The sequence below is a fragment of the Pseudoalteromonas sp. PS5 genome, from assembly GCF_004103255.1.
GTDB lineage: Bacteria > Pseudomonadota > Gammaproteobacteria > Enterobacterales > Alteromonadaceae > Pseudoalteromonas > Pseudoalteromonas peptidolytica.
In genome coordinates this window covers 1-57,671 of the sequence record NZ_RCSQ01000080.1, presented here as the reverse complement: position 1 = coordinate 57,671, position 57,671 = coordinate 1, and the positions used below count along the sequence as shown (strand labels likewise).

The 57,671-nt window shown below is 41.4% G+C and carries 49 protein-coding genes, 4 tRNA genes and 2 pseudogenes; 18 read left to right on the top strand and 37 right to left on the bottom strand.

All coding sequences use genetic code 11. From position 1 onward, the window contains the following. The first annotated feature begins 306 nt into the window (after positions 1-306). From D9603_RS11065 to D9603_RS11055, 3 genes are all read left to right on the top strand, one after another. On the top strand, positions 307-1,593 hold the full coding sequence (locus tag D9603_RS11065) for a citrate synthase (RefSeq protein WP_128731347.1): 1,287 nt from the start codon (positions 307-309) through the stop codon (positions 1,591-1,593). 102 nt (positions 1,594-1,695) lie between these two features. Continuing rightward, positions 1,696-2,910, top strand: coding sequence for a cysteine desulfurase (locus D9603_RS11060; RefSeq protein WP_128731346.1), 1,215 nt, complete (start codon positions 1,696-1,698; stop codon positions 2,908-2,910). 3 nt (positions 2,911-2,913) lie between these two features. Beyond that, positions 2,914-3,321: a SufE family protein gene (locus D9603_RS11055; protein WP_128731345.1), complete on the top strand. Its 408-nt coding sequence runs from the start codon at positions 2,914-2,916 to the stop codon at positions 3,319-3,321. A 61-nt stretch (positions 3,322-3,382) separates the two neighbouring features. Here the strand turns inward: D9603_RS11055 and tcdA are convergent, their stop codons facing one another. From tcdA to D9603_RS11020, 7 genes are all read right to left on the bottom strand, one after another. Continuing rightward, positions 3,383-4,180, bottom strand: a complete 798-nt coding sequence (gene tcdA / locus D9603_RS11050) for a tRNA cyclic N6-threonylcarbamoyladenosine(37) synthase TcdA (RefSeq protein WP_128731344.1) — start codon at positions 4,178-4,180, stop codon at positions 3,383-3,385. 1 nt (position 4,181) lies between these two features. Continuing rightward, positions 4,182-4,847, bottom strand: a complete 666-nt coding sequence (locus D9603_RS11045) for a pseudouridine synthase (protein WP_128731343.1) — start codon at positions 4,845-4,847, stop codon at positions 4,182-4,184. After that, positions 4,840-5,595 carry a 3-deoxy-manno-octulosonate cytidylyltransferase gene (gene kdsB, locus D9603_RS11040; protein ID WP_125252738.1) on the bottom strand — a complete coding sequence of 252 codons (756 nt, stop codon included), beginning with the start codon at positions 5,593-5,595 and terminating at the stop codon, positions 4,840-4,842. Before kdsB ends, D9603_RS11045 begins: the two co-directional genes overlap by 8 nt. Then, on the bottom strand, positions 5,583-5,780 hold the full coding sequence (locus D9603_RS11035; protein ID WP_125252737.1) for a Trm112 family protein: 198 nt from the start codon (positions 5,778-5,780) through the stop codon (positions 5,583-5,585). Before D9603_RS11035 ends, kdsB begins: the two co-directional genes overlap by 13 nt. After that, positions 5,770-6,753 carry a tetraacyldisaccharide 4'-kinase gene (lpxK, locus tag D9603_RS11030; RefSeq protein ID WP_128731342.1) on the bottom strand — a complete coding sequence of 328 codons (984 nt, stop codon included), beginning with the start codon at positions 6,751-6,753 and terminating at the stop codon, positions 5,770-5,772. The genes D9603_RS11035 and lpxK overlap by 11 nt, the downstream gene beginning before the upstream one ends. Beyond that, positions 6,754-8,493, bottom strand: a complete 1,740-nt coding sequence (gene msbA, locus D9603_RS11025; protein ID WP_128731341.1) for a lipid A export permease/ATP-binding protein MsbA — start codon at positions 8,491-8,493, stop codon at positions 6,754-6,756. A gap of 62 nt (positions 8,494-8,555) precedes the next feature. After that, a complete protein-coding gene (locus D9603_RS11020; protein ID WP_241651641.1) occupies positions 8,556-10,781 on the bottom strand; it encodes a DNA internalization-related competence protein ComEC/Rec2 in 2,226 nt (741 codons plus the stop codon). On the opposite strand from D9603_RS11020, the gene D9603_RS11015 reads away from it, so the two are divergent. Further along, positions 10,782-11,291, top strand: a complete 510-nt coding sequence (locus D9603_RS11015) for a DUF2062 domain-containing protein (RefSeq protein WP_125252734.1) — start codon at positions 10,782-10,784, stop codon at positions 11,289-11,291. A 151-nt stretch (positions 11,292-11,442) separates the two neighbouring features. Here the strand turns inward: D9603_RS11015 and D9603_RS11010 are convergent, their stop codons facing one another. The 23 genes from D9603_RS11010 to D9603_RS10905 all read right to left on the bottom strand — a co-directional run bounded on the left by D9603_RS11010 (position 11,443) and on the right by D9603_RS10905 (position 41,536). Beyond that, the gene (locus D9603_RS11010) at positions 11,443-13,164 is read right to left on the bottom strand and encodes a DUF3466 family protein (protein WP_128731340.1); all 1,722 of its coding nucleotides are present in this window, start codon (positions 13,162-13,164) and stop codon (positions 11,443-11,445) included. Between the two features lie 8 nt (positions 13,165-13,172). Further along, positions 13,173-15,089: an ABC transporter ATP-binding protein gene (locus D9603_RS11005; protein WP_125252732.1), complete on the bottom strand. Its 1,917-nt coding sequence runs from the start codon at positions 15,087-15,089 to the stop codon at positions 13,173-13,175. 1 nt (position 15,090) lies between these two features. Further along, positions 15,091-15,321 (bottom strand): glutaredoxin family protein, encoded by a 231-nt coding sequence (locus D9603_RS11000; protein ID WP_128731339.1) that lies wholly within the window; start codon positions 15,319-15,321, stop codon positions 15,091-15,093. Continuing rightward, positions 15,314-17,425 carry a bifunctional 23S rRNA (guanine(2069)-N(7))-methyltransferase RlmK/23S rRNA (guanine(2445)-N(2))-methyltransferase RlmL gene (gene rlmKL / locus D9603_RS10995; RefSeq protein ID WP_128731338.1) on the bottom strand — a complete coding sequence of 704 codons (2,112 nt, stop codon included), beginning with the start codon at positions 17,423-17,425 and terminating at the stop codon, positions 15,314-15,316. Before rlmKL ends, D9603_RS11000 begins: the two co-directional genes overlap by 8 nt. Before the next feature lie 166 nt (positions 17,426-17,591). Beyond that, positions 17,592-17,981, bottom strand: coding sequence for a zf-TFIIB domain-containing protein (locus D9603_RS10990; RefSeq protein ID WP_128731337.1), 390 nt, complete (start codon positions 17,979-17,981; stop codon positions 17,592-17,594). 389 nt (positions 17,982-18,370) lie between these two features. Then, positions 18,371-18,898: a cell division protein ZapC domain-containing protein gene (locus tag D9603_RS10985; protein ID WP_128731336.1), complete on the bottom strand. Its 528-nt coding sequence runs from the start codon at positions 18,896-18,898 to the stop codon at positions 18,371-18,373. Positions 18,899-19,020: 122 nt separating this feature from the next. Then, a complete protein-coding gene (pyrD, locus tag D9603_RS10980) occupies positions 19,021-20,031 on the bottom strand; it encodes a quinone-dependent dihydroorotate dehydrogenase (RefSeq protein ID WP_128731335.1) in 1,011 nt (336 codons plus the stop codon). Between the two features lie 136 nt (positions 20,032-20,167). Further along, complete coding sequence (locus tag D9603_RS10975) at positions 20,168-25,006, bottom strand: NAD-glutamate dehydrogenase (RefSeq protein WP_128731334.1); 4,839 nt, start codon at positions 25,004-25,006, stop codon at positions 20,168-20,170. A 211-nt stretch (positions 25,007-25,217) separates the two neighbouring features. Further along, positions 25,218-27,539 carry an MMPL family transporter gene (locus D9603_RS10970; protein WP_128731333.1) on the bottom strand — a complete coding sequence of 774 codons (2,322 nt, stop codon included), beginning with the start codon at positions 27,537-27,539 and terminating at the stop codon, positions 25,218-25,220. Continuing rightward, complete coding sequence (locus tag D9603_RS22110) at positions 27,539-27,874, bottom strand: hypothetical protein (protein ID WP_241651638.1); 336 nt, start codon at positions 27,872-27,874, stop codon at positions 27,539-27,541. Before D9603_RS22110 ends, D9603_RS10970 begins: the two co-directional genes overlap by 1 nt. Beyond that, positions 27,822-28,544 carry a YCF48-related protein gene (locus D9603_RS10965; RefSeq protein ID WP_241651637.1) on the bottom strand — a complete coding sequence of 241 codons (723 nt, stop codon included), beginning with the start codon at positions 28,542-28,544 and terminating at the stop codon, positions 27,822-27,824. Before D9603_RS10965 ends, D9603_RS22110 begins: the two co-directional genes overlap by 53 nt. A gap of 76 nt (positions 28,545-28,620) precedes the next feature. Next, the gene (locus tag D9603_RS10960) at positions 28,621-29,988 is read right to left on the bottom strand and encodes a DUF1329 domain-containing protein (RefSeq protein ID WP_128731332.1); all 1,368 of its coding nucleotides are present in this window, start codon (positions 29,986-29,988) and stop codon (positions 28,621-28,623) included. A gap of 11 nt (positions 29,989-29,999) precedes the next feature. Beyond that, positions 30,000-32,099, bottom strand: a complete 2,100-nt coding sequence (locus D9603_RS10955; protein WP_128731331.1) for a DUF1302 domain-containing protein — start codon at positions 32,097-32,099, stop codon at positions 30,000-30,002. A gap of 249 nt (positions 32,100-32,348) precedes the next feature. Further along, on the bottom strand, positions 32,349-32,570 hold the full coding sequence (locus D9603_RS10950) for a DUF2835 domain-containing protein (protein ID WP_125252722.1): 222 nt from the start codon (positions 32,568-32,570) through the stop codon (positions 32,349-32,351). After that, the gene (gene pepN / locus D9603_RS10945) at positions 32,571-35,156 is read right to left on the bottom strand and encodes an aminopeptidase N (protein ID WP_128731330.1); all 2,586 of its coding nucleotides are present in this window, start codon (positions 35,154-35,156) and stop codon (positions 32,571-32,573) included. It abuts the gene before it with no gap. A gap of 155 nt (positions 35,157-35,311) precedes the next feature. Further along, entirely contained in the window at positions 35,312-36,775 is a 1,464-nt protein-coding gene (nhaC, locus tag D9603_RS10940; RefSeq protein ID WP_128731329.1) for a Na+/H+ antiporter NhaC, read from the bottom strand. A 413-nt stretch (positions 36,776-37,188) separates the two neighbouring features. Further along, positions 37,189-39,219: a carboxy terminal-processing peptidase gene (gene prc / locus D9603_RS10935; protein ID WP_128731328.1), complete on the bottom strand. Its 2,031-nt coding sequence runs from the start codon at positions 39,217-39,219 to the stop codon at positions 37,189-37,191. Between the two features lie 10 nt (positions 39,220-39,229). Continuing rightward, positions 39,230-39,880, bottom strand: coding sequence for an RNA chaperone ProQ (proQ, locus tag D9603_RS10930; protein ID WP_128731327.1), 651 nt, complete (start codon positions 39,878-39,880; stop codon positions 39,230-39,232). A gap of 15 nt (positions 39,881-39,895) precedes the next feature. After that, positions 39,896-40,174, bottom strand: coding sequence for a hypothetical protein (locus D9603_RS10925; protein WP_125252717.1), 279 nt, complete (start codon positions 40,172-40,174; stop codon positions 39,896-39,898). Beyond that, positions 40,174-40,632: a GAF domain-containing protein gene (locus tag D9603_RS10920; RefSeq protein WP_125252716.1), complete on the bottom strand. Its 459-nt coding sequence runs from the start codon at positions 40,630-40,632 to the stop codon at positions 40,174-40,176. The genes D9603_RS10925 and D9603_RS10920 overlap by 1 nt, the downstream gene beginning before the upstream one ends. A gap of 121 nt (positions 40,633-40,753) precedes the next feature. After that, positions 40,754-41,131, bottom strand: coding sequence for a hypothetical protein (locus D9603_RS10915; RefSeq protein ID WP_128731326.1), 378 nt, complete (start codon positions 41,129-41,131; stop codon positions 40,754-40,756). A 181-nt stretch (positions 41,132-41,312) separates the two neighbouring features. Then, positions 41,313-41,403: transfer RNA gene (locus D9603_RS10910), tRNA-Ser, on the bottom strand. Between the two features lie 42 nt (positions 41,404-41,445). Further along, positions 41,446-41,536 (bottom strand) — tRNA-Ser (locus tag D9603_RS10905). A gap of 295 nt (positions 41,537-41,831) precedes the next feature. Here D9603_RS10905 and D9603_RS10900 point away from each other — a divergent pair. The 5 genes from D9603_RS10900 to D9603_RS10880 are packed head-to-tail and all read left to right on the top strand — an operon-like array spanning position 41,832 to position 43,848. Beyond that, complete coding sequence (locus D9603_RS10900; protein WP_128731325.1) at positions 41,832-42,497, top strand: Bax inhibitor-1/YccA family protein; 666 nt, start codon at positions 41,832-41,834, stop codon at positions 42,495-42,497. A 55-nt stretch (positions 42,498-42,552) separates the two neighbouring features. Continuing rightward, complete coding sequence (gene tusD / locus D9603_RS10895) at positions 42,553-42,906, top strand: sulfurtransferase complex subunit TusD (protein ID WP_128731324.1); 354 nt, start codon at positions 42,553-42,555, stop codon at positions 42,904-42,906. After that, complete coding sequence (locus D9603_RS10890) at positions 42,903-43,262, top strand: DsrE family protein (protein WP_128731323.1); 360 nt, start codon at positions 42,903-42,905, stop codon at positions 43,260-43,262. The genes tusD and D9603_RS10890 overlap by 4 nt, the downstream gene beginning before the upstream one ends. Further along, positions 43,259-43,513 (top strand): DsrH/TusB family sulfur metabolism protein, encoded by a 255-nt coding sequence (locus tag D9603_RS10885; RefSeq protein WP_128731322.1) that lies wholly within the window; start codon positions 43,259-43,261, stop codon positions 43,511-43,513. Before D9603_RS10890 ends, D9603_RS10885 begins: the two co-directional genes overlap by 4 nt. Positions 43,514-43,518: 5 nt before the next feature. Continuing rightward, on the top strand, positions 43,519-43,848 hold the full coding sequence (locus D9603_RS10880) for a TusE/DsrC/DsvC family sulfur relay protein (protein WP_128731321.1): 330 nt from the start codon (positions 43,519-43,521) through the stop codon (positions 43,846-43,848). 68 nt (positions 43,849-43,916) lie between these two features. On the opposite strand, the gene D9603_RS10875 is transcribed toward D9603_RS10880, so the two are convergent. The 5 genes from D9603_RS10875 to D9603_RS10855 all read right to left on the bottom strand — a co-directional run bounded on the left by D9603_RS10875 (position 43,917) and on the right by D9603_RS10855 (position 49,009). After that, positions 43,917-44,270 carry a hypothetical protein gene (locus tag D9603_RS10875; protein WP_128731320.1) on the bottom strand — a complete coding sequence of 118 codons (354 nt, stop codon included), beginning with the start codon at positions 44,268-44,270 and terminating at the stop codon, positions 43,917-43,919. A gap of 35 nt (positions 44,271-44,305) precedes the next feature. Then, a complete protein-coding gene (locus D9603_RS10870) occupies positions 44,306-45,007 on the bottom strand; it encodes a hypothetical protein (protein WP_128731319.1) in 702 nt (233 codons plus the stop codon). Positions 45,008-45,730: 723 nt separating this feature from the next. Further along, positions 45,731-45,949, bottom strand: a complete 219-nt coding sequence (locus D9603_RS10865; RefSeq protein WP_128731318.1) for a hypothetical protein — start codon at positions 45,947-45,949, stop codon at positions 45,731-45,733. A gap of 435 nt (positions 45,950-46,384) precedes the next feature. Further along, entirely contained in the window at positions 46,385-47,614 is a 1,230-nt protein-coding gene (locus tag D9603_RS10860; RefSeq protein ID WP_128731317.1) for an amidohydrolase family protein, read from the bottom strand. Between the two features lie 12 nt (positions 47,615-47,626). Beyond that, positions 47,627-49,009, bottom strand: coding sequence for an amidohydrolase (locus D9603_RS10855; protein WP_128731316.1), 1,383 nt, complete (start codon positions 49,007-49,009; stop codon positions 47,627-47,629). A gap of 446 nt (positions 49,010-49,455) precedes the next feature. Between D9603_RS10855 and D9603_RS10850 the strand changes: the two genes are divergently transcribed. Next, entirely contained in the window at positions 49,456-49,800 is a 345-nt protein-coding gene (locus D9603_RS10850) for a DUF3718 domain-containing protein (RefSeq protein ID WP_128731315.1), read from the top strand. Between the two features lie 118 nt (positions 49,801-49,918). On the opposite strand, the gene D9603_RS10845 is transcribed toward D9603_RS10850, so the two are convergent. Continuing rightward, entirely contained in the window at positions 49,919-50,611 is a 693-nt protein-coding gene (locus D9603_RS10845) for a DUF445 domain-containing protein (RefSeq protein WP_125252706.1), read from the bottom strand. A gap of 125 nt (positions 50,612-50,736) precedes the next feature. Between D9603_RS10845 and D9603_RS10840 the strand changes: the two genes are divergently transcribed. Both D9603_RS10840 and D9603_RS10835 read left to right on the top strand, forming a co-directional pair. Next, the gene (locus tag D9603_RS10840; RefSeq protein WP_128731314.1) at positions 50,737-51,591 is read left to right on the top strand and encodes a fructosamine kinase family protein; all 855 of its coding nucleotides are present in this window, start codon (positions 50,737-50,739) and stop codon (positions 51,589-51,591) included. A 70-nt stretch (positions 51,592-51,661) separates the two neighbouring features. Beyond that, complete coding sequence (locus tag D9603_RS10835) at positions 51,662-51,865, top strand: CPXCG motif-containing cysteine-rich protein (protein ID WP_125252704.1); 204 nt, start codon at positions 51,662-51,664, stop codon at positions 51,863-51,865. A gap of 296 nt (positions 51,866-52,161) precedes the next feature. On the opposite strand, the gene D9603_RS10830 is transcribed toward D9603_RS10835, so the two are convergent. Continuing rightward, positions 52,162-52,809, bottom strand: a complete 648-nt coding sequence (locus D9603_RS10830; RefSeq protein WP_128731313.1) for a riboflavin synthase subunit alpha — start codon at positions 52,807-52,809, stop codon at positions 52,162-52,164. Positions 52,810-53,035: 226 nt separating this feature from the next. Here D9603_RS10830 and D9603_RS10825 point away from each other — a divergent pair. The 6 genes and pseudogenes from D9603_RS10825 to D9603_RS10800 form a co-directional block, all read left to right on the top strand. Continuing rightward, positions 53,036-54,393, top strand: a pseudogene (locus tag D9603_RS10825) (MATE family efflux transporter). Further along, a complete protein-coding gene (locus tag D9603_RS10820; protein ID WP_128731312.1) occupies positions 54,368-55,363 on the top strand; it encodes a DUF3080 family protein in 996 nt (331 codons plus the stop codon). Before D9603_RS10825 ends, D9603_RS10820 begins: the two are co-directional and overlap by 26 nt. 107 nt (positions 55,364-55,470) lie before the next feature. Next, a tRNA-Val gene (locus D9603_RS10815) sits at positions 55,471-55,547 on the top strand. A gap of 20 nt (positions 55,548-55,567) precedes the next feature. Continuing rightward, positions 55,568-55,644: transfer RNA gene (locus tag D9603_RS10810), tRNA-Val, on the top strand. Positions 55,645-55,786: 142 nt separating this feature from the next. After that, positions 55,787-56,722: pseudogene (gene opgC / locus D9603_RS10805) on the top strand (OpgC domain-containing protein); the annotation flags it as partial. Positions 56,723-56,821: 99 nt separating this feature from the next. Beyond that, the coding region (locus tag D9603_RS10800; RefSeq protein WP_128731310.1) for an IS110 family transposase at positions 56,822-57,671 on the top strand (850 nt) is incomplete at its 3' end.

The window sequence follows — 57,671 nt, the reverse complement described above, 5'->3', positions numbered from 1 at the left end:
AAAAAGTTCACTGGAGTGTAAAAAATTGATGTAAAAATAGGTTTACCCACAGACGATACGGTATAAAACCGTTGACAGTATATAAGGCTACGCGGCCTTTTACAATTCTTGTTTAGATAGAGACGCTTGCGAATTAGCGAATGGTCTAATATTTAATCGCAATAGAATATTTATTATACATTTATGCATAAATCACATAAAAATTGACTTTTAGCCTAGGTTATAAGTTAGAATGATCTGAATTTGCTTAACATTAGTATCACAACATAACAATCAGAATATTGTTATTAAATAGGAGACAAATAGATGGCAGATAAAAAAGCCACAGTCCATATTGATGGTCACGATCCGATTGAGTTACCAATTTACGAAGGTACAGCTGGTCAAGACGTAGTTGACGTTCGTTCATTAGGCGCTCACGGCCTATTTACGTATGACCCAGGATTTATGTCGACTGCCTCTTGTGACTCGTCTATCACTTACATTGACGGTGCCAAAGGAGTACTGCTTCACCGCGGTTACCCTATTGAGCAACTTGCTGAAAATTCTAACTATATTGAACTTTGCTACTTACTACTTAACGGTGAGTTACCAAGCGAAGCACAACTAGCAGAGTTCTCAGATGAGATCACTCGCAACACCATGATGCACGAGAAAATTGCTGCGTTTTTCCAAGGCTTCCGTGTAGACGCTCACCCAATGGCTATGCTGTGTGGTGTTGTTGGTGCATTATCATCGTTTTATCATTCAGACCTTGATATTTCTGATGAAGATCAACGCATGCGTTGTGCGGTTAAGTTGGTTGCAAAACTGCCAACTATCGCTGCAATGGCATACAAATACAACGTTGGCCAGCCATTCGTGTATCCGCGCAACGACTTAAGCTACGCTGAAAACTTCCTGCACATGATGTTCTCTGTGCCAGCGGAAGATTACAACGTAAGCCCGGTACTTGCTAAAGCAATGGACCGTATTTTCATGCTTCACGCGGATCATGAACAAAACGCGTCAACGTCGACAGTACGTTTAGCTGGTTCTTCAGGTGCAAACCCATACGCATGTATTGCAGCTGGTATTGCATCACTTTGGGGCCCTGCACACGGCGGCGCAAACGAAGCTTGCTTAACGATGCTTGAAGAAATCGGCTCTGTTGACCGTATTGACGAGTATGTTGCCAAAGCAAAAGACAAGAACGATCCGTTCCGTCTAATGGGCTTTGGTCACCGCGTTTATAAAAACTTTGACCCACGTGCAACAGTAATGCGTCAAACGTGTCATGAAGTGCTTAAAGAGCTTAACATTCAAGATCCATTGCTTGACGTGGCAATGAAACTTGAACAAATTGCATTGGAAGACCCGTACTTCATCGAGAAGAAACTATACCCTAACGTAGACTTCTACTCAGGTATCATTCTTAAGGCAATTGGTATTCCAACAAGTATGTTCACTGTTATCTTCGCGATGTCTCGTACTGTCGGTTGGATTTCACATTGGAACGAAATGCTTTCTCAGCCAGGTCATAAGATTGGTCGTCCACGTCAGCTTTACAAAGGCTACACAGCACGCGACTATAAATCACAAAGCGACAGATAATACTGACGTTTTATTGCAAAAGGCCGCTTAATGCGGCCTTTTTTGTTTAACTATGAACAGTTATTAGCTAAAATCCCGCTGCCAAATTAACTCAGGTACGTTATGACTGATATACATTCTCTGCGCGACGACTTCCCTATTTTAGGCAAATCACTAAATGGGCAGCCGCTTTGCTACCTCGACTCAGCTGCAACTGCACAAAAACCGAACAAAGTTATTGATGTCATCAAAACTTTTTATCAAGCTGAGAATTCAAATGTACACAGAGGTTTACATACACTGAGTGAAAACGCGACAAATCGATATGAAGCCGCACGTGAAACTATCGCCAAATTTTTAAATGTTTCTGCAAAAGAAATTGTCTGGACCAGTGGTGCCACAGAATCACTAAACTTTTTGGCTCATGGCCTCAGCCAAGCATTAAATGAAAACAGTAAAATAGCGATCAGCCCATTTGAGCATCATGCTAACATCGTGCCCTGGCAAGAAGCATGTAAGCGTACCGGCGCACAGTTGTTAGTGTTGCCTATGCTTGAAAATGGTGTGCTTGATGAAGCGGGTGCTATTTCGCTATTGCAAACACATAAACCAGATATCTTATCGATAGGACATGCTTCTAATGCGCTTGGTAATATACACCCCATCGAATCTCTTATAAAAGCTTGTAAAACGCTTGGTACGAAGACAGTCATAGATGGCGCACAGTCTTTTATGCACTTACGGCCTGATTTGGTAGCATTGGATTGCGACTTTTATGTTTTTTCTGCTCACAAGGCGTTGGGGCCTACAGGTGTTGGAGGATTATATGGTCGATATAATTTGCTCAATACCCTGCCCGTATATAAAACGGGAGGAGAAATGATCCAAGAGGTAACGTTTGCACACTCCACTTATCGTGATGCTCCTGGTAAATTTGAACCTGGCACGCCTAATATCTCTGGCGTCATAGGATTGGCCGCTGCGGTTGATTACTTGAACAACATTAGCCCGTCGGCACTTCAGCGCTACGAACGAGCCCTCTATCAGTCCCTTTTACAACAGTTAAACCAAATTAAAGGCGTAACCGTGTATGGTGACACGCAGAACAACGTGGGGATTGTCAGTTTTAATTACAAAAATGAGCATCACTATGACCTTGCTACACTACTCAACACCTATGGTGTCGCCGTCAGAAGCGGACATCATTGTGCTCAACCGTTGATGAACATGCTTAATGTCAATGGAACAGTGCGAGCAAGTTTAGCATTTTACAATAACGAAGCTGATGTCGAGCATTTTATTAATGCCTTAAAAGCCACAATTGAATTACTAGATTAAACGATGAATATTGAAAATATCACAAAAAAGTTATCAGAAAGTCATGGCTGGCAAGCCAAGTACCGAGAAATAATGCTTTTTGGTAAACAACTTCCTGAACTTCCAGAGGCACTAAAAGTTGGATCTGCATTAGTATCGGGCTGTGACAGTAAAGTGTGGTTATACGTCGACTTAGACGAAAGTGCACAACAGCTTGTGCTTATTGCAGATTCAGATACGCGGATCGTGAAAGGATTACTTGCAATTATCATCGCAGCATATGCAGGGAAAACACCGGAACAGGCAAGCCAATTTAGTGCTTATACGCTTTTTGAGTCCTTAGGATTAATCAGCCATTTAAGCCCTTCAAGAAGCAATGGTATACGGGCGATTGTCGACCAGATCCAGATGCAAGCGAATAGGTTAGCGTAATACTAACCTGAGCTGCGGACAGTTAACAACATAAGCGTTCAAGGTGCTCATATGAGCACACTTACTTGCTACTTCTGCTTTGCTTATCTAGATACTTTCTTATCGCTTTAGAGGCCGCAAAGAAACCGAAACTCCCCGTTACCATCGTGGCTGAGCCAAACCCTGTGGCACAGTCCATATTTTTTCCACCTTCAGCTTGCTGCTTGGCTTTACATACGGTGCCATCGCTACTTGGATAAACCAGCTGCTCAGTTGAATAGACACAATCTACGCCAAACTTGCGTTTTGGATTATCGCTAAAGTTATATTGCTTTCTGAGAATATAACGAACTTTTGCTAGTAATGGGTCATGCGTAGTCTTTGCAACGTCTGAGTATTGGATCTGACTTGGATCGGTCTGTCCACCTGCACCACCTGTGGTGATCACGGGTATTTTATTGCGTTTACAATGGGCGATTAACGCCGCCTTTTCTTTAACAGCATCAATACAGTCAATAACATAATCAAAATCTTGGATGTAGCTTCTAATATTATCTAACATCAGGAAGTCATCAATAAGGATGACCTCGCAAGCTGGATTAATCGCAATACAACGCTCCCGCATCGCCTCAATTTTCTGCATCCCGATACTTTCACTATGAGCATGCAGCTGGCGATTAACATTAGTGATACAAATATCATCCATATCAATAAGCGTTATCTTGCCTACCCCAGTTCGAACTAGCGCTTCAACAGCCCAACTGCCAACACCACCAATACCAATAACACAAAAGTGTGCCTTGCTTAATGCTTCTAACTCTGCGTTACCGTATAGACGAGCAATACCGCCAAACCTAAGTTCTGTATTTGAATCAGTCATGTTACCACTCTAATTGACTTGGCTTTTGCCAATTTGCAAATATTTCATGTGTTAAAAGGTGAGTAAATGCGCCTTCTTCTGGAGGACAAGCTTGGTAGCTAACCAACTTATCATGCCACTCAAACTCCAAACAAAAGGCGTGTAAATATGTTCTGTCCGCAGGTTCCCCACCATACGCAAGATCGCCTAGGATCGGTGCACCAATACTTTTCAGTGCAACGCGGATCTGATGCGTTTTACCTGAAAATGGTTTAATAATACATCCACGTAAATTAACGCCAACGGAGTGAGAATAAAAGCGAGTTATAGCTGGGTTTAGCTTGGTTTTCATCAGCTTAAATGTACCACGCCGAGACTTGGCCATATCACCCTTTATCCAACCTTGCTTTTTTTTGGGTTTGGCTTTAATCATTGCAAGATAATATTTATCTATTTTCCGCGACGTGAACATCTCTGTAAACTGCTTTGCCGCTTGGCTCGATTTAGCCAGTAAAATAAGGCCTGATGTTACCTTATCTAAGCGGTGGACTGGAAATAGTTGATAGCCTAGTTGCGTATTTAGTAGCGATACAAAGCCAGGGCCTTCTTCACTGTGGAAGTTAACCCCACACGGCTTATAGGCTACGATATAATCCGCCTCATCAGCAATCAGCTTAAGCTTATCCATTTAGTATCTCTTGGACACGCTGCAAATCTTCAGGCGTATCAACGCCACCGTGCACAGGCTTTATCGCCTTAGCAACTTTGATTTTATAGCCATGATATAACACACGTAGCTGTTCTAGCGACTCTTGTAACTCTAGTGGTGAAACACTGAGCGACAAATAGGTTTTAATAAAGCCAGCGCGGTAGGCATATATCCCTACATGGCGATTAAAATGATTTACAGGGACATTATTTTTGTCGAGCTTTAACATGCTATCACGCTGAAATGGAATGGACGCGCGTGAGAAATATAGCGCGTTTTCATGAATATCCGACACCACTTTTACTGCGTTTGGATTCAGCACTTCTTCTACATCATCAATATCAACACACAATGTCGCCATTGGTGCATCGGAATGATGTAATAAAGTAGCTACTTGCGCGATATTTTCAGGCTCTAGCAGCGGTTCGTCCCCTTGTACATTCACCACTAAAGTTTGCTCATCAAGTTCAAGCAGCTCTACAACTTCAGCTAATCGCTCAGTCCCAGATTGATGATCATCTTTAGTCATAAGTACGTTATCAGTAAATCCTTTTGCTGCATCAAACACCGCGCTGTGATCGGTTGCAATATAAACTGCTGTAGCACCGGATTGACACGCTTGCTCATACACGTGCTGGATCATGGGTTTGCCTGCTATATCAGCTAGGGGTTTACCTGGTAATCGACTAGACGCATATCGAGCAGGAATAATGACTACGAATTCCACTGCTCAACCTCATCACTGCTTAGCTCTCGCGCTTCATTTTCTAGCAACACCGGAATATCTTCTTTTATTGGATAAGCAAGTTTAGCCGCGGTGCTAATGAGCTCTTGGTTTTCTTTGTCATATCTTAATTTACCTTTACACACAGGACAGGCAATTATTTCTAGTAATTTGGTATCAAAGGCCATGATGGATCCCTTTATCTTTAAGTAATTCGAGTATTGCTTTTTCAAGCGCTTGTGTTGGTTTGGCATCCACTCTCAAGTAATACCAATTATCTTTTGCAAAGGTGCGACACTTTACCGCATCTTTCTCTGTCATAAAAATAGCATCACCACTAAACGGTGAAAAGTCCGACGGTTGATAAGGATGATGATCAGCAAAATGTAGACAATGAGTTAGGTCAATGCCCTTCTTTCGTAGTGTATGCTCAAACCTTTTTGGATTGCCGATAGCACATACAGATACACCTTCAGTGTGTGCTTCATTTGCCAGCGAATTGTCTGTGACATGGAAAAACCCGGTACCCTCTAAAGCATATGAAAATGCTTCTGAGCCACCGTTATAAACTGTTAAGTCGACGGTTTTCGTTCTACTAGGTAGCTCCCTAAGTGGACCTGCTGGGATCCAATAACCGTTACCAAATTTACGTTCGGCATCTACAATACAAAACTCTATATCTCGCGCCAGTTTATAGTGTTGTAATCCGTCATCACTGACAATAATATCAATATTATGGTGTTGTAGTAATGATTCAATACTCTTTTGTCGATCAGCGCCTATCATCACTGGACAAGCTAATCTTTGAGCAAGCAAACAAGGCTCATCACCGCCTTGCTCTGTTGGCGTGTCTTTGGTCACCAAAAATGGCATAGTAGGAGGATTTGCACCATACCCTCTGCTGATTATCCCCACTTTCAAACCAAGCCGCTCAAGAAAAGGAACCAACCAAAGTACAAACGGTGTTTTACCATTTCCTCCGACACTAATATTACCCACAATAATAACTGGCACTGACGCTTTATATTGTTTAGTTACACCAAGTGTATAAAGCTTTTTTCGCACAGCACTTATTAGGCCAAACAATAATGCCAGCGGCAGTAGTAATAAAGTCAGTAGCCCAGGCTTTTTATACCAGCTTTGTTCGATTCTTGACGCCATTTATTGTTCACCAAATTGCATCTTACAAAGTGCGTGATACACCCCTTGCTGGGCAACGAGCTGTTGGTGTTCTCCTTGCTCAATAACTTTACCTTTATCTAATACGTATATTTGGTCGCAATGCTCGATTGTCGACAGACGATGGGCAATAACAATACTGGTCTTGTCGTGCATTAACTCTTCTAGGGCTTGCTGAATTAAGCGCTCTGATTCGGTGTCTAATGCTGATGTAGCTTCATCCAATATTAAAATCGGCGCGTCTTTTACAATTGCACGAGCAATTGCAATACGTTGACGCTGACCACCTGAAAGCATCACTCCGTTTTCTCCAACTAGAGTGTTCAAGCCTTCTGGTAAATCCTTAACAAACTCCCAAACATGGGCTTGCTTTGCCACACGCTCTAGCGCTTCATCCGATAACGGACGTTCGAGTGAATACATAATATTATTAGCGATAGTATCGTTAAATAGTACCACTTGCTGAGATACAATTGAGAATTGTGCACGTAAATCCGCCAGCTTGTAATCACTGATATCAACCCCATCAAGTTCAATACTCCCAGAGTCAATATCATAATAACGTGGCAATAAATTTGAAATTGTAGATTTGCCAGAACCACTTCGGCCAACAAAAGCAATGCTTTGCCCTGCCTTTATATCTAAGTTTAATGCGGTAATGACTGGATCATTTTTAGACGGATAAGTGAAAGTCAGATTCTGTATTTTAATATCACCGTTTGCACGCACCAAAGGCTGCGTGCCAATATCCTTTTCTCGCTCTAAATCAATCACGGCAAAAACACTTTTTGCTGCCGATATACCTCGTTGTAAATCGCTGTTGACATTAGCTAGCTGCTTGAGTGGGCGAAGCATCATCATCATTGAGGTAATGAGCGTTACAAAGGTGCCTGATGAAATCTTATCCACCATAGAAGGCATGGCGATAATAGCAAGAATAACGGCCATGGCACTTGCTGCAATGATTTGGATAACCGACACACTCAATGCCTTGGTTGCATCCATTTTTACTCGTTGTTGGCGGTTATGATTATTCACTTTGGCAAAGTGCGAAATGGTTTTATCTTGGCCACCAAAACCATGGATCACCTTGTGACCAGACATCATTTGCTCTGAGCTCTTTGTCACTTCGCCCATAGCATCCTGTATATTCTTCGATATTTTTTTAAAACGTTTTGAAACAATGGTGACAATAACAGCAACGATTGGCACAACAACTAGAAAAATTAGCGACAACTGCCAGCTGGCATAAAACATAGTGATCAGCAGAAAAAAGACAAATGCCCCCTCTCTTATCAAGACTTGCAACGCCTTAGTCACGGCCTGCTGCACCTGCTCCGTATCAAAAGTGATCTTAGAAATCAGCTCACCATTAGAATGTTGATCATGAAAAGATACCGGTAAGTACAACATATGTTCAAACAATTGCTGTCGCAAGCTGCGTACGACTTGTGAACCAACATAAGACAAGCAATAAGAAGCCATATAATTAAATATGCCACGGCCTACCACCAGAGCAATCACAACAAACGGGGCGAGTTTAAGCACTTCTCGGTTTCCAGCAGTCAACCCCTCGTCTATAAATGGATCCATCAGTGCAACGAATGAGGCATCCATGGCTGCATACCCTATCATTCCAATGACAGAAAATATGGCTGCAAGTTTAAAGTCTTTTACGTAACTAAATAATCTAGCGTAGATTTGCTTATCGGTTGGTTGCATTGCCAGCCTCAATTTTTCTATATGGCATTATTGTAACTTTCAAATCACTAAAACTGAATGGATTATCTGAGAAACCAGTAATTTTCAACCAGTCGGCCTCGCTGAATTGCTATTTTTTGGTCAAAAATCAAAATTCTAATATGTCCATCCAACGCTGTATCTAAAAGTGTTGCGCCTATTCGCTTGTATCTATTAACCACCTGCTCATTTGGGATCTTCCATGGCGAATGAAACGCTCTTGAAAATACAGCAAACTTGGGCATAACAGCCTCTACAAATGCTTCGCTTGAGGAACTGGCACTACCGTGGTGTGGCACCAATAAAATATCCGCCTTTAATGACTCGCGCGCTTCATTAATTAATTTTGCTTCTATTCGTTTTTCAATATCTCCTGGTAACAGTACTGAGAACTGCCCGTCACTCACCCGAACCACACAAGAGTTGTTATTATCATTGCCAGACAATTCGCTTGGCCAAATTATTTGTACGTCAAGTCCTGCAAACTGATGCTTACCAAGGTTACAACCAAGCAGTTGCTCATTGTTATGAAATTGCAGTAACGACCGTCCACCATCATAAGCATACAGGTCATCAAGTCCGCCATTGTGGTCGCCATCATCGTGACTGACAATCGTGGCATCCAACTGAATACGTTTGTTGCTAAGGTAAGGCTTAATTACAAATTCAAATATTGAGAAATAACCAAAATATTTTGCACCTAGATCATATAGCAAACCTTTTCGGTTTTTAGATATTAACACGGCCGTTCCATGCCCAACATCAAACACATCAAGCTGCCAGTTTGGTTGTACTTTAGTAAAACTGCTCAGTAGATAAAAGAATAACGGTAGTACACTCAAGTAATGTCTGAAAATAACAAAGAGCAAGACGCTCAGATAAGTACAAATTAGTAACTCTGCGGATACACTTGAAAGTGCTAACCAGTCTACAGGAAGGTGTTTGAAGCCTAAAAGTGCCATTGTCAACACAGTATCCACCAAATCCAAAGGTAGTTGCCAATCAACATAATCAAATACACAGAAATGAAGTATGAGTACAGGAAAGACGATTATTGAAATAAAGGGAATGATAATAAGGTTCGCGAAGGTTGAGACCACACTAACTCCTGCAAAAAAATACAGGTTAAGTGGCAGTAGGAAGACAAATAATGCTACTTGTAGTTTAACTAAGACAAGCAGCTTCCCAACCACCCCACGCCCTGACTTGGGCAGTAAAGTAAGGATAATGGCAACGGCAAAGAAAGAGTAATATAAACCGGGGTTAAGTAATGCAAATGGGTCGATTATCAGTACCACGACCAATGCCGTCGTAAGGATCTGCATGGCACTCACCCTAAGCGTAAACAGATAACAAGCTGTCCATGCTGAAGCCATGACCAAAGCTCTTGTCGCTGAGACGCTATAGCCGCATACAAACACATATCCGACGCATAATAACACCGCAAAAATTAAGCATATTTGATGCAGGTTGGTGTGTTGTGAAATGGTGATGGGACTACAATAGAACAGCATTTTTAATGATAAAAAAGCTAAGCCAAAAACAATACCAATGTGTAAACCTGAAATTGCCAGTAAATGACTCAGCCCGAGTTGCCTGAACTGCCGTTTGTTATCAAATGTCGCTTTAGTAGTGTCACCAGTCAGCAGAATATAATAAAACCAACCATATTCTGTACCTTGTAACTCACTGGCGATATGTTGGCGATACAATGTTCGCCAATCTGGACGACTCTCTATTTGCTGTATACGTAAGATATTGCCTTTAAAATAATGATGCTTTCTGAAAGCATTGAGCTCAGCATTAAAAAGTCCGATATTAATTCGACTACGAAATCGTTTAAGCTTTCCTAATACCTCAACTTTATCACCGATACTAAATACAATGTTGGAGTCATTCTGATAAAGCTTAGCGCGAACACTTCGCCAGCTGTCAATGTCTTCAGAGGCAATTTTTTGCATATCAATTACAACAGCGCCACCACTGGGCGTATTTGAGACCTCAATCACCTCTCCAACAATCATAATGGGGCCGCTGAGCCATTGTTGTGGTATATGTAATTTATAAAAAACGACATAATGACAAAGAACTACAGAAATCCCTAAAATAAATCCTGCCAATATCTGAGAAAAAGGCTTAGAATAACGCCCCATGAAGTAGAGGAATAAGCTTGTTGCGGCAACACGCCAGTTACCAAGAAAAAATACTGCGCAGAAGCTCCCTAGGATTATTCCAAAACATATCAGAATCCAAGTAGACGGCAGCTGCAAATGGCGAAAAAAACGATCCAACGCTTTTTACCTGATCATAATAAAATCAAACAACAGAAATCATTAAAAATCTTCGGTAAATTATTACATGATGCTAACTTGTGGCACCTCAACCGGCGCTCGGCAAGAGGGGCTTTTTCAGTGGGGTTATTTTTCGCTTTCATCCCTGTTCCTTTTCAAATGGTGCTTGCTGCAGCCCTCGCGATCCCTTTTCGCGTTAACTTACCCTTATCTATTGCGTTAGTATGGATCACCAATCCATTAACCATGCCACCCATTTTTTACTGCTCATATCTGGTTGGTGTATTCGCACTCGGGCAAGAGCAGCAACCGTTTCATTTTGAAGCAAGTTGGGAGTGGCTTGCACAAAGCCTAACGACCATCGGCCCTGCTTTTATCGTTGGCTCGTTAATTTGTGCGAGTATCGCTGCAGTTATTGGCTTTTTTGGTATTGATTATTTATGGCGACGCTCAGTCAATAAAGCTTGGCAAAACCGTGGACAAGATTGATTAATCTCATACCACCAGATCTTAATACTAGCTGCGTTAAAAGTTTCTTATTTAGAATAACTACATAGAGTATAGACAAGATCTTCGCTACATTAGTGTTAAATATAAAAAAAAGCCCTTCAGGGCTTTTTTTTATTGGCTAGTACCAGCTTTATTTACGTCTTCTTCTCAGCGCAACCAAAGGTAGAGCTAGCAAACTAAGCCAAGACCAACTTGCTGACTGACGCTCATACGTTTCAGCTTCAGGTGGAGTACAAGTTTCAGGCTCACCAGAGATAGGAGTTAATACAACCGGTAAGGTGACTGACTCATATTCTATTTCACCCTTACTGTCTTTTTCTATCTCGCCTAATGTGTTACGTCTTTCAACGGTTTTCGTTGCAACAGCGTAGATTTTATTATCATCGGTGATTTTAACCGCTTCCGCTATAGTGTAAGGAAAATCATCGCTCTTACATGGAAGAAGAGAGTTTATATTCACCAACTTATCTGCACCAATTTCATATAAGAATGCTTCACGTCGTCGGCTAGAGCCTGACTTTTCAACAACCCCCTGACCAACAACAAAACCATTGTTATTAATATCATTAACTACGGTTACTGAGTTTTCAAAATATGCCGGCATTTCTTTAAATTCGGAGGTATTAGTATCGAAATAAAAACCCGTTGAGTCATTCTCTTTGGAGCCATTCGCTGTCCGACCAAAAGCACCAATAATGATGCCATTGTCATTTACATCAATCGCTTGGCTATATTCATAAAAGCTTTCAACTTCTTTAATACGCTTAATTTCGCCCTCTTTAAAATAAACCGCTTGATCATTCGGAAGCAAATCATCATTGCTTTGTCTTCGTGCACGTGAATCACCTACAGTCAGTCCATTTGCATTGGTCGCAATTGCAATACTTGAATAAGCAATCTCACTGTCTTCATCCGGTGTAAAAGCCAGTCCTAAATCAGTTGCACTAGTTAAATTGAAGTCATTATCGAACGTCCACTTGTATGCTCGAGTATGGTATGGATTAGAAAGCCTTTGAATACAGACCTCAACAGGTTCGTCCACGCCATCACAATTATCTTCAATGCTTTCTATCGTACGTTTTGATAACGATGTTGAACTTTGTCCAACTACCACATACCCACCATCATTGGTTTGCTTTATGTCGGTAGCTAAAGATAAGCCGCCATGCTCAGCAAAAGCAGGTTCTAAAGCAACTTTTTCACCGGCTGGCGTAATTAGAACCCCCTTATTACGCCAATCCCGGACAAAGTAGGTATCTACTTCTGTTTCACCATCTTTGGTGAAGGTGATCTTTTTGTAAGGCGCAGAGCCCCACCCAACAATAGTGCCGTCATCTGCAATACCGGTTAAATAATTGCTTACAGAGCGAGTTAACCCTTGATAATCCGGTGACTGCTCATCAAATACAACAAACTCTTCTGCTGTATTATTGTTAAACATAAGCGAAATAGAGCGGTTAACCTGCTGATACTCCAATGATGCTGAACGACTCGCCGACGTGATGTAAGACAACATAAACGCATGCGCTTGTGCATTGGTATTTGCAGCATTGTTATTTTGAATATCATCTAGTGTAAACGTGATGGGCTCATCAATTTGCTCATACTGCTGCTTCGCGTTGTCGTAATAGTTTTTTAAATTTGAATCGTCAAAATCAATATAAGATACATCAATTTTTACACCAAATAAGTTTGATGCTTGACCAATAACTTCACCCGCCTCATTCGCGTCCGATACATTGGTATATTTACTGTTTGCGTGTCTTGGTAGTTCTGTTAACTGATATGTTGCAGCGACCGCTTGTTGTGAAATGGCAATAGCGATACTCGCGGCTAAAAGTTTAAATTTCATCTTAATCCTTACTGCTGATTCTGTAATGCTTCTAATTCTTCCCAGCGCTCAAACGCGGCTTCCAGCTTCGACTCTAGTTCAGTCAATTGGTTCAATGCCTCGTGGGTGGTTTGCTGATCTTGTTTAAAGAAGTCAGGATCACTGACCAGCGCTTGTTGTTTATTCACTGCCTCTTCAAGTTCTTCTACTTTACTGGGCAATGACTCTAATTCAAGTTTTAATTTGTAACTCAGCTTGTTTGCTCGAGTCGTAGCTGGCGCCTTTTTGAGCGGCGCGGTCTGTTGTTTTTCTTGGTCAACTTTTTGGGCATCTTTTCTTTGTTGGTCGCGCTTTTGCTGATACAGCTCAAAATCGCTGTAACCACCAACTATTTCAGTCACTTGACCTTCGCCTTCAAAAGCCCACACACTGCCACAAGTATTGTCAATAAACTCTCGGTCGTGACTTACCACCAAAACAGTACCTTGATATTGATTTAAAATTTCTTCGAGAAGTTCCAGTGTTTCAATGTCCAAATCGTTGGTTGGCTCATCCAGCACTATGATGTTAGAAGGCTTTAAGAAAAGCTTCGCAAGCAATAAGCGGTTCTTTTCTCCGCCTGATAAAGCCTTTACTGGCGTTCTTGCTCGAGCCGGAGGAAACAAGAAGTCTTGAAGATAACCAAGTACATGGCGTGAGCGTCCTCCCATCATGACTTCTTGTTTGCCTTCGGCAACATTATCTTGAACAGTCGCTTCCTCGTCTAGCTTTTCGCGGTATTGATCAAAGTATGCAACTTCTAGGTTAACCCCTTGTTTTACTGAACCAGAATCTGATGAAATATCACCAAATAACATTTTCAATAACGTGGTTTTACCAGCACCATTAGGCCCAACCAACCCAATACGATCGCCACGCATAACCAAAGTAGAAAAGTCCTTTACAATGACTTTTTGTTGGAACGCTTTGTTCAGATGCTTAGCTTCAAACACCAACTTACCTGAGCGCTCAGCAGTCTCGATGTTAAAGTCTGTTTTACCTTGTTGCTCGATACGTTGCTTACGCTCCACACGTAATGCTTTGAGGGCTCGCACACGTCCTTCATTACGTGTACGTCGAGCTTTGATCCCTTGACGGATCCAAGCTTCTTCTTCCGCTAGCTTTTTATCAAATAGCGCATTTTGCTGTTCTTCAACTTTCAAATCATGGGCTTTTTGCTCTAGATACTGTGCGTAGTTTCCCGGGTATGAAACCAGCTGACCACGATCTAAATCTAGGATGCGAGTTGCCATAGAGCGAATGAAGGCACGGTCGTGTGAAATAAACACGATTCCGCCTTTAAATTCTTTTAAAAATTGCTCTAGCCAAATAACACTCTGCATATCGAGATGGTTCGTTGGCTCATCTAAGAGTAATAAATCAGGATCACTAACAAGTGCTTTTGCCAGTGCGACCTTGCGTAACCAGCCTCCTGACAACTCTTCAAGCCGCATATTAGCATCCAGCTGTAACTGACTCAGTACTTGCTTGATCCTTGACTCAAACCGCCAAGCATCCTCGCTTTCTAATCTTTGCGTTAGGCGTTCAAGCGTTGTCATTAATTTATCAGACTGGTTAGTTTGCAGCTTCTCACTAATTTCGTGAAATTCAATCAGCAATTCAGCGACGTCGGGTAATCCATTAGCAACGTAGTCAAACACCGAGCCATTTGCCCCTTTTGGAGGGTCTTGCTCCAGCCTTGATACTTTCAGACCACCTACTCGGTTTATTTCACCATCATCAAGTTGAACTTGATCATCGAGTACTTTGAGTAAGGTAGACTTACCAGCACCGTTTCGTCCTACAATACAAACACGTTCTCCAGACTCAATCACTGCATCGGCTTGATCGAGTATAGGATGCGAGCCAAAAGCCAGTTGTGCTTTAGCGATTCGAATAAGATCCATACTATGCTATAAATTCTTGTAATTGTTGTTGAGAAAAGGGCCAGCCAAGTTCGTGCCCTGTTTCGATTTTTTTGATAACGGGAATACGATATTGATATGTCGTCATCGTTTCTTCGTCATCAACGATATCTATTAATTCAATTTCTGCTTCAGGTAATAGCTGAATGAGCATTGCTAATGCTTCTTCACACAAATGACAACCTTCGGTGTGAAATAATGTACACTTAATCATGGCGGATCAACCAACTGTTATGAATTTGTTTGTTGCGCTTAAAGTCTGGGGATAGAGTTTGCGTAGAATACTCTTCAGCACTTAACCCCAAGGCTGCGAGTCCAACCTCATCGATTTTAAAGCCACGCTTGTTATTAGAAAACAAGAGTACGCCATTAGGTGCCAAGATTTTTTTAACCCAGCCAAATAATTTTAGGTGATCTCTTTGTACATCAAAGGCATCTGACATTCGTTTTGAATTTGAAAATGTTGGAGGATCTAAGAAAATAAGATCATATTGACCAACTGTTCGCTCGAGCCATTTTAAACAATCAGCTTGCTCAAATCTGAAACGAGGATTCTTCAAGCTATTAAGCTCAAAGTTCTCTTCCGCCCATTTCAAATAGGTTTTCGACATATCAACCGTAGTGACCGATTTAGCACCACCAACAGCTGCATGTACCGAGGCGCTTCCTGTGTATGCAAACAGGTTCAATACCCGCTTATCTTTTGCATGTTGTTGAATAAATTTACGTGCTAAGCGGTGATCTAGAAATAACCCCGTATCAAGGTAATCAAATAGATTGACTTTAAACTTTGCGCCATATTCTTCTACTATTTCAGTACGATTTTGCTTGTCTAATGCCTTGTATTGCTCTTGACCTTTTTGACGCTTTCTTACTTTTACCGCAATGTTAAGCGGATCAATATTAAGCTGTTCGGCAGTCAGTGTGATCACGTCCTGTAGACGTTTTTGCGCTACCGTATCGTCAATTTCTTTCGGCGCCTTATATTCAAAAATCACCGCACTGTCGTTATAAACATCTACCGCAACGTTGTATTCTGGAATATCCGCATCGTAAACTCGATAAGCCTTTACGTTTTCTTTTTTCAACCACGACTTAAGGTTCTGCACATTTTTCTTGAGGCGGTTACCAAATGCGCTAGACCCTTCAAAGTTTAAACCACTACTTTGTTTATTTTGTTGTACCTGCGCATCGTTCATTTCATACAGGTTTAGCAGCACATCTAATGGGCCATTTTTAAACTTATATGATTTTTTGCGTGCTAGCTTTAGTACTTTTAGCAAGCTCTCTTCACTGGCCAATAAAGCCAGATCCCAGCCTCTATAATGCTTTTTGAAAGCAATACCCATATTGCGGTAAAGCGTGATTATCTCAGCCATTCCACCTAAGCGCTCACCGTAAGGTAAGTTACTGAGTACTGTACCTGGACGCTTGGCGGCAAGGCTCAGCTGGTTGGCATCTTCAAACTTAAATTTGATATGTGACTCAAGTCCAGCTCGCTTGGCATTGCGCTCTGCTATAGCAAGTACACGTTCATCTATATCGCTACCTATTAACCATAGGTTTTTCTGTTCTGGGGCTACGTTAAGCTGCGCTTTTAACTCGCTAAACTTGCTTTCACGAAAGCTTGGCAAACGTTTAAAAGCAAAATCCTTGTTTGGATTGGCTGGTAATCCAAGCGCCATTGATGCCGCTTCAATCAACAACGTACCCGAGCCGCAACAGGGGTCAAATAGTGGTTTATTGGTATCTTGCAACCAACCACTGCGCTTCACAAGCGCTGCGGCTAAGTGCTCACGGATAGGTGCTTTACCTTGTTTATCACGATAGCCTCTGTCAGACAAACGCGGGCCAGAAAAGTCAATATAAAGCGCACAACCTTGTTTGGTCAGTTTCGCAATTATGCGAATATCTGGTGTTTGCTTATCCACATCGGGGCGCTGTTCGAACAGGTCATTAAAGTAATCAACAATACCGTCTTTTACAACTAAACCAGAGAATTGAGTATTTTTTAGCGCATTGTTGGTGCCATTAAACTCAACAGCAAACGTTTGCTTAGGACTAAACCAGTCTTGCCAAGCTTGAAAACGCACAAATTTATACAGCGAGTCTTTATCGTTTACTTCTGGCTTGTCATCAATCAGCAACATTACGCGTGTTGCAAATCGAGTCATCATACAAAACTTTTGTACGTCTAAATTAGTGCCAGTGAACTTTACAGACCCAACCGTTTGCTTGTTAATTTCAAAACCGAACTCGGTTAATTCTTCTACCAGTAGCTGCTCTACACCAATAGATGTCAATGCGATAAATTGCAATTTGAATACCCTTAAATTTCAACTGAGCGCAGTATAACACACAAGTTATGGTTAGTTATTAGTTGGCTTTGATTGAAGACGATAAATAGCAGGAGCACTGTTATTATATGCAAATTAGCTTTAGACAAAGCCAATCCGTCTGTTTTTATTGCCAATTTCAAACTCGTTAAGACAATATGTTAAACAAATTAAAAATATCTAGCTTGTCTAAGATACTCGTGTTGCTATTAACGCGTTGGTAATTTTGCAACAGTGCCTGTAACTCCCCTGCTTCAAACCAAATGCTGGCACAACACGGACATTCACTAAACGACGCATTATTGAGCTGATACGCAACAAGCTTATGGCCATCATCCGGACATGATTGTACAGCGTTCTGTTTGAGTGGTGTTCGGGTCGCAAGAAAGTCTGCGTATGTAAAATGGTAGGTATGTTTAATCGCTTCTACAAATTTACGAGGAAGCCAAACTGCATCACAAGATGGGCATTGATAACCGCAATAGCCTTCAATGTCGGTGTAGATCAGCTTTAAAGTTTTGTCGCAAAGACAGTTCATAGTTATTCCCTTAATTCATTGCTACAATGATTTAACACCAATTATCTTAATTAAGTGGTCTATGTTGAGGCGAGAAAATCTTGTCGATAACTCAGCTACCGTCTCCTGCTATCGCTAAGGTACCTACGTCCTGTAGGCAAGGCAAAAATTTTGCTATTTAGCTGTTCTAAATAAGAAATTTTTAACGGGTTAGCGTCAGATTTACTCCTTCAAATTGAGCAAGTATTAAGTCTAATTGGTATAAGGTACAAGTTAATACAACCTAACGGCTCGGGTCAATTAGACTTTATAAAAGCTAATAGCTACCTTGTGGAGAAGTGCTTTGATTGGGAGCTAGAGTATGGTTATGGGCGAGACATTACGTTGTGTTATTCCTTAACTCAATATCGCTACGCGCTTTGGTGTACTAGGTTCGATAAAACTAGGGGAGATAATCTATCATTCAGTACCTTAATTGCTTGAAATTGCTCAAGTTCAATTCCTTCATCTAAGATAAATTGTTGACTTAGATTTAGACATAGGCTTGCTTGGCCGTCATGCTCTATTATCAAAAACTCGCCTTGGCTTTGTTTTGAACGCAAACAAACCACAGCTTCACTAACGGGCTCGCACCCATTGTACGGTTTGAAAAACCAGCTTTTAGCTTGCATTGGCTGAAGGTGGAATTTAGCAGCGGTTGCATTCAAAGCAATTTGACAGCATTGTGGTTCACTCCAGACAGAAAAACCACGAAGGTAATCGAATACGTTTTGATAAAATTCGGCCTCGTTTAGGCTAAAGGTCGGGCTTGATGCAGAGTCGTCGGTCAGGTGTCGAATTCGAAAAGGCGTACAAAGCTGAAGCTCTTCACCTAAGTCAATTAACAGCCTATTTCTTTTCTCGCAGCGTATCCATTGCCACTCTTTTGAAGCTTGCAAAACGACTCTCCCACAAACTAATTAACCATAACCAGTAAGTGGGAGTATAACGCGAAAAGCGCAATGATGAAATTTTTTATAATAACGTTTTGTTTTCGATCATTTTGTTATATGAGCGATCCTTATAAGGACGTAACGATCCTTTTGACCAATTCTGGTCCCTCGTAAATAAAGCCAGTATACACTTGAACAAGATCAGCTCCCGCTGCAAACTTCTCTTTAGCAGACTCAGCACTGTCGATCCCACCAACACCGATAATGGGTAGCTTACCTTCAGTAATACGCTTTAGTTCGCTAACAACGTGCGTTGATTTCTCACGAACCGGTCGACCAGACAGGCCTCCAGCTTCATTTCCATGCTCTAAGTTTTCTACGACATCACGAGCTAATGTTGTATTTGTTGCAATAACACCATCGATACGATTGTTCACAAGAGACTCAGCAATTTGAGCTAGCTGAATACCATCAACATCAGGGGCGATCTTAACCAGCATAGGCACCGACTTGTTGTGCTTAGCTACCAGATCCATTTGTTCATTTTTCAAGCTTTGCAACAGATCATCTAGTGCTTCACCATATTGCAAATCTCTAAGGCCCGGTGTATTTGGTGAAGAGATATTGACAGTAATATAAGACGCATGCTCAAACACTTTTCTCATACAGTGAATGTAGTCATCTTTACCTTGCTCGTTCGGTGTATCTTTATTTTTACCGATGTTGATCCCAAGGATCCCATCGTATTTTGCCGCTTTAACATTGTTAACTAAGTAATCAACACCCTTGTTATTAAATCCCATGCGATTGATAATCGCATTTGCTTCAGGTAGACGAAAGATCCTAGGTTTATCGTTGCCAGCTTGCGGTCTTGGCGTAACAGTGCCTACCTCGATAAAACCAAAGCCCATTTGTGCGAATGCTTCGATACACTCAGCATTTTTGTCAAGGCCAGCAGCGAGCCCTACTGGGTTTTTAAATTCTAATCCCAAAAAGTTAACTGGTTTGTCTTGAACTGATTGAGACCATGCAAGGCTCATTGGCGTATTTGCAAAGCGACGAAGGTTGCCTAGGGCAAAATCGTGTGCCCACTCCGCATCTTTGTTGAACATAAAACGACGCGCAAGATCGTAAAACATGGTAGCTCCTCAGTATTGGTACGTAATCGACTTAGCTAAAATCACCTTTTTGTGATTTTAGCTAAATGGATTATGGCAATGACATTAGACAAAAAAATACCCCAGTCAAAGCTGGGGTATTGTAGCGATTTCTAGATTATTTGGAAGTATCACAGTTGTGGCTTAATAACATTAGCTCACGCAGTGCAACCGAGAACTTAGCAAAGTCATGGCTTTGCGACGTCTTAAACTCAGTTAGCATTTGCTGCCAACGGTGTAATAAACCAGCTTGTTTATCCATCCACTGCTCAATCTGTTCATTGATGTCACTATCATCACCGGCAAAGCTATTTAGCACTACCTCAGATAGTGAGCGTTGCTGCCAATCAAGTTCTTCACGATAAGATGCACGAGCAAGTGCTTGCCAGTGGTTTGCCACAGGCTGCGCTGTAATTTGGTCAAGGAACCAATGTAGACCCATGTTTGCACCCAGTGTGAAGTAAGTGTTTGACACAACGCCAATCTTACGACCCGCACTATGAGCTACTTCTGCTAAGTCCATTACCGAGAACAAGCTTGAAAGCGATACGATGCGCAGTGCAATCTCAGCTGGTACACCTTGAGATTCAAGGTCGCGCGCTTTATCTACAATTTGCTCGCTTTCGTTTGCAACCATGTAGTTGTGTAAGTTTGCACTTAAATCTTTGAATGTAGGAGCAAAGAACGCGATAGTTTGCTCGATTGTTTGAGACTTATCACGATGACGTAAGAACCAACGCGTTGCACGACGAACCGTACGACGTAATTGATACAACATTTCCGTTTGGACTGCTGCCGGGATCTTATTATCCAGTGAAGAAATAGCTGACCACGTTTCTTTCATCTCAAAGATAGCGCTTGCAATAGAGTAACAAATCGCAATCTCTGCATCTGTTGCTCCTGTTTCTTCGTGCATACGAACCATAAAGTTAAGACCCATGTCATTAACGATATTGTTCGCAAGTTTAGTTGCAATGATCTCTTTACGTAGCGGGTGGTTATCCATTGCAGCATTAAAACGCTCACGTAGTGGTAACGGGAACGAGTTAACTAAAAGCTGACGGTAATATGGGTTTTCTGAGATCTCATCAACCACTAACGTTTCTTTTAGTACCATCTTGGAGTAAGAGACTAACACCGAAAGCTCTGGACGAGTTAGGTCTTTACCTGCCGCAGCGCGCTCTGCTAGCTCTTCATCTGTTGGTAAGAATTCGATTGCACGATTTAGCTTGCCATCTTTTTCAAGTGCATGGATAAAGCGTACTTTCTCTTTTAGCGTAGCTGGACCTTTAGACTTCGTGATCGAAAGTGTATGCGTCTGACGGTAACAGTCTTTTAATACCAACTCTGATACTTCATCAGTCATCGAGTAAAGTAATTCATCTCGCTGTTTCTTCGTCAAATCGCCTTCAGCAACTAAACCATTCAGTAGGATCTTAATATTAACTTCATTATCCGAGCACGCTACGCCACCAACATTGTCGATAAAGTCAGTGTTGATACGCCCACCGTTTGAAGCAAACTCTATACGTCCTAACTGAGTAGCACCTAAGTTACCGCCTTCACCAAATATCTTCGCACCAAGTTCACCGCCGTTGATACGCAGTGCATCGTTTGCACGATCCCCAACTTCAGCGTCAGTTTCAGATTTAGACTTGATGTAAGTACCGATACCACCATTCCACAGTAAATCAACTGGCATCTTCAACAATGCTTTGATCAACTCGTTTGGTGTCATGCTAGATTTTTTGGTGCCTATCATCTTCTTCATTTCAGCGCTTAGCGTAATTGCTTTGGCTGCACGAGAGAAGATACCACCGCCTTCAGAAATCAGATCCTTATTATAATCTTCCCAGCTTGAGCGTGGCAGATTAAATAGACGTTCACGCTCTACATATGAGCCTGCTGCATCTGGGTTTGGATCGATAAAGATGTGCATGTGGTTAAACGCAGCTTGCAAACGAATGTGCTTAGAAAGCAGCATCCCATTACCAAATACGTCACCACCCATGTCACCAATACCAACCGCTGTAAAGTCAGTTGTTTGACAATCAATGTCCATCTCACGGAAATGACGCTTAACCGACTCCCACGCACCTTTTGCAGTAATGCCCATCTTCTTATGGTCGTAACCGATCGAACCACCAGAAGCAAACGCATCTCCCAACCAGAAGTTGTAGGACTCTGCGATACCGTTTGCGATATCAGAGAAGGTAGCTGTCCCCTTATCTGCTGCAACAACTAGGTATGGATCGTCTTCATCATGACGAACAACATCGATTGGTGGAACGATATCACCATGTACAATGTTATCTGTGATGTCGAGTAGACCACGGATAAAGATCTTGTAACACTCTTGGCCTTCTTTGAAGAAAGCTTCACGCTCTGTTGGCAGTTGTTTACAAACAAAACCGCCTTTAGATCCCACAGGCACGATAACCGTATTTTTAACCTGCTGCGCTTTAACTAAGCCAAGTACCTCAGTGCGGAAATCTTCGCGACGGTCTGACCAACGTAGGCCACCACGAGCTACTTTTCCGCCACGCAGGTGTACACCCTCTACACGTGGTGAATAAACGAAGATTTCAAACGCTGGTAGTGGCAATGGCATATCTGGCACTGCATTTGGCTGGATCTTAAATGACGTGTATGACTTATTCGTACCATCAGCTTCTTTTTGATAGAAGTTAGTACGTAGCGTTGCATTAATCATGTCGACATATAGACGAATAATACGGTCATCATCAAGATTCGCAACGTTCTCTAGTTCCTGGTAGATAGCATCAATGACTTTAGTCAGTGTTTTTTCTGATGCCGTTTTCTTCGGGGAGAACTTCTTGACGAACAGCTCAACGATCATCGCCGCAATGTGCGGGTAGCGGTCGAACGTGTTTTCAATGTAGGATTGCGAGAAAGTCACGCCAATTTGACGCATGTATTTCGCGTACGCTCGTAAAATAGACGCTTCGCGTCCAGTTAAGCCACCTAACAAAACTAAGCGGTTGAAGCCATCGTTCTCAAGACGATTATTCCAAACATTCGTCAATGCAGCACGGAAACGTGCAGATACTTTGTCAAAGTCGGTGATCCCCTTGCTGTCGATAAGCATAGAGAAGTCCATGATCCAGTTTACTTGACCATCAGTAGTCTTCACTGCATAAGGTGTCTCACCAATAACGCGCAGACCAAAGTTTTCAAGCATTGGCATCACGTCTGATAAGTGAATTGGCTCAGCTTTATGGAATAAACTTAAACGTACTAATTGAGAGGTCGCTTCTTCTTGAGGTCTATAAAACAGCATCTCCAGTTTATTGTCTTCGTTGAGCTGTTCAAGTTTCTCGATATCTACTACCGCAGCACTTGGTAATACTTGGTCTTTATAAGCAGACTGGAACGCATTGGTGTATTTACGGTTTAACTCGTTACCACGAGACTCACCCGCTCTTTCAAGCAATGCACCTTGTAGCTTGTCTTCCCAAGTACGAGCGGCTTCAACCAAGTTATTTTCAATTTCTTTCACGTTATAATCTATATTGTTGTCATCAACACGTACAATGTAATGTGTACGCGCTAACGTTGATTCTGAGAAGAAAGTAGTGAATTCTACTTTTTCACTTGACTTAAATGCACGCGCCAGTAGTTGCTGTGTTTCACGTCTTAATGCAGTGTTGTAACGCTCTCTTGGTACATAGACCATACAAGAGAAGAAACGACCGTATACATCTTTACGCACAAACAATCGGCACATGTCGCGTTCTTGTGTTTGTAGCACGCCCATAGCCACTTCTAGTAGCTCACTTTCGCGCGCTTGCACCAACTCATCACGCGGATAGGTTTCTAGAATATTTAACACCGCTTTGTAAGCATGTGTGCCTTTAGCAAAGTCACACTGCTCCATGATACGGTTAATCTTACTCTTAAGTACCGGAACGTCGGCTGCACTATTGTTGTAGAAGCTCGAAGAGAATAACCCGATAAAGCGGTCTTCACCAATCACGTTGCCTTTGGTATCAAATCGCTTGATACCAACATAATCTATGTACGCAGGACGGTGTACACGCGACAGCGAGTTAGTTTTTGTTAAGATTAACAAGTTACTACTGCGAGCTTCTTTTCTAGCTACCTCAGGTAACTCTGAAAGTAAGCGGCTATGATCATCTCCCGAGTTTTTCATCAAACCAAGACTTGTGCCTTCGACTGGTTTTAACTCGTAGTCACCTTGAACTGGTGTAAGGTCATACTGACGATAGCCCATGAAGGTAAAATTATCGCTCACCAGCCAGTCCAAAAACTCAACAGCTTCTGCAACTTCTTCTTTTGAACAACTATAATGACGAGTTGGCAGCTCTTGGCTGACATTCACCAGTTTGTCACGAATGGGCTTCCAATCAGCAACCGCAACAGACACATCATTTAAAACAGATTCAAGCTCAGCTTTAAATTCAGCGATAGCTGAATTATCTGTCTGTCTATCAATTTCAATGAAAAATACGGTTTTAGTAGAGGTTGATTCTTGCTCTGCTTTTAAGTTAGAAAGCGCAGTGATTGCACCATCGTCGTTTCTTTGTATCTTAAGTGGAGCGTGAAGTAATAGGTGAGAGACAATATTTTTGCGATTCATTGCCATACGCACTGAATCAACTAAAAACGGCATATCTTTAGCAATTATCTCAACAATAGTATGCGAAGATTGCCATCCATCTTTTGCCACCTCAGGATTAAAAACGCGAATGACGGCTTCGTCAGACTTATTTTTATCTAGGGCGTTCCAAAGGCTCAATGCTGCGCCGTATAAGTCACTGTCGTTACGATGTGCCAAATCCTCTTTAGACATATTGCTGTACAAGGTTTTGGCAAACGTTTCGACAAGTGACACTTTGTCAGCATGGACTTTTTTGTGGATTAGCTTGCATACGTTATCTAGGATAACAGAAGCCGTGCCTTCATTTTGTGTCATTATGTGTTCCTTAATCTATACCACCTTTGAACGGTAGATTATTTGTACAGCCATTTATTAGCGTGGAGTCAGGTAAATTCTAACCTTTCTTACGCTAATAAACAGCCTTTTTGACGAAAACATTTCAAGCTTTTCAGCTGTTTGCTCAACTATTCACAAAAAATAGATATAAATCGCCAATACCAAATAAAAAGGAGCACAATTATTCACATTATTTTTTCTGGTCAGACCAGAGAAGCGTTCCAATTGCCGGTAAAAGCAACACAGCACCCAGCATATTAACCAAGAACATAAAGGTTAATAAGATACCCATATCAACCTGGAACTTAAGCGCAGAGAAGATCCATGTACTTACTCCGATAGCAAGTGTTATACCCGTAAACAGTACAGCACTACCGCGCTCGGCTAACGCATTACGATAAGCCGCTGACAACGGCATACCTTGCTTAAGCTGTCCCATCATAGAGGATAGGATATAAATGCCGTAATCGACACCTATTCCAACACCAAGAGCAATCACAGGTAGCGTTGACACCGTTAGTCCTATCTCTAATTGCACCATCAGCGCTTGCGCAAGTGTTGATACAATGTACAGTGGCAGCACAACCGCGATGGTCGCTCGCACGCTTCTAAAGCTTACCAAGCACAATAAGATCACAGCACCATAAACATAGATCATCATAGGTACCTGTGCTTGTGACACTGACTCGTTCGTCGCGGCCATCACCCCGATGGGGCCTGATGCTAATCTAAACGCAACATCATCCGTGCCCTCTTCTTGAGCAAAAGCTTTGATCTGAGTAATAACGTGATCTATCGACTCGGCCTTGTGGTCTTCCATAAAAATAATTATAGGCATCACTGAGCAATCGCCGTTTAAAAGCCCTGAGCTAGTCTCAACACGAGAAGTCGCCTGTACTAAGGAAGCACTATTTCTTGGTAATGTCTGCCACTTCAAATTACCCTCGTTGTACCCTGCATTCACAGCTTGAGCTACAGAGCTCAAAGAGACCGCTGACTGCACACTAGGGAGGTTTTCGATACGCCATTGAAAACGGCTAATACGTGCCATCGTATCGTGATCAGTACATGCTGCGGGAAATGCTTCGACTATCACTTTAAGGATGTCTGACGAAATTGCATAGCGGTCTGATATTAAGAAGGTATCTCGATTATATCTGGCATCTTCGTGTAAGGCTGGTGCGCCAGCATGCAAATCTCCAATACGCATTTTATCGGATTGCCAATATCCAAACGCAAACAGTAATGCACTGATGAGTAAAATCACACGTGCTACTTTTTTGTCTGTTGTCTTAACAAGTGTCTCTCGTATTGACTCAAACACATCGTGACTCGTACTCTTACCGTCTCCAATTCGTTTGATATTCGCTGATTCGAAAAAAGACGCCATAACTGGCAGTAATACTAAGTTAGTAAAGATAATAACCGCTACACCTAAGCTTGCTGTAATGGCTAGCTCACGAATAATACCTATATCTATCGCAAGTAAGGTTAAAAAGCCCACCGTATCTGATAACAGCGCAATACCACCTGGGATCAACAACGCTTTAAAGCTTGCTTCTGCCGCAACTTTGCTTGATACGCCTTCAGCCACCTTTTTGCCGATTGCATTGATCATTTGCACGCCATGGCTCACACCGATTGCAAATACCAAAAACGGTACCAAAATAGACATGGGGTCAACACCAAAGCCTAGTGTGCTTAATAAACCCATCTGCCAAATAACCGCGATGAATGAACACGCTATCGGCAATAAAGTTAGCTTAAAGCTTTTACAAAACATCCAAACCATGATGAACGTAAATGCGATGGCAAGTGCAAAAAATAACACCACACCTTTTGCGCCATCGGCAATATCACCGGCCATTTTCGCAAAGCCAATAATGTGAATGCTAACTTTATCAGTACTCAGTGGTGCTCTGATTTCTGACTCTAGTTTTTGTGCAAATGCCAACGTATCTAGCTTTTCTTGTGTTTGTGGATCAATTTCCATTAACTGTGCTGTGACCATGGCACATGAATAGTCGCTGGCTATCATGCGGCCAACTACCTTAGCTTTTTCGATATTTTGCTTTACAACACTAAGGCCTTTTTCAGTTGGTTGAAAATTGGCCGGAATGATAGGTCCGCCTGCAAAGCCATCTTCAACAACTTCAACAAAGCGCGCGCTGGGTGCAAAGATAGAATTTACTAACGGGCGGTTTACCCCAGGAATAAAGTAGAGTTGGTCATGAACCGCTTTTAGCTGGGTAAAAAACGGTTCATTAAAAATATCGCCGTCTCTATCACACACCGAAATCAGAATACTATTTGCACCACCAAATTGCTTCTCGTGCTCTAGATAGACTTTCATATAGTCATGATTCAATGGAATATTTTTATTAAATGACGCATCTAATTGAATTTGGGTTGCCTTATACCCCAAAAATAACGTGGTCAAAATAAAAAATGTGACAACGGTAATGCGATGCCTAAAGATGACATAAACTAACTGATTTAAAAATGCTTGCATTAGTTACCCACCTCTATTTCAGCAATCCCCTGTTCAGTCGCAAGGACTAAGCTCTTGTTTTTAAGCACGCCAGATAAAATTGAGTGGCCATTTTTTAATTGCTTTGAAGTAACTTCACCATTTTTAATACTAAAAATGACACCGCTGTTGGCGAGCATGTAAGTCGTTGAATCATCGACAATAATATTGTTAATTGTGGCAGTTTTATCTGTTTTTAATTGTTGAACTTGCTGCCCACTACCGATAAACGCGTTGCCACGAAGCCCCGCTACTACGAAGTGATTATCTTTGGTTTCGTTGATAGAAAAAAAAAGAACCTCGATAAAATGAGTCAAACTTTTGCCATGTTTTGCCCAGATCTTCACTTTGAGCAACCAAGCCCATTTCTCCTGCAAGGTACATGTTATCGTCCGTGATAAGTAAGCGATTAAAGTGCGGTAGAATAAATGCAGTTTCTTGTTCATACCCAGCCGGATCTTGTTCTTTTAAGTCATTTAGGTATTCAACATCATCGGGATGAACAAACTCGCTAATAAACCGCTTATTCCAAGATTCTCCACCATCAAACGTTTCAAAAAACATCCCATAAGCACCTACTGCAAAACCGTGCTGCTGGTTAACAAATTCAATGTCTAGACAAGGCTTCTCGAGCTGTGGCAAATACTGCTTCACTGTCCACGTTTTGCCGCCGTCTGTGGTTTTTAAAATACTGGCATCATGGCCACAGGCCCAACCTATATCATTACCTTTAAATGTCACTGCAGTTAGTAAGGATTGAACTGGCACTGATGCCTGTGTCCATTTTTGCTCTGCCTTTTTATATATAATTGTGCCATGTTTACCCACTGCGACTAATGCTTTACCTGTGTCGGTAATATCTGTAAATAGTGTCTGTTCTGGGTGTGCGACCATTAAGGCTGACTGCGGAGCAATCTGATCGCTGCTTTCGGCCACAGCTAAATGCGCCATAGTTAATATCGAGGCTGCTACTACTTTCTTAATCATGAGAAAACACTCGAGTTGTGAGAGGAAAGGAGGAAGAAGGCTGAAGCGAGATAGCTCCAGCCTGATGTTTCACTAATTAACGACGACCCTCACGGCGCAAAGCACCCTGAGTAAATGCGTTATCATTGAAAGATTGACTGAAGTCATACATGTCTTCTTCATTATCTAAACCAATCGCAAGATAACGACGAGAGTTCAGATCGTAATAAACATCTAACGTACTCCAGTGTGTAGGCACTTCATAATAGTTCAGACCATGTGCCATCGCTACTCGATACATCTGATCACGATTATCGTATATATCAGCTACGTGGATTTGCCAGCTATCCTCATCAATATAAAACACGCGTTTTTTGTAAATATGACGAGTGCCTTCTTTTAGGTTAGCTTCAACTACCCACACGCGATGCTTTTCATAACGAACATGTTCTGGGTTAATATGACCTGCCATCAGAATGTCTTCGTACTTCAATTTATCGCTATGTAGCTTGTAACTGTTATACGGAATATACATTTCTTTTTTGCCTACTAGCTTCCAATCATAGCGATTTGGTGAGCCGTTAAACATGTCAAAATCATCTGTTGTACGTAAGCTGTCTGACGCTGTTCCAGGTGCGTCATAGGCAACGTTTGGCGCGCGTCTAACACGACGCTGGCCGGTGTTGTATGTCCAAGCCTGACGAGGAGTCAAAATTTGGTCCATGGTTTCATGCACCAATAAAGCCGTACCAGCTAGACGCGCAGGTTCGGTTACACGCTGCTTGAACTTAAATAGAATATTTGACTCTTGCAACGCTTCAGGTGTTGCATCCGTCGCTGAATACTTCACCAATAACTGTTCATCGAAACCAATAATATTGTAATCGCCAGACTCTGTTGGCATTGCCTGGCCACCATAACGGGCGATAGACAAACCACGGAAGCGCAATAGGTGGTTCCAAATTGCTTCTAAGCCGTTTTTAGGCACAGGAAATGGGATACCAACAGCGGTATTCTTGATCCCGTTACCCCCTTCAATTAGTTCAGCTGTTGTCGCATACTTTTTCGTTGCATCGTAAACAAACTGAGGATAAGACGCGCTTCGTCTCGTCGGGTAGATATTCATTTTGAACGTATCTGGGTACGTTTCAAATAGTGCTACCTGACCTGGACTCAATAACGATTTGTATTTATCGAGGTTCGATTTGTCGATTGTAAATAGCACCTTGTCATCGGCAAATGGATCTGGGTGGTGCATTCCCACCTCGTAACCTGCTGGTGGTGCAGTAATACCACCATTCCACGCTGGAATGCTACCATCAGCATTACCTGCTTTCTCAGCACCGATTGGTGTTAAATCTTTTCCTAAACGTGCAACTTCATCTGGGCTCATTTTAGCCATTGCACTACTTGCAGACATTATTGTAATTATTGTTGCTGCGATAAATGTAGGTTTTCTAAACATAACGAAAGCCCTTAAATTGAATACTTAATATTAAATGAAACAAAGTCACGATCTGCGAAGGTATTTGTTTTACCACCACCCCAGAAGGTGTTGTAACCAAAATCAAATGACCAAGTGTTCAGGTAGTTAAAGTTTAGGTTAATCCCAAGTGATTTACGGTCTTCAACAAATAAGAACATTGGATCTGGTGTTATACCGTTCACATCATGCGAAAACACAACCTTTGGTGAGAAGTTAACGCCACTAAATAAGTTGTTGTATTCTCCTTTAGCAATCAGTCGATAGCCCCATGCTGATGCAGATGGGAATGGATTTGTTTCAGGTCCATTAGAAACCGCCTGATGTATTAATCCATACTCTCGACCCGATACACCTTCAATTACTCCGCTTCGACCAGTACCGGCCACGTTCAAACGAAGTTCATCATACTCTGGCATATCTTTGATTGTTACGGCACCGACTTCACCGACAACAGCCCAGCTGTCAGCCCCCAAAGATGGGCCAAATAGATGTGTTGCTGTCAACTGTGCTTGGATGGTGTCTCGTAATATATAACCTTGCGCAATTTCTCCAGGGTTTACGAAGGCAATATCATCACCTTGGCTTAACTGTGAGAAACCTTCAAAGTCTTCTCTTATCCCTGCAGCTGCAAGTTGTTCAACCATACCTGCATACAATAACTCAACATCATCAATTTGGAGAGGCTCATCTTCTCGGTATGCAATTTCACCAGATAGCGCAGTTTCACCAAGCGCCGTATTAAAGCTCAAACCATAAAGTTTGATGTCTTCAGGGTATGTGATCTTTGCCTGCGTGAACGCATTTAGATTTGTGATGTTGTCTTCTGTAATAGGATTATTTCTAATGTAATCCAGATCAGCAGCTAGCGCGGCACCAGTAAAGTTAGATGCCTTACCTGAAATAAGCGGTCTACGGCTATGGTAGTTAATGTAATATAGCGCAAATTCAGTATCATTAAGCTCAGGCGAGAATATGCCTAAACGTAGTCCATATTGACCACCATCATCAGGCTCGCTGATACCACTTGCACCCTTTCCTTTAAGCGCTACTCTCGTTGGATATGCCATGTACATCGCAGCGGCTGTCTGACCTATTGTTTCGGCAGTTGGCACAACCCCTTGTGCAACAAGTGAAGCTGTTGCGTCGGCGTATAAGCTATTAAGTGCATCGGTCAAGTGATACAAATCAATATCAGGGTTTGAGGTAAAACCAAGCTGAACGTTTTGCATGTAGCCGTTTTCAGAAGCAAAGTCATTAGTTGAGAAGTAGCTGCCGGTAGCTGGTAGTCTTGTTTCGTGCCATTGATACTGATAGAAGCCTTCAAGGTTTACGTTTTCAGATAAGCCAATTGACGCCCAAAGCATACCAACAGGGATAAAAGCTTCTTTGACTTCTGAACCTGGTGCTTTGAGTCTATCGATATCAACCGGGTTAACATTGATACCATGTGATATCAGCGTACTCTCACCCCAGTTTACTACCTGCTGGCCTAAACGTATCGATAGTGGGTTTTTACCGTCATTGAGGTCAAAATCAGCCCAGATAAAGGCATCAAGTAAACGAAAGTCTGAACAAACTTGTTCTCTTGTATTATCATCTTCACACGGGTCTACTTTCTTACCAGACACCGGGTTGGCATATGCAAAGTCTCCGTCTTCCATCGCAAAATCATAGAAGTACATAAAGCGTGTAAATAAACCAAAGTTGTCTTTGGTTATTGCGAGATCGTGCGTCCCTTTCAATAATTGTGAGAAGGTATCGCCTGAATCAAAATTCAGATTACCAGCATCACCATTATTTGAATAGGCGCCCTGTTGCGACCATATTTGAGACGAAGAGTAGATCGTATTGCCAGTCGTTGCTTTATAACCATCCCAATTAAACTGAGGATGATTACTCTTACCGATGAAGTCAAAATTACGGTCTTCTACACGAATACTTTGACCATAAGAGAACGTTGAGTCGAAAGTGATATCGAACTCACCAACTTCAAAACTAGCAGCTTGTACTGATGTCGCGGCAGCTCCCATGATTGCCGCACTAAGACCGAGCATGATTTTGTTTTTCACAAAGAGCGATCTTTTTATCATTATTTCTCCCCCTTTTGGCGGGTCTTGTCTAGAGCTTAAGCTCTTAGAGTTATTGTTTTTTGTTGTCTAAACGATAGAAGCGAAAGCGAGAAAATACAAATACTACGCCATTAAATCAACGCTTTTTCGCCTCTAGGGGCGCATTTTACTCTTGGTAAGACGTCCTACCAGATAATTTATAACACGTATTTCAAGCTTATAACAAACTCATTTAACAAAAATAAAATATGTTTTTCAGTTTGGCTGATACTAAGTAACTTTTTCTAACGACAGAAACTTGTTGCTATCATCCAAAATTAAGCGGAATCTGCCTCTGATCCCAATCGATGAAATAAATGGACGAATACGCTCAGCGGGAAAGCGTATCGTCTTCCCGCCATCTTCGATCACTTGTACTGAAGTATAATGTCCATGGTAATAACCAAGGCACTTATCATAACTCAATTCCATGTAAAAGAAGTACTCTTTCATTTACTGCGCCAACGCCTTTTCTACTTTTTCATATAAATCATCACTTAGCCCTTCTAGGCTCGCCAAACGCTCCAGCTGTGTTTTCATCAGCTTCTGACGCGTCTCATCATAGCGTCGCCAAGACATAAACGGCGTGATCATGCGGGAAGCATTTTGTGGGTTGATGCCATTTAGCTCGATTAGAAGGTCGCCAAGTAGCTCGTAACCTTTGCCGTCAATTCGATGAAATTGAGCCGGGTTACTGCGGGTGAAGCCACCAATGAGTGCTCGTACTCGATTTGGATTGCCTTTTTCAAAACATGGGTGGTCATAAAGTGTATTTATTTTCGTTATCACTTCATCATTTGGCAAGCTTGCGTGTAGTGCCAGCCATTTATCCATTACCAACGCGTCGTGACGCCACTGACTGTCAAACTCGCTGAATAAGGCTTCCATCTTCTCGTGCTCAGCTGATACCACAGCTTTGAGAGATGCAAGTTTAGTGGTCATATTATCTGACGCAAATTGTGTCCTCAGCGCATCTTCAACGAGTGTCGAATCAGTTCTAACCAAGTAGTATAAGGCTTTATTTTTAAATGCCCGAACGGCCACATCCTGCGCATCTAAAGAACCTGACTCGGTTGATGAAGTATAAGCGAGTTCCAAGTCTTGCTGTAGTGCCTGAGCAATCTGTGACTCAAATGCCTTAGATACATTCACTAACGCGTCTACTGGAATTGTCTTAAACTGACTCGCAAGCGTATCAAAAGTAGGTAAACTTAATAACTCTGCAAGCAGTGCAAGATCTCCTTCTAGATGCTTAACCAATGAAGATAAGGCACCGAGTACCTTACTGTCTAAGCTATAATCACCAGAATCAATCGCAGCTTTGACGGCGATCATAAATATCTGCTGCATCGCTTCCCAGCGAGCATAGTCGCTTCGTGCAAAACGCAAAATATGTAGCAATTCATCAGTGGAATAATTGTATTCCATAATTACCGGTGCAGAGAAATCTTCTAATAGTACAGGTACAGGTTTTGTTGCCACTTGCTCAAATTCAAAGCGTTGTTCAAACTCAGTAATATCGAGTGCTCTTTGAATTTCACCCTTTTGCGTCAATAACGGGATGCTCAGCCCTTGCTCATCAAGCAATTCCAATTTGAATGGAATATGTAACGGCGCTTTTATCGGATCGCTATCTGCATGCTGCTGTGTAACTGTCATTGTATAGCGCTGTGCAGCACTATCGTATTCTGTCACTACATTTAGTCTAGGCGTTCCATGTTGTTCATACCACAGCTTGAACTGCGTTAAATTAACGCCAGAGGCATCCATCATAGCATTGACAAAATCATCACAGGTCACGGCTTGACCATCATGTCGGGTAATGTAAAGCTGCATCCCTTTTTGGAAGTTCTCTTCACCGAGCAAAGTATGCATCATGCGGATCACCTCGGCCCCTTTATTGTATACAGTCACTGTATAGAAATTATTCATTTCTATTACTTTTTCAGGCCTGATTGGGTGGGCCATTGGGCCAGAGTCTTCAGCAAATTGATGAGTTCTCATCGCCATTACCGCGTCTATCCGATTTAACCCTCGAGACCCCAGATCGCTACTAAATTCTTGATCTCTAAATACAGTAAGCCCCTCTTTTAAGCTCAACTGAAACCAGTCTCGGCAGGTAATGCGATTACCAGTCCAGTTATGGAAGTACTCATGGCCAACAATTGATTCAATAGTGTGAAAATCTCGGTCTGTTGCAGTTTCTTGGCTTGCAAGTACACAAGCACTATTGAAAACATTGAGGCCTTTGTTTTCCATTGCCCCCATGTTGAAGAAATCTACTGCCACTATCATATAAATATCTAGGTCATATTCTAACCCAAAACGCAGCTCATCCCATGCCATTGCTTTTTTCAATGAAGTCATAGCATGTGGTGCTTTGTGTAAATTACCCTTATCTACAAATAGCGCTAATTTAACTTCCCGCCCAGACTTGGTTTGATAAGTATCTTCTAAAACATCAAAGCTGCCTGCAACCAAAGCAAATAGATAGCTGGGTTTTTTATATGGGTCATGCCACTTGGCAAAATGTCTGCCATCTTCAAGCGTGCCCTCTTCCACTTTATTGCCATTCGACAACAAAAATGGATACTTAGTTTCTGCGATAATAGTCACAGTGTAAGTGGTAAGTACGTCGGGTCTGTCCATAAAGTAGGTGATCTTACGAAAGCCCTCAGCTTCACATTGTGTGCAATAAGCACCATCAGATAAATATAACCCCTCAAGAGAAGTATTAGTCTGCGGAGATATGTGAGTCACAATGGTGAGTTCAAATTCAGCTGGCAGCTCATTCAATATAAGCTTAGCCTCTGTTTGCTCACGAGTGTGCCACTCTTTACCGTTTACTTGACAGGATTGCAGTTCTAAATCAACCCCATCCAATACTAGCTGTGATGCGCCAGCAGCTGCACGAAATTTACTAACAGCAGTCACTATGGTATTTCGTGGACTTAACTCAAAGGTCAAAGACAACTCATCGACTTGATGGCTAGGTGCAATATAGTCCTTACGATATTTAGCTTGTGGTTTTTGAGTCATAGATATTCCTTACAAAAACGCCCCAAATTGGGGCGTGTGATTAAATAAATTCATTTACGCCCATCTTCAATCATTGTAGGCGATTTTCGCTTTTGGATCTGAGCTACCGTCGATTGTCATCAGTAACCTTGTAGCTTCTTTTCAAATCTCAGCACTTACTTTGATCCTTCAACCTTCATCTCTGGTGGCGTAATTTTCAAAATTTTAATACCAAGATACGCATAGATAACCGCTAATAATGGGTTAATCAAATTAAAAAACGCATACATGGCATAATCAAATGGATTGATCAGAAGTACGCTCTGCATGTAGGCACCACAGGTATTCCATGGAATAAGTGGACTGGTAATGGTACCGCCATCCTCTAACGTACGAGAAAGATTGACACTTTTTAAGCCTCGCTTTTTATATTCTTCTTTGAACATTCGTCCTGGAACAACTATCGCTATGTATTGATCGGCAGCAACCAAGTTTGTGCCAACACAGGTAGCTATTGTTGACGCAATAAGTGAGCCCGTACTCTTAGCTATTTTTAAAATACTGCGTACAAATACATCTAAAAGACCTGTTTTTTCCATTATCGCGCCAAACATCAGTGCAGTCATCACTAACCAAGTTGTGGTAAGCATTGAGGACATTCCACCACCGCTGAGCAGATCATCCATTTTTGCATCGCCAGTTTGTAGGGCAAAACCATCAAAAAAGGTTGCCCATACGAGTTTAATATAGCCAACTAATTCACCTTGGCTGCGATCAATTTGACTCGCAATTAACTCTCCTTGAAACAAAACAGCCCAAACAGCACCGATCACAGCGCCAATCGAAATAGCGGGAAAGGCTGGCATTTTTCTAATCGCAAGTCCCAGAAGCACTAATAGTGGAACTAGCATGAAAATATTTATATTAAAGTTGCTTTGTAATATAGAAACGATCTCATCTATGCGTCCGGCCTCGCTATTTACCTCAGCGTTGAAGCCCATAAAGATAAAAATAATAAGTGCGATGACAAAGCTTGGGACTGTCGTCCACAGCATATGTTGAATATGATCAAACAAATCGCTTCCAGCTACTGCTGGAGCGAGATTAGTCGTTTCAGATAACGGGCTCAGTTTGTCACCAAAGTATGCTCCGGATATAACAGCGCCCGCCGTGACCACCTGGTCTAGCCCTAAACCTGTCGCAACACCAAGCAGTGCAACACCAATAGTGGCAGCCGTTGTCCATGAGCTACCGATACTCATCGCGACCACGCCACAGATCAAGCAGCTCGCGGCATAGAACCAGCTTGGATTAATAACCTGCAAACCGTAATAGATTAACGTCGGAACAGTTCCGGATAGTAACCACGTGCCGATTAAGGCACCAACCATCAACAGAATGATAATTGCCCCAAGGGAAATCGTGATCCCCTTGATCATCGCTTCTTCCAAAGTTTTCCAAGTGTAGCCATTTTTCAAGCCAATTAATGCAGCTGTGAAAGTAGCAAATAACAATGCTATTTGGTTAGGACCCGACGAAGAACTATCACCATACAGATATACGGCGGCCCCCAGTAAAGTGACAAGCAGCGTAATCGGGATAAGCGCGTCGACAAATGACGGCTGTTTTTGTTGTTTCAAAAGGAATACTCCTATGCACGACGACTCATGCTTATAATTATTTTATTTGTAGTATACCGTTTTGAGCCGTTTTGAATATCCTTGTACGATGTGGACAAACCACATTTAACATTCAAAAAGCCTCAAAAAAGTATTAGCCCAAAAAATTTCGCAGATCATAGCAAAGATTGTAAAATAAAAGTAATACCAATTTCACTAATTAACCTGAGGTTTAGATAAGGAATGTTCTAACTCATTGTTGCTAGGACACAACTTAGTTTTCTCCTTGTCTAGACAGAAAGTTTTAGGGGACCCCCTTCCACGTCCTGCTCTCGCTAAGGTAACTGCGCACCAATAGCTAGCATCAATTATCAGCAGCTAAGGTTAGATAGGATGATACAAAGATAAAAGGCGCTTGAAGCGCCTTTTATCAGTTACGAACCTTGTTTGGCTATTCGACCATACGATATGAGATCTTGTGTGATCAGTGCTGCCTCTTCTAGATAGGGATCTAGCTCAGATATGACTTCAGGTGCATCGTCTAAATCTTCGACGGGTTCCAAACCAAGTCGTTTCAAGCGCTCATTTGTACGTTTCAGTACGAGTGCATCTCGCTCTTCACGCTCTTTAATTCGCTCGGCTTCAACCAAAGATATAGATTTATCGTCTTTACGTGCCTTGTATTGTTCAATATCTTGATAGACATAAGTGAACTCAGGCTCTTTTTGAACTCGCTCGTCATGGCGCTTACTTAAATATTGGATCATAGAAGATAAATTATCCAAACTTGAGTATTTGGCCCTAACGATGCTATCCCAAGGTAATGCGTTATCTTCCTGACTTTCCCCCCAATCTTCAGGGTTGACAGCTGAAGGCAATAAAATGTCTGGAATCACGCCTTTGTGCTGCGTACTACCACCATCAATACGATAAAACTTAGCAATGGTATAAGTTACGCTTCCCAAAGGATTTTCAAATAAATCGTAATTCTTACCCAGCCCACGATGTTGCTGAACCGTACCCTTACCAAAGGTTTGCTCACCAATCACAACGGCACGGCCATAATCTTGCATCGCAGCGGCGAAAATTTCAGATGCTGATGCGCTATAACGATCAACAAGTACAGTTAAGGGACCATCGTAAAATGTAATGCCATCTCTATCTTGTTGGCTTTCAACTCGATTATATGCTGTGTGGATCTGAACAACAGGGCCTTGGTCGATAAAGAGACCTGATAGCTGTGTCGCCTCATACAAAGAACCACCACCATTTTGTCGTAAATCGACGATCACACCGTCAACTTCTGCTTCTTTTAATTTGGCAAGTTCAGTTTTTACATCTTGAGAAAGGTTGTTGTAAAAACTTGGAATTTCAATAACTCCAATTTTGCTCTGCAGATCAGAGTACTTAGCTTCAAATACCTCTGACTTTACAGCGCGGTCTTCAAGTTTTACTTTGTCTCGGACAATCTCAACCACTTTTGGTGTACCGTGGCTATCAGCACCTTTCAAGTACTGTAAACGTACTGTAGTGCCTTTTGGTCCTTTAATGAGATCGACAACGTCATCTAAACGCCAGCCAATCACATCTACAAATTCTTTTTCACCTTGCGCGACACCGATAATTTTATCTTCTGGTTTCAGCTTTTCAGTTTTATCTGCAGGCCCACCAGGCACTAAGCTACGGATAACTGTATAGTCTTCATCATAACTCAATACCGCCCCGATGCCTTCAAGCTCAAGATCCATGTCCATCTTAAATTGCTCGGCTCTTCGAGGGGACAGGTAAGAGGTATGTGCTTCGATGCTACGTGCAAAAGCGTTCATAATGACTTGAAACGCATCTTCACTGTTAGTTTGGGCCAAGCGCTTTTGTGCATTTTTGTATCGCTTGGTGAGTATTTCTTTAATTTCTTCCCAGTTTTTACCAGTCAGTTTCAATCTCAGCGCATCTGATTTAACACGCTGGCGCCAATACTCATCAAGCTCAACCATTGAATTTGCGTAGTTATCGTCTTCTCTATCAAAAATGAACTCGTCTTTTTTCTCAAAGTCCATTTCTTTTTCGAGGAGACCTATTGCAAAATCATAACGTTCAAAACGTCGCTTCATACTCAAATTGAACATGTCATAGGCAAATTCGAGTTTGCCTGAAATCAATGCGTCGTCAAAGCGCTTTCTGTATTGCTGAAAGCTTTCGATATCCGACTGCAACAGCAAGGATTTATTAAAATCGATTGCTTCTACATAGCGGTCGAATATCTTATCAGACAACGCATCATTAAAGCTGAAGCGTTTATAGTGTTGTCGAGTAAATAAGTTGGTCACTCGCTTACTAGCCGTTGTATGCTGCGCTTCAGGTTTAAGAACCGGCAAGTCTTTAATGGTGACTGTGCTTGTCGAGGCTAAAGAAACACTCGATACGAACGCTGCGACTAGGGAAATGAGTGGTAACTTTTTACTCATATACAACTCCTTATTGGATAAATAGGCTGTCTGCTTTGGTCTTAACTTGCATTCCTGTTACAAGCTCTACGTGCACTTCGTCATTTTTAACTTCAGTGATAGTAGCATTAACAAGCGCTTGACCAAGCTTAACTTTTACTTTGTTATTAACCTTGACCTGTTCTGCTGGTAAAGGTTCAACTTTACCACTGCGCTTAGGTTTAACTTCAGCAGGTTTATTATTCATTTTAGGGCGTTTTTGGTCTTGACGATCCCTTCCATGTGGTTTCTTTTTGTAAGATTTTGTTTCGCCATCACGATTGTTTGGACGCTGTGGCTTTTTGCGTTTAGCCATTTTAGCGCGGCTCTCAGCAAGTGCCTTTTCCGCATGCTCCACATGTTCCTGCTCAACCTTTTCAGCTTGATTACCATCAAGATCAATACGGAACTCATTTTTAGTGACAGCTTCTAAATAGCGCCAATTAGATGTGTATTTACGAAGCGCTTGACGTACCTGAGTTTTACTGACTTTGTCAGACCCTTCAATACGCTCTGCGATATCTTTAAAAATACCTACTTTAAGTGGTTTGATCCCTTCCTTTTGCTTAAAGCACTTAGGAAATTCGGAAAATAAGAAGTCTAATACTTCATTTATGTCTTTTAGCTTGTTTGTGGTTTCCATTTTTAAACCTATTAATTACATCTGCTCATCGAGCGACGAGTTTATATAGTGTGTTACCCAGTCAGTTAGCTCTTCTATATCTGCTTCAAGAAGTGCCAAATCACCGCGAAGATGTTCCCAAATGCCTTCGATGAGATTATCAATTGTATCGCAATCTAAATCTTCAGGGAGTAAATCCCAGGCGTGATGAATAAGCTCATTTAAGCGCTCTGCAACCACCTCTTCTTCGCCTTCCCAATCACCAACATCGGCATAGGAAAACAAATAATCTTGTACCTGAAGCATATCCTTCATTAAAGTGTTTCCTCAAAAACTTTAACAAATGCTTCTAAGCCTTTTTTGTCTTGCTCATCAAATCTTGCCAGACTAGGACTGTCGATGTCTAGCACAGCTATCACTTTATTATCTTTGAAGACAGGGATGACGATTTCTGAATTTGATGCCGCGTCGCATGCAATGTGACCCGAAAATGCGTGAACATCTTCAACCAGCTGCGTTTCGCAGCTTGCCGCAGCAGTTCCGCACACCCCTTTTCCTACGGGTATACGGATACAAGCTGGATTACCTTGAAATGGTCCAAGTACAAGTTCATCTGCACTGTCCATAAGATAAAACCCAGCCCAGTTGATATCCTCAAGGGTTGTAAATAAAAGCGCACTCAAGTTAGCCATATTGGCAACCATGTTATGCTCACCACTGATCAAGCCCTGAGCTTGTTTCACTAAAGTTTGATAAAAATCTTGCTTTTGCATTACCATCAAATTCACGAATTGAACGACAAAAGCTAAAGGTACTCTTTCGGAGAAATAATTAAAACCTTTTCGACTGAAAAAGTATTAATTATCTGTAAAAGCTACGCTACTCGGTCAATTATCACTCAGTTTTATGATTGCGTGCCCGCAAACCAAACAAGAAAAGCCCTGCTGCTAGCATTGACATTAAGGCGTTAACAATAAAACCCACTCCCGATTGTGTGGAAAAAAGATAGCTGAATAGCGCACCACCAAGTAAACCCAATGTTAGCAAACCGCTATATTGCACCTTGTTGTACTTAAACATGAGGATATATCCAGGGACAACGAATAGGCACATGGCAAGACCAACGATATAAGCATTCGAAATTGCACTAAGTAGTAAGTTAAAGAACATCTCACTGCGACCGAGTGTAAAGCTGTAGTAGATACCAAGTACACTGCCTACGATCAATGGGGACAATAAAGAAAACCCTACCCCTTTGCCAACTTGTTTCATATTCAACACTCTCTACACATATTATTTATTCAACATGATAGAGTATTGTGCAAGCCAAGACCCTGCACTAGCAGACTTTGGTCTAATAGGGATTTTAATCGAGTATATACGGCTGAAAATATAGCGCGGAAAAACTTGATACTAGAAACAAAAAAGCCCTCGAATTCGAGGGCTTGAAATGTGGCGGAGAGATAGGGATTTGAACCCTAGATACGCTATTAACGTATGCCGGTTTTCAAGACCGGTGCTTTCAACCACTCAGCCATCTCTCCAAAACCTAAAATTTACGCATTGTGGCATAAATCAAAAATAAGTGGCGGAGAGATAGGGATTTGAACCCTAGATACGCTATTAACGTATGCCGGTTTTCAAGACCGGTGCTTTCAACCACTCAGCCATCTCTCCGCAGCGGGGCGAATAATAGAGAATCCCCCTGCGCTTGTGAAGCTTTTTTTTAAATTTTTTGACTGTTTGCGTAAATTTCGCCCCTTTCGGATAATTAGCAATCAAAATTAAGCTGTTTGCTGTGTTTCTGCGAACTTATCACAATATTCAATGTCTTAAGCTAAAAAGAAACTATGATATATACAATCACATTAACAGCGATATTGATCTAGAAACCATTGCCCCAACATATAACTATTGATACTCTTGTCCGAGTTATTTTTGGGACAGCATGTTTTACTAAGGAGCTTGAATCATGGCATTCAATCATTCATACAACACTGCAAAACCGTTAATGTCGACAATGGAAACCAATAAAGTGTTGAAAAACACTTACTTCCTATTGGCTATGACATTGGCATTTAGCGCCGTAACCGCTGCAATTTCTATGACAATGGCACTTCCGCCAATTACGGGGATTGTATGTTCACTTGTGGCTTTTGGCTTGTTATTCGTAATAGGTAAAAAGGCAAATTCTTCATCCGCGATAGGTTTGGTCTTCTTGTTCACCGGTATTCTGGGTTTTGGTTTAGGTCCGATGCTCAACCATTACGCAGCATTACCAAACGGTGGTATGCTAATCGCACAAGCGCTTGGTACGACCGCACTCATTTTCTTTGGTTTATCCGCTTATGCACTAACAACCAAAAAAGACTTCTCGTTTATGGGTGGCTTTTTAACGGTTGGTTTAATCGTGGTTATTATCTCAAGCCTAGTAAACTTGTTCATTGGATCGAGCATCGCGTTTATGGCAATTAACGCGGCAGTTGTTTTATTAATGTCTGGCTTTATCCTTTATGATACAAGCCGAATTATCAACGGCGGCGAGACAAACTACGTGCTTGCAACTGTGAGCTTGTATTTAAGTATTTATAACTTATTTACCAGTATCCTTGCCCTTTTAGGTGCGTCGGATGACTAACTCAGAATTTCTGATAAAATAAGCCCCATTACGGGGCTTTTTTTATGAGTAAAATTTGAGTCAAATAGCCATATCAGTGCACTTTGGCGTAGCTGCACAGTCAAAGTTAACTTTACTAGAACGGTATGTCGATGCCGCTATTAAAAGTGACCATCAAATCGCATGTATCTTTCTATACCAAGATGGTGTTTATCACGCCAGTCAAAATATCATACACGCTTCCGACGAATTGCAACTAAACGCACTTTGGCAACGCATCAAAGATAAAGGGATCCCCCTGTTGCTGTGTGTCACCGCTGCGGAAAAGCGCGGCGTTAACATCGAAGACGTTAGCCCTTTCACCGTTGCTGGCCTTGCGGAGTTTGCCATGATCTCGAGTAAGTCTGATAAGTGGATGCAGTTTAAATGAGTAAAAACGTGTTAATTATTTCTCAAACCAGTCCATTTGACCAAAATAGTCTGAAAGAAGCGCTCGATGTCGCACTAATCTATGCAGCGATTGATCAACAAGTAAGTTGGCTTTTTACCGGTTCTGCTGTGCTATCGCTCCAGAAAGCCCTTAATGCTCCACTACTGGGTTTAAAAGACATGTTTAAGCAATTAAAAACTCTGGAAATTTATGATGTCGAGCGGGTTTATGCCTGTCAGTCAGCGATGGAGGAGTTTAACGTATCAGCACACTCCCTTGCTGTTGCTACTGAAATCAAAAATCAACATGAAATCCTTGCGTTAATCAAACAACATGACTTTGTGGTGACACTATGAGTACGCTACATATTATTTCTAGTATCGAAGCATGCAATCAGTTGCAGTTTGTATCCCATCACGACACAATTTTATTATGTAATGATGGCTGCTTTGGGCAAACGCGTATCTCAGCTGGGGATGCAAATGTGGTGATGCTGCAAACTTGCGCCAGTGCCAGAGGTATTGTCCCAGAAGCCGGAGTAAAGCTTATTTCTGACAAAGATTGGGTTGAGCTGACCATTACGATGAACAATTCAATTACTTGGTAATCATCATGCTAAAATTTAACAACCAAACTATCGAGACAGATAAACAAGGCTATTTGCTAGATCATACTCAATGGACTAAAGATTTAGCACCCCTTCTAGCCGCAGAAGAAAATATTGAGCTTTCAGATGCACATTGGGAAGTCATTGAATTTGTGAGAAATTTTTATCTCGAATACAATACCAGCCCCGCGATCCGCATGCTGGTAAAGGCAATGGCTAAAGCACTAGGCGAAGATAAAGGTAATAGCATCTATTTATATAAGCTATTTCCAAAAGGCCCAGCCAAACAAGCAACAAAAATAGCCGGATTGCCAAAACCCGCCAAATGTATTTGATAATACTTGATAAAAAATATGAAGCTTATTACTCCATAAGCTTCATATTTAATCATAATAAGTTCAAATTAGTTTGAAGCAATTACCCCATCAAAAACTTTATCAATCATTACTTGAGCCAACCGTTCATCTATAGACAATGGTTCAGGCACTGCATAATCAATATCCACAACGCCATTGTCCGTCAATACCAACTTAGATGCTATTTGATATTTTGACAAGCTTCGTGAGCTATAGTCATAGACATAAACCTTTTCTCCTAATTGCCCCGTATGCGCTCTAATTGCCTCACTTTGTTTTTTTAGATCGGAGCACATATGACAGCTGGTTAAGACATTATATTTAGCTTGAAAACCACAGTATGCTATAAAGCTCACTAATGAGAGAAATATTAATAATAGCCCTAAAAGATATTTTTTCATATTGGCTCCTAATTAAGCATTTGGAATCAGTTCTCTTAGTACGTTTCCAACACGTTATGCTGGCTATCGTAAGCATTAAGTACTTTAAAATCCTCGCCGTCACTTTGCTCACTTTCAACCGCAAGCACATAACTTCCATCGGTAAACACTAATTTATGAAGGAGCTTTAAATCTACAAGTTCATTGGTATCCATATCCAAAATATCTCTAATTGAAATTAGCAAAGGCTTGATACGACTTTTTAGATTAACAATAATTTCCTTATTTAAGCTACTTCTCATCGCCGATGTTAAGATAAAGTCATTTGCATTCTCCTTGCTCCAATCCCCTTCAACCTGGTGAGCTGCTATCAAGTAGGGTGATTCGCTCAAATAGCTACCATAATTCAAGCTTTCCAGAAATAATGATTCTAGTGGTTCAAGCGCCATTGACTCTTTTTCAGTTAATGAAAGTACTCTGTATTGCGGTATGTAAACTTGCTCACCCTCAACACTCGCTTTATCATGATAAATTTCGACCTTGCTCAAGTTTCTATTTACAAAATCATAAATAAAAACAATGCCATTATTGCCTATGCCTAATATTTCTATTGCAACACTTCTAGCCTCAATATCTTGGCATCCATGGCAACCACCTAATAATCTAAATTGATTACTACTCATTTTCTCTGTGCTTGAATGGCAAATAAAACTGAAAAACAAGATAAATACAAATGAGATCTTAAAGTTAATATTCATAATTATTCCTTTTTATATAATATTAATGAGTTACAAAGTCACTGACTAACTACAAGACGCTAAGCAGGTCATCCGACTATTGTCAGAGGAAATAGTGCAACTCGTCTTTATTCTCGGGCAAGAACGAGACAATTCAGCTTGTCGCATTCTTAGACCTAGCTCTGACATATACTCTTTGAAATTTTCATAACGAGCCCATTGCCTATGCTGATAATACTGTGGTGTATTGGGGGCGTGACAGGGATGGTGTTGCCGTCTCCATCTTTAACTTCAACTATGCTATAGGTTTGTCTATGTAGGTTAGGTTCAACTTTTACGTATGAGCCATCTGGAAAAATTATATTAAAATCAAATTTCTCTGAAAAGATCGCAAATCTTTTTATGTTAAGAGCAGAAGTAATCCTATTTACTAAGGTTGAAACTCTATTATATCCAAGCCGAAAGTGCGTATCAAATAATTCATCTCGCATTTGTGAACTCCGAACAAAGTCATAAGCGTTGTTACATAGGGACTTGAGCTAACAACTATATCAGTATGGAGAGAGCCTCGGTTAACTTCATAGGTTAATGAGCGCTCTTTAAAATCATTAAAGACTTGAACAATATTTTGCCCATACTCTCTTTCTCTAGATGATAATACTTCAGCTCTCACTCTTTTTTTGGGACTCGCAGGGTAGGGTCAACTTGGATCCACTCATAATATACATAATACTTTTTAAGTGTTCATGCTGGGTAATTAAATACGAAAATAGTGCCACTTTCCCCAGGTTCCCATGTGTCTTTAGCGGCAGATTGACTATAGCTTTCGCTACATCCATGGCAGGCTGTCATATTATGTTTAAGATCAGTGTTTAGTTCAGAATTAGCCTGAGCATTACAGCTGAAGACTAAGGCAAAAGCAAAGTAGATTATAAAATCATTTATTCCAAATGTTCTTTTCATATATTTATCCTTAAATATTTACTTTAAAACCAAACTTAGAGTAGTTTAAAAAAACAACCAAAATCAACATTAATAAAAAGAGAATTTTAAATATTTTAGATTATTATATTTTAAACAACAATATTATTAAGATAGAGATTTCAACTCAGTGTGACGGTGCCTGATTAATCTCAACCTAAACTTCGCTATATACTAGTGAAAAAAGAAACAGGCGCTAAATGCGAGGCCGAGAAAATTCCTAGGGCTTAGGCAATCAGCCGTAATATTTCGATGAATTACGCAAAGCAGCCTAATTTAACGAGAAGTACGCTTCGGGCTTGAATTCACGAGTACATAACCTGTTTGAAAAATAGCAACGCTATACAAAGCTATTTATAATTTAAAAAGCCTAAAACCTTAGACGATTTTAGGCTTTTTAAGCTATTCTTAACTATATTACTTCGTATACGCTCTTGGCATATCAGAATCTGTCGTATATCTGTCTCTTAGTTTATCATGGCGTGACTCGGTAGACACTTCCTCGCCATTGATCCAGATCTTATCAATTGTAGTGCTAAATTCAAAAGGATCTGCGCTCCACATCACAATATCTGCGCGCTTGCCAACTTCTATTACACCACCATCAATACCAAGCGCAGCCGCTGGGTTTGCAGTAATTGCCTTTAATGCGCCAGCATGGCTCATACCATTTGCTACAGCAATACCTGCATCAAAACGCAGCTGGTAAACATTGTGACTTCCATCACCACCAATGGACAAAATAACTTTCACCCCGGCTTTTTCTAGCTTTCCAGCATTATCAAGGCTTGCGTGCATAGAATCAAAACTAGAGGGTAAATTTGACACCGCACTGAGGATAACTGGCACGTTAGCTTTAGCTAACTCGTCAGCGACTAATACAGCATCATTAGCACCTTTAATGATTAGGTCAAGGCCAAACTGCTCCTTAACTTTAATCACTTCTAATATATCTGAAGCTCGTGATACCGAAGCAATAACTGGCATTTCGCCCGCTAACACTTGAGTTAACACCTGCTCTTCAGCGGTTGGTTTAGCTTTGTCTTTATCATCCTTTTTATTTTGCTTTTCTTGGTGCGACGCAAGCTTTTTGACGACATTATCTAATGACTTTGCACGAGACCCTTCGCTTTTGGCACCCAAGTGAATAACTAAAGCGCTTTGCCTATCAGTTACGCTATCAAACGTACCCGATAAATCAACCACAAAGCCAAGCCCTGCGAATTCACTTTTGCCACCCCAAGGCGTAACTAAGTTTTGTGTAACACCACCCTTTCTTGCGTACGCGATCAAGCTACTACGAGGGTTAAATGCAGTACTTGCATCAAAGTCTATACCAGCTGCGTCATCACCGGCGTCCCGAGAGGCTGCGACTGCCCCCACCTCAACCAAACCTAGTTGGTTCATGGAGCCGATAAACCCTGGCGTGATAATTTTACCACTGGCGTCAATCGTCACATCAGCATTTATGTTATTTGGATTAATCGCTTTTATTTTACCGTTTTCAATTAGTAGCGTGGCCCCCTCAATCACCCCTTCAGCCGTCGCGGTGTGTAGAGTAGCATTTGTAATTGCAGTGACTTCTGCAAATGCAGCCGAATGAGCAAGTAAAGCGCTAGTGATCATGGCTAATTTCATGGTTTTCATCTCATCAACTCCTTACTTTTGACCTAACATAAAGTCACTAACTGCTTGGTATTTTTCATCGTTGCGGTCATAAACTTTGCCACCATCTATAAATACCTGCTCTGCTTGAGAATAAACACTAAAAGGATTCGTGTTCCAGATCACCACATCGGCCTGCTTACCCTGCTCAAGCGATCCAGTTTTGTCTTGGATCCCAAGAGATTTTGCTGCATTGGCAGTGATCCATTTGATAGCATGTTGCTCACTAATATTGAAGCCTGACTGATTAGCTGTATTCATCACTTTTGATGCTTCATGATTTAGGCGCTGGATAGTTGTACCTGAATCTGAGTGAACCACTGCACAAGAGTTCTTAACTGCATCAACAATAGCAACATTCTCCTGAACCATATCGTACGCTTCCATTTTGAAGCCCCACCAATCTGGCCAAAGTGCCGCACAGTTACCATTTTCAGCCAAAAGATCAGCAACTTTATATGCTTCAATACCGTGATGGAATGTCCCTGCGTGATAACCAAACTCTTTTGACAAGTCGATCATCATGGCCATTTCTTCAGCTTTATAACAATGGTTATGAATTAAAATCTCGCCGTCTAACACTCCACGTAAGGTATCAAGTTTGATATCACGTTTCGGTGCATCTGGATTCAAGCCAGCAGCATATTCTGCTTCATATTGTTCCCAAGCGCGCTTGTATTCACCGGCTTCAATCCACGCTTCTCGATAGCCAGCCATATTACCCATACGAGTATACGGTGCGACGCCCTTTGATCCATATACGCGCTTAGGGTTTTCACCACATGCCATTTTGAGGCCGTAAGGTGCATCTGGAAACTTCATCGCTTGCATTGTTGGTGCTGGCACATTTTTCAATGTAACCCCTCTACCCCCAAATAAATTGGCTGAGCCTGGTAAGATCTGTAATGTAGTGATCCCCCCTTCCCGAGCTCGGTTAAACCCGGGATCCTGAGGCCAAACAGAATGTTCGACCCAAACTTGTGAGGTATTTGGGTTAACTATCTCGTTACCATCACTGTGTGACTCTACACTTGGGCTAGGGTAAGCACCAAGATGTGAATGCACGTCAATAATGCCGGGCGTGACCCACTTACCTTGTGCATCTATTGTGGTATCAGCTGTGACGGACAAATCTTTGCCAACTTGTTGGATTTTCCCGTCAACAATAAACACATCACCTTGCTCAATCTTATCACCAGTCCCCGTTAACACAGTTGCATTAGTAATTAAAGTGGATCGTGAAGGTACTGCTTTATACGTGCTCGGATAGGGATTTTTTTCTATTGTTACTTTTTCTTTCTGAGGGCCGTTGTCCTGACAACCCATCAGCGCAGCGGCAATACCAGCTACAACTATGGAGGGAGTATATTTAACCATTTTTGTCATCTCTATTGTTTTTTTGTGACTTTAACTTGTACACCACTAATTTACGCAATTATGCGCTTTAGTGACAAGTAATTACGACGAACGCCCCTTATTATAACTTATGTTTTGACATTCGGGAGAGACAAAATCTAACCATTGATCTGGAATGTAAATTAACGTCAGTATTGACACGTTTTGACATACTTCCGTCCATTGGTTAAAAAATCGCATGCTTTTGTGAGATGCCGCATTAATTAAATGTAAATATTCTTATTTTGATAAAAAAACTTTTCCAAATATGACGGAGTGGAGAAAAAAATACCTTTTAAAACAGGGAAGTAAAAAACAAATACACACTTGTAATACTCTATTACATTCCGAATTACTTGATTTACAGCATTCACGAGGATCTTTGGCAATACTAACTAGGTGTCCAAGAGATAGCCAAGGAGCTAATCATGAAACTGTTCAATTTAGTATGTCTTACTTCACTTTTTGCTGCCGCGAGCGCATCAGCTGCTAATTTCAGTCCCGCAGACGACTCGGTCGCCACCAAAGTATGTATGTCTGTCGTTAAAGACAACAAGCTACATCTACATAACACACTAAAAAGTAGCCGTTTAGATAAGCGTATCATTGAAGACAAGCTACACTGTAACGATCTTCCTGTCGGCGAATTTGCAGCCACCTATGGCTTCAATACTGTAGCAAAGTATTTAGGTGCTGATGAAAATGTAAAAACCAGCATCAAAGACATTGCAAAAATCTCTGACAAAACCATACATGTCTCCGGCTCAAGGTAATCACTAAGCCGGCGACTCTAAGTTAGCAATTAGTATCCAAGGCGTAGATACCCTGACTACGCCTTTATCATTATCCCCAGAAAACTGCGATGACTTGAGCATTAACCCATTGAATAGGTCAAACTAACGCTGTTAGTAAACCAAACGATCCACCGAAAACACCACCCCAAACTACCAGCCAGCCTAAGTGTGTTTTAATCATATTTTGTATAATCTCCTTCACCATCTTAGGAGTCAGTTCGTTCAGTCGTTCATCTACTGCCGTTTCAATCGTCTTGTGAATGTCATCTCCCATTAGTCCAGCACTCAAGGCTTCGCTAACAGCAGCGTCAAACTCGGGTTGTTCACCAAGCTCAATAATAGCGACGCGCATTTTCTCAATAAATGGTTCCCTCAGTGGCTGGACGGCTTCTGTACCACCGAACATCTGTAACATTGCACCAAATTGAGAGGCCTCTATCACGTTGAGTAATCTGTCGAATGCAGGGTTTAGGTCAACTTTGTTCGCTATTGGAGTTAAATCGAATTTGGGATGTTCATTACTTAAAAATTTTTCTAACTTTTCTTTGCTGAAAAACTCACTCAAAATAAGTTCTCGAATAGATGCTTTAAACGACTCAAACTTTATCGTGATAATCCCCGAGCCGTATAGGAATGGTACCTTTTCGAATAACATATGTATCGCCAACCAATTTGTCATCGCTCCTGATAATGCAAATAGCCCTATTGAAAACACCACGTCCTGCTGCCACACCAGGCCGCATACTGTGATGACCGCCGCAATCAAATTGGTAATGATATTTTTATTCAATGTACTTCCTTTGGATAAAATCGCTTGACCGATATTCTATTTTTTTTATAAAAAAGCCTCAAGTATTTGTGATCTTGAGAATTTCAACCATATTTTAAAGTAAGTGGCTCTGTTGGATCTTACTTATGTGGAACAAGGTCAACCAACAAATCTCTGAATCTCTTCATGAAACATTTGAACTGTCTTCAAAACAGACACTTAAAAGCTATGGCTCTAAAAAGCTATACAAAATTTCTAACCAGCATCATCAATTTCTGGTGAAGGTGGCTCCCATACAAGCGCTTGAGCGTTTTGAGTGTGAAGTAAACAACAGAGAGAAGCTCATTCGCGATTCGGACTTTTTAATCGCAGACACCATTACCCTCGGTACCAGTGTAGAATTTTGCTTTTTGGTATTAGAGTGGCTAGAACTTGATCATCGTAACGAAAATTGGCTTGAATGCGGTGAAAACCTAGCAAAACTGCATCAACGTCACGAGCAAGAGATGTATGGACTGGAAGAAGATAACTATATCCATGAGCTACCTCAACCAAATCAGTGGCACAAAAAATGGGAAGTATTTTTCGCCGAGGAAAGAATCGGCTGGCAGCTTCAATTACTCGCTGAAAAAGGCGTTGTATTGACCGATATAGATACGTTTGTAGAGCACCTCAAACCGTTATTGCCACATCATGTCGCGCCCTCATTGGTTCATGGTAACTTTTGGCATGGCAACATTGGTTTCAGTGAGCGCAAGCCAGTGTTGTTTTCACCGGCTTGCTATTATGGGGATAGGGAGATCGATATCGCTACGGCTTCTTTATTTGCCCCACTCCCAGAGGCATTTTATCAAGGTTATAGTTCAATCTACCCACTTGCTGACAATGCGTCGCAAAGGTTAGCAATTTATAGGCTATACACACTGTTAGTTCAAGCTAACCTATTTGCTGGCAAATACCTACGGGATGCCGCAGAGCAGGTAAATGCAATACTCAAGTAATTGCCATATTTTCGTCATAATGAACTATAATTAGTTGGAGTACATCTTGGCCAATATTTGTGGGGGGCCAATGAAAAATCTATACCAGCAACGTATCGAATGCCCGCACTGCGGGCACCATATTTTCGTTAGCCTAGATACCAGTGAAGGTGATCAAGACTACTATGAGGACTGCGCAGCATGCTGTAGCCCAATACATCTAAATATGCATCTCGATCATTTGCATAACAAACTTGAGTTAAGAGTTGATAGCGACGATGAGCAAATATTTTGAGTAACTTAAAGTGTAGGCTCAAAGATACGGACTCGCTTGCTTAAGATTTCTGTTTTGAAGCGAGAAAGTCTTGTCGACAATACAGCTTTCCCTAAAACTCTCGGGCTAGATAAGAAGGTAAAGCAAGTTGTGCCCTGACAGTAAAGAGGTAGAGCACTCCTTCTCCAAACTTCTGGTTAAATAAATGTTTATCGCAATCCGCGTCAGATTCATTCCTTGATATTGAGCAAGTATAAAGCCTAGTTGGTTTCGTATCGTCAGCAAAAGTCAAAAAAGCGAAACACCCACGACACCATTTAATCGCTAACATGCTCCAGCAAGGACTGCTTTTTCATGTAATTTTCTACGGTATTTATTATCGTGTAGGTTTGCTGGTCGACCTCAATATTAACAGTATCATTCTCACTACAAGTACCTAAATTGGTTAGCGCCAATGTTTCTGGTATTAGGTGAAGCCAAAAGCCATGTTTGTCCACTTCCCCTACTGTAAGGCTCGCCCCATTTACTGCAATAAAGCCTTTATACATAACATATTTTAGCCATGCTTGCGGTAGAGCAATGTGCATTTTTACATTGCCAGCACTGCGTTTAATCACGCTAATATGGCCAGAAGTTTGAATGTGCCCTGAGATAATATGTCCGCCAAGCTCTGTGCCAAATGTCATTGAGCGCTCGAAATTAACCTGCTCTCCTCGCGTAATATTGCCTAGGTTTGTTAACGTTAACGTTTCATCAATCACATCGAAGCTAACCTGACCGACCACATCATTGTCTAATCGTTCAAAGTGCACTACGGTGAGGCAACATCCATTAATCGCAATACTTGCACCTAATGTGAGTTTATCTAAATATTTGCTGCCAACAGACACCACTAGCCTGACTAGGTTTTCTTCTCGTTTGGCTGATACAACTGTCGCTTTGGTTTGAACAATTCCAGTAAACATATCTACCCTCATGATTTCAGAAACTGGATTGTAACTAAATCAACTGAAAAGGTGTACTCAATATCCACATGATATTTTACCTCCTGTTAGTTTAACTTGGATCGCAGCCCAGACTAGAAAACAATTAAGCCTTCGGATATCAACCGCATGTATTAAAGCGCAAAGTTTTGCTATATGTCTTTTGCTAAAATAAAATAACGTTTTATTCCTCAAGCAGTACCGCATCATGAATTTCTCAACTTGGGAAGCTAGACGTTTGTTACAGTTGGCTATCCCCGTTTTTCTTGCACAAGTAACTTTAGTACTCATGACCGTTGTAGATACTATGATGGCAGGCCAGGTAAGCGCTGAAGACCTCGCCGCTCTTTCCATAGCGACGGGTGTTTGGAACCCTTTAATATTCAGTTTGCAAGGTATTTTGTTGGCATTAACGAGTATAGTGGCACACTGTCATGGTGCTAATGACCAAGCTGGCATAAAACAGTTTTTTCAGCAAAGTATGTATTTATCTTTAGGGCTGTTTTCTATCGGGATCTTAATTGCTAATTATACGCCAGTTGTTTTTAGCAACATCGGTGCTAGTGACAATGTGCAAGGTCTCGCACAAGGTTACATCGATTTTGTTAAATGGGGACTCTTAGGCTTTTTAATATTCACAGTTTATCGCAACGTAACAGAAGGTGTAGGACAGACCAAACCCGCATTCTATATCAGTGTCGTGGGGCTTGGTATCAACATCATTGCGAACTACATCTTTATTTACGGAAAATTTGGCGCGCAGCCCTCGGTAGCGCTGGGTGTGGTTTAGCCACCACAATTGTGCTGTGGTCTATGGCAATCGTACAGTGGCTTTACAGCCTAAAAAGTAAACATATTCCAGGTAAGGCTCTGATTACTGGGTTTTCCAAGCCACATCTATCGGTCATGAAGTATATTGCCGCACTTGGCTTTCCCATTGCCCTAGCAACGTTTTTTGAGGTCACGCTGTTCGCTTGTATTCCTTTATTTATTGCGGATTTAGGCTCAATAGCTGTCTCCGGTCATCAGATTGCAGCAAGTGTAACTACCATGTTGTTCATGATGCCTCTTAGTTTATCTATGGCTATCGCTATACGTATTGGAAATTTAACTGGACAAGGGGCAACAGCCAACCTTCGGGTTGCAATAAAAACAGCCTTTACTTTGGCAATCTTAATTGCACTATTTGTCGCGGTGGTAACGTATATAAGTAGAGATAGTATTGTGTGGCTATATACGAAAAATGAGGAAGTTGCTGCACTTGCGACCAGTATTATGGTTTTAGCCTGTTTGTATCAATTACCAGACGCGTTACAAGTCTCTGCAAACGGCGTGCTAAGGGGATTAAAATACACCAAGCCAATATCGTGGGTAACATTTATATCTTATTGGTTAATTGGATTTTCTCTGGGGTACATATTGGCAAAGACAGACTGGATCACAACAGCGATGGGGCCACAAGGGTTTTGGATTGGTATCATAATCGGGTTGAGTACCGCAGCGGTGTTGCTGGTGACATGCGTGAATAAGAGGGTGAATTTTGAAATTAGCAAAGCAAATACTTAGTCTAATTATCATATTACTTGTGACTGCTTGCTCAAAGCAGCCGTCGGATACGTTTGCAAATTATCAAAGTAGACTTGCTTCAGCCAGTGATATTGAAGTGGTTAAGCCTCAACCACTTCATAACATTGACATACAAACAGTATCTCAGCCGCAAAGCGAGCTGAGCATTTCTGTTTTAGATATTGCCCAAACTGGGCATTGTAAAATAACGAACTTAATTGCAGCTCAGAACAACCAATTAGGGAAAGTAAGTTATCCGAGTGAGCGATTAAAGTATACTATTGAGTTCCTTCAGCATGCTCCCGACTGCATTACTCATCCCAAAACCAAAAAAGAACTCAGCCAAATCTTGACCCAAGCTCTGGCAGAAAAGCGAACGCAACTGCCTTTGTTTTTTCTACATATGATGACTAATGAAAAAGAGCTCGCAAGCCTTGGGTTATTAACTACCTCAGAGATCCCACCAGAACCAACTGCACTAATGGGCGACACATTAGCGGCTGTTAATATACTCGCTGATGTGGCTGTCAATATAAATGATCCCGATCAGATTGCAGCAACCACTATAACTCCTGCATTAAAAATATTATCTCACCGATTTATATCGTCACTTTTGACCAGTTTACGTAAACAAACACAGTTCAATACCGCTGCCACTTTACAAATGAAAAATCTCAAGCTAGAAGAAGGCGTGTGTCGCAAAGGGAGTAACAGAAAACAGGCACAGATTATTAGTAATGTTTTCTCTAAGTACTACCTGAACGATATACAGCCATATCAAGCAATGTTAACATCAATAACACAGCAGCTCATCCGAGACTGGCAACCTATTCAGATAGTGTTTGAAAAACATGGCATTTCTGATCCGCTCATGCTGCAATCGCATTTAGACGAACTCAAAGCTTCTGCTAAAGCGCACGTCATTTGGTGGCAAAACTTTTATAAACTGTGTGAAATAACACCATCATGAACAAAAAAAAGGCAAACAATCAAAAAATTAGGAAAGGCGCTTGATCCAACCGCTCAGTCACTATATATTACAACGCGTTGACAGGGATTCCCCTGATAAACGTCAGTACGACCGTAGCTCAGTTGGTTAGAGCACCACCTTGACATGGTGGGGGTCGGTGGTTCGAATCCACTCGGTCGTACCAAAAACACCTCAAAAAATTGTACAACCGTAGCTCAGTTGGTTAGAGCACTACCTTGACATGGTAGGGGTCGGTGGTTCGAATCCACTCGGTTGTACCAAAACTCAATAAGTCTCAATATATCCAATACTTCCTTATCTCCATACAAATTTTTGCAAAATATATGTCTATTAGAATATTTCATTAGCAATATTTTTAAAAAAGGAACAAAGTAATACTAATTTTTTAATGATGGGTTAAGGGGTTGGCTTCTTATCATTATTACCTGTAATCATTTATATGGTAATTTCATTCCACAGATCACCCGAGCACCATTAGGACTTGTGTCTGCAGCCGAAGGATTTGTTTTCTTGTCAGGCTTTATTGCTTACTTGGTTTACTCACGATACAGCGAAGACAGCGCTAAACTCAAGACTAAAATTTGGCGGCGTTGTTGGACTATCTATAGCTTTCATATATTAGCTATCACGTTAACCTTTACGTTAGCCGGAATATTTCCGATATACGTATCACAATGGTCAGGATTTTTTAACGCAGCGAACTGGTTTGTCAGCCCCACGCAGAGCTATTTTTTAGCCTTTCTATTGTTAGAGCAACCGGGCTACCACGATATTCTAGTATTGTATTTAGTCCCTATGATCTTACTTCCTTCTGCTATTAGTGCCATCAAACGAGGGAATGCGACTAGGGTTGCAGCCATCACCGTCTTTATTTGGTTGATGTCTCAATTTGTAACTATGCAGTGGTTTACACCGTTGCTTGAGCTATTAGGTTTAGATGTATCAACGAATGTTAGCTACTTTAACCCCTTTTCATGGCAAATTTATTTTTATATGGGTGTCCTCCTTAGCTACTTAAAATATGATAAGAATATAAAGTTTAGCTTTCCCTTGAGCATTAAAGTTTTTCTACTTTCGTTGCTCGGAACTATAGTCGTCATTAAACACACGGCTCCTGAGTTAATGCAGCCGTACGTCTATGGTAGCGGTAGCGCTTCGCTCGTATACCAATTCAACTTATTGCTTGTCATCTATCTCTTTATGTTGTTAATGCGCAGCGTTCCTTTTGTCTTTACGTTGAAATATCCAGTTTTTTTAGGGCAACATGCCCTACCCGTCTTTAGTTTTCATACCATTGTTATTTACTTTTTACAGCCTTTCAGCAAGCCATATAATTAGCATATTAATGGAATGGACTCTCTCCACTCCCCATCGGCGTCATAATGCGCCATATTAGTTTGGGGTAAGTTTTCGCATAAACAAAGCAGAGAGAGTCACATGAATAAAGTAACAATAGGTTTAGATATCGCCAAGAACATTTTCCACCTAGTTTGGTTATCTCACTTAGGCAAGGTTCTAAAAAAGAGAAAACTTAAACGTGCAAATATCAAAGAGTACTTTGCTAATTTAGAGCCTTCGATTGTTGTTATGGAAGCTTGTGGCTCAACTAACTACTGGGCACATGCCATAGAAAGTTATGGTCATGAAGTTAAAGTTATCGCACCGCAGTATGTTGTTCCTTACCGAAAAGGTAATAAGAATGACTTTAATGATGCTGAGGCGATAGCTGAAGCATCACAACGTGCGAATATGCGATTCGTACCTGTAAAAAACACTGAGCAGCAAGATATTCAACTTTTGCATCGCATCAGAGAGCGAAGAATAAAATTCAGAACAGCAATAATAAATCAAACACGAGGACTATTAGCTGAGTACGGCATAATTATCGCCCGAGGGGCAAATCAGGTTAGAAAAGCAGTACCTGATATTTTAGAAGATGCAGACAATAAACTAACCGTGTTATCACGCAGACACATAGCGAGCTTGTATGACGAGTTGACCGAGCTGGATAAACAAGTCAATGCTTTGGATAAAGAAATCAGTGAACTTAGCAATACAAAAGAAGTATGCCAAAGGTTAAAAACAATGACAGGAATAGGGGCTATCATAGCAACGGCTTTTTACAGTGCAATAGGAGATGGAAAAGACTTTAAAAATGGTCGTCATGTATCCGCATGGCTTGGTTTAGTTGCTAAACAACATACAACGGGTGATAACCCTAAGTTAAAAGGGATAAGTAAACGAGGGAATACTTATTTAAGAACACAGCTAATTAATGGCGCAAGAG

Excerpts from the sequence above, each read along its gene's own strand:
- D9603_RS11065 (WP_128731347.1), top strand. The coding sequence starts at position 307 with ATGGCAGATAAAAAAGCCACAGTCCATATTGATGGTCACGATCCGATT.
- D9603_RS11060 (WP_128731346.1), top strand. The coding sequence starts at position 1,696 with ATGACTGATATACATTCTCTGCGCGACGACTTCCCTATTTTAGGCAAA.
- D9603_RS11055 (WP_128731345.1), top strand. The coding sequence starts at position 2,914 with ATGAATATTGAAAATATCACAAAAAAGTTATCAGAAAGTCATGGCTGG.
- tcdA (WP_128731344.1), bottom strand. The coding sequence starts at position 4,180 with ATGACTGATTCAAATACAGAACTTAGGTTTGGCGGTATTGCTCGTCTA.
- D9603_RS11045 (WP_128731343.1), bottom strand. The coding sequence starts at position 4,847 with ATGGATAAGCTTAAGCTGATTGCTGATGAGGCGGATTATATCGTAGCC.
- D9603_RS11035 (WP_125252737.1), bottom strand. The coding sequence starts at position 5,780 with ATGGCCTTTGATACCAAATTACTAGAAATAATTGCCTGTCCTGTGTGT.
- lpxK (WP_128731342.1), bottom strand. The coding sequence starts at position 6,753 with ATGGCGTCAAGAATCGAACAAAGCTGGTATAAAAAGCCTGGGCTACTG.
- msbA (WP_128731341.1), bottom strand. The coding sequence starts at position 8,493 with ATGCAACCAACCGATAAGCAAATCTACGCTAGATTATTTAGTTACGTA.
- D9603_RS11015 (WP_125252734.1), top strand. The coding sequence starts at position 10,782 with ATGGCGAAAAAAACGATCCAACGCTTTTTACCTGATCATAATAAAATC.
- D9603_RS11010 (WP_128731340.1), bottom strand. The coding sequence starts at position 13,164 with ATGAAATTTAAACTTTTAGCCGCGAGTATCGCTATTGCCATTTCACAA.
- D9603_RS11005 (WP_125252732.1), bottom strand. The coding sequence starts at position 15,089 with ATGGATCTTATTCGAATCGCTAAAGCACAACTGGCTTTTGGCTCGCAT.
- D9603_RS11000 (WP_128731339.1), bottom strand. The coding sequence starts at position 15,321 with ATGATTAAGTGTACATTATTTCACACCGAAGGTTGTCATTTGTGTGAA.
- D9603_RS10990 (WP_128731337.1), bottom strand. The coding sequence starts at position 17,981 with ATGAACTGTCTTTGCGACAAAACTTTAAAGCTGATCTACACCGACATT.
- pyrD (WP_128731335.1), bottom strand. The coding sequence starts at position 20,031 with ATGTTTTACGATCTTGCGCGTCGTTTTATGTTCAACAAAGATGCGGAG.
- D9603_RS10975 (WP_128731334.1), bottom strand. The coding sequence starts at position 25,006 with ATGACACAAAATGAAGGCACGGCTTCTGTTATCCTAGATAACGTATGC.
- D9603_RS10970 (WP_128731333.1), bottom strand. The coding sequence starts at position 27,539 with ATGCAAGCATTTTTAAATCAGTTAGTTTATGTCATCTTTAGGCATCGC.
- D9603_RS10965 (WP_241651637.1), bottom strand. The coding sequence starts at position 28,544 with ATGATTAAGAAAGTAGTAGCAGCCTCGATATTAACTATGGCGCATTTA.
- D9603_RS10960 (WP_128731332.1), bottom strand. The coding sequence starts at position 29,988 with ATGTTTAGAAAACCTACATTTATCGCAGCAACAATAATTACAATAATG.
- D9603_RS10955 (WP_128731331.1), bottom strand. The coding sequence starts at position 32,099 with ATGATAAAAAGATCGCTCTTTGTGAAAAACAAAATCATGCTCGGTCTT.
- D9603_RS10950 (WP_125252722.1), bottom strand. The coding sequence starts at position 32,570 with ATGAAAGAGTACTTCTTTTACATGGAATTGAGTTATGATAAGTGCCTT.
- pepN (WP_128731330.1), bottom strand. The coding sequence starts at position 35,156 with ATGACTCAAAAACCACAAGCTAAATATCGTAAGGACTATATTGCACCT.
- prc (WP_128731328.1), bottom strand. The coding sequence starts at position 39,219 with ATGAGTAAAAAGTTACCACTCATTTCCCTAGTCGCAGCGTTCGTATCG.
- proQ (WP_128731327.1), bottom strand. The coding sequence starts at position 39,880 with ATGGAAACCACAAACAAGCTAAAAGACATAAATGAAGTATTAGACTTC.
- D9603_RS10925 (WP_125252717.1), bottom strand. The coding sequence starts at position 40,174 with ATGAAGGATATGCTTCAGGTACAAGATTATTTGTTTTCCTATGCCGAT.
- D9603_RS10920 (WP_125252716.1), bottom strand. The coding sequence starts at position 40,632 with ATGCAAAAGCAAGATTTTTATCAAACTTTAGTGAAACAAGCTCAGGGC.
- D9603_RS10915 (WP_128731326.1), bottom strand. The coding sequence starts at position 41,131 with ATGAAACAAGTTGGCAAAGGGGTAGGGTTTTCTTTATTGTCCCCATTG.
- D9603_RS10900 (WP_128731325.1), top strand. The coding sequence starts at position 41,832 with ATGGCATTCAATCATTCATACAACACTGCAAAACCGTTAATGTCGACA.
- D9603_RS10890 (WP_128731323.1), top strand. The coding sequence starts at position 42,903 with ATGAGTAAAAACGTGTTAATTATTTCTCAAACCAGTCCATTTGACCAA.
- D9603_RS10885 (WP_128731322.1), top strand. The coding sequence starts at position 43,259 with ATGAGTACGCTACATATTATTTCTAGTATCGAAGCATGCAATCAGTTG.
- D9603_RS10880 (WP_128731321.1), top strand. The coding sequence starts at position 43,519 with ATGCTAAAATTTAACAACCAAACTATCGAGACAGATAAACAAGGCTAT.
- D9603_RS10875 (WP_128731320.1), bottom strand. The coding sequence starts at position 44,270 with ATGAAAAAATATCTTTTAGGGCTATTATTAATATTTCTCTCATTAGTG.
- D9603_RS10870 (WP_128731319.1), bottom strand. The coding sequence starts at position 45,007 with ATGAATATTAACTTTAAGATCTCATTTGTATTTATCTTGTTTTTCAGT.
- D9603_RS10865 (WP_128731318.1), bottom strand. The coding sequence starts at position 45,949 with ATGAAAAGAACATTTGGAATAAATGATTTTATAATCTACTTTGCTTTT.
- D9603_RS10860 (WP_128731317.1), bottom strand. The coding sequence starts at position 47,614 with ATGAAAACCATGAAATTAGCCATGATCACTAGCGCTTTACTTGCTCAT.
- D9603_RS10855 (WP_128731316.1), bottom strand. The coding sequence starts at position 49,009 with ATGGTTAAATATACTCCCTCCATAGTTGTAGCTGGTATTGCCGCTGCG.
- D9603_RS10850 (WP_128731315.1), top strand. The coding sequence starts at position 49,456 with ATGAAACTGTTCAATTTAGTATGTCTTACTTCACTTTTTGCTGCCGCG.
- D9603_RS10840 (WP_128731314.1), top strand. The coding sequence starts at position 50,737 with ATGTGGAACAAGGTCAACCAACAAATCTCTGAATCTCTTCATGAAACA.
- D9603_RS10835 (WP_125252704.1), top strand. The coding sequence starts at position 51,662 with ATGAAAAATCTATACCAGCAACGTATCGAATGCCCGCACTGCGGGCAC.
- D9603_RS10830 (WP_128731313.1), bottom strand. The coding sequence starts at position 52,809 with ATGTTTACTGGAATTGTTCAAACCAAAGCGACAGTTGTATCAGCCAAA.